49 protein-coding genes are annotated in these 52,375 nt (G+C 52.7%); 41 read left to right on the top strand and 8 right to left on the bottom strand.

Annotated elements, in window-relative coordinates:
* The first annotated feature begins 125 nt into the window (after nt 1-125).
* The 25 genes from JKL48_RS19430 (at nt 126) to JKL48_RS19550 (ending at nt 27,224) form a co-directional block, all read left to right on the top strand.
* Nucleotides 126-398 carry a transposase gene (locus JKL48_RS19430; RefSeq protein ID WP_201986315.1) on the top strand — a complete coding sequence of 91 codons (273 nt, stop codon included), beginning with the start codon at nt 126-128 and terminating at the stop codon, nt 396-398.
* A 25-nt stretch (nt 399-423) separates the two neighbouring features.
* On the top strand, nt 424-939 hold the full coding sequence (locus JKL48_RS19435; protein WP_201986318.1) for a DDE-type integrase/transposase/recombinase: 516 nt from the start codon (nt 424-426) through the stop codon (nt 937-939).
* 105 nt (nt 940-1,044) lie between these two features.
* Entirely contained in the window at nt 1,045-1,281 is a 237-nt protein-coding gene (locus tag JKL48_RS19440; protein ID WP_201986321.1) for an integrase core domain-containing protein, read from the top strand.
* 129 nt (nt 1,282-1,410) lie between these two features.
* Nucleotides 1,411-2,310, top strand: a complete 900-nt coding sequence (locus tag JKL48_RS19445) for an ABC transporter permease (protein WP_317191974.1) — start codon at nt 1,411-1,413, stop codon at nt 2,308-2,310.
* Nucleotides 2,311-2,386: 76 nt separating this feature from the next.
* Nucleotides 2,387-3,679: an ABC transporter ATP-binding protein gene (locus tag JKL48_RS19450; RefSeq protein WP_201986333.1), complete on the top strand. Its 1,293-nt coding sequence runs from the start codon at nt 2,387-2,389 to the stop codon at nt 3,677-3,679.
* Between the two features lie 12 nt (nt 3,680-3,691).
* Nucleotides 3,692-4,462: a glucose-1-phosphate cytidylyltransferase gene (rfbF, locus tag JKL48_RS19455; RefSeq protein ID WP_201986335.1), complete on the top strand. Its 771-nt coding sequence runs from the start codon at nt 3,692-3,694 to the stop codon at nt 4,460-4,462.
* A gap of 3 nt (nt 4,463-4,465) precedes the next feature.
* Complete coding sequence (gene rfbG, locus JKL48_RS19460; RefSeq protein ID WP_201986345.1) at nt 4,466-5,539, top strand: CDP-glucose 4,6-dehydratase; 1,074 nt, start codon at nt 4,466-4,468, stop codon at nt 5,537-5,539.
* On the top strand, nt 5,532-6,434 hold the full coding sequence (locus tag JKL48_RS19465; RefSeq protein ID WP_201986347.1) for an NAD-dependent epimerase/dehydratase family protein: 903 nt from the start codon (nt 5,532-5,534) through the stop codon (nt 6,432-6,434). Before rfbG ends, JKL48_RS19465 begins: the two co-directional genes overlap by 8 nt.
* A gap of 19 nt (nt 6,435-6,453) precedes the next feature.
* The gene (rfbH, locus tag JKL48_RS19470; protein ID WP_201986349.1) at nt 6,454-7,755 is read left to right on the top strand and encodes a lipopolysaccharide biosynthesis protein RfbH; all 1,302 of its coding nucleotides are present in this window, start codon (nt 6,454-6,456) and stop codon (nt 7,753-7,755) included.
* A gap of 2 nt (nt 7,756-7,757) precedes the next feature.
* Nucleotides 7,758-8,771, top strand: a complete 1,014-nt coding sequence (locus JKL48_RS19475) for an SDR family NAD(P)-dependent oxidoreductase (RefSeq protein ID WP_201986358.1) — start codon at nt 7,758-7,760, stop codon at nt 8,769-8,771.
* A gap of 27 nt (nt 8,772-8,798) precedes the next feature.
* Complete coding sequence (locus JKL48_RS19480) at nt 8,799-9,791, top strand: glycosyltransferase family A protein (RefSeq protein ID WP_201986362.1); 993 nt, start codon at nt 8,799-8,801, stop codon at nt 9,789-9,791.
* A 167-nt stretch (nt 9,792-9,958) separates the two neighbouring features.
* A complete protein-coding gene (locus JKL48_RS19485) occupies nt 9,959-10,981 on the top strand; it encodes a glycosyltransferase family protein (RefSeq protein WP_201986365.1) in 1,023 nt (340 codons plus the stop codon).
* A gap of 290 nt (nt 10,982-11,271) precedes the next feature.
* On the top strand, nt 11,272-12,087 hold the full coding sequence (locus tag JKL48_RS19490) for a glycosyltransferase family 2 protein (RefSeq protein WP_201986368.1): 816 nt from the start codon (nt 11,272-11,274) through the stop codon (nt 12,085-12,087).
* A 284-nt stretch (nt 12,088-12,371) separates the two neighbouring features.
* On the top strand, nt 12,372-13,385 hold the full coding sequence (locus tag JKL48_RS19495) for a glycosyltransferase family 2 protein (RefSeq protein ID WP_201986371.1): 1,014 nt from the start codon (nt 12,372-12,374) through the stop codon (nt 13,383-13,385).
* A 253-nt stretch (nt 13,386-13,638) separates the two neighbouring features.
* On the top strand, nt 13,639-14,640 hold the full coding sequence (locus tag JKL48_RS19500) for a glycosyltransferase family 2 protein (RefSeq protein WP_201986374.1): 1,002 nt from the start codon (nt 13,639-13,641) through the stop codon (nt 14,638-14,640).
* A 509-nt stretch (nt 14,641-15,149) separates the two neighbouring features.
* On the top strand, nt 15,150-16,046 hold the full coding sequence (locus JKL48_RS19505; protein WP_201986376.1) for a glycosyltransferase: 897 nt from the start codon (nt 15,150-15,152) through the stop codon (nt 16,044-16,046).
* Entirely contained in the window at nt 16,046-17,203 is a 1,158-nt protein-coding gene (locus tag JKL48_RS19510) for a glycosyltransferase family 4 protein (protein ID WP_201986380.1), read from the top strand. The genes JKL48_RS19505 and JKL48_RS19510 overlap by 1 nt, the downstream gene beginning before the upstream one ends.
* Nucleotides 17,204-17,528: 325 nt before the next feature.
* Complete coding sequence (gene rffA, locus JKL48_RS19515; RefSeq protein ID WP_201986394.1) at nt 17,529-18,662, top strand: dTDP-4-amino-4,6-dideoxygalactose transaminase; 1,134 nt, start codon at nt 17,529-17,531, stop codon at nt 18,660-18,662.
* 248 nt (nt 18,663-18,910) lie between these two features.
* Nucleotides 18,911-20,116, top strand: coding sequence for a glycosyltransferase family 4 protein (locus JKL48_RS19520; RefSeq protein ID WP_201986396.1), 1,206 nt, complete (start codon nt 18,911-18,913; stop codon nt 20,114-20,116).
* Nucleotides 20,117-20,153: 37 nt separating this feature from the next.
* A complete protein-coding gene (locus JKL48_RS19525) occupies nt 20,154-21,425 on the top strand; it encodes a glycosyltransferase (protein ID WP_201986398.1) in 1,272 nt (423 codons plus the stop codon).
* Nucleotides 21,422-22,600, top strand: a complete 1,179-nt coding sequence (locus JKL48_RS19530) for a glycosyltransferase family 4 protein (RefSeq protein ID WP_201986400.1) — start codon at nt 21,422-21,424, stop codon at nt 22,598-22,600. Before JKL48_RS19525 ends, JKL48_RS19530 begins: the two co-directional genes overlap by 4 nt.
* 11 nt (nt 22,601-22,611) lie before the next feature.
* The gene (locus JKL48_RS19535) at nt 22,612-24,090 is read left to right on the top strand and encodes a hypothetical protein (protein WP_201986402.1); all 1,479 of its coding nucleotides are present in this window, start codon (nt 22,612-22,614) and stop codon (nt 24,088-24,090) included.
* Between the two features lie 27 nt (nt 24,091-24,117).
* A complete protein-coding gene (locus JKL48_RS19540) occupies nt 24,118-25,053 on the top strand; it encodes a glycosyltransferase family 2 protein (RefSeq protein WP_201986404.1) in 936 nt (311 codons plus the stop codon).
* Between the two features lie 36 nt (nt 25,054-25,089).
* Nucleotides 25,090-25,983, top strand: coding sequence for a formyltransferase family protein (locus JKL48_RS19545; RefSeq protein ID WP_201986406.1), 894 nt, complete (start codon nt 25,090-25,092; stop codon nt 25,981-25,983).
* A gap of 242 nt (nt 25,984-26,225) precedes the next feature.
* A complete protein-coding gene (locus JKL48_RS19550; protein ID WP_236668928.1) occupies nt 26,226-27,224 on the top strand; it encodes a glycosyltransferase family 4 protein in 999 nt (332 codons plus the stop codon).
* A gap of 7 nt (nt 27,225-27,231) precedes the next feature.
* Here JKL48_RS19550 and JKL48_RS19555 read toward each other — a convergent pair whose 3' ends face one another.
* Both JKL48_RS19555 and JKL48_RS19560 read right to left on the bottom strand, forming a co-directional pair.
* Nucleotides 27,232-28,596, bottom strand: a complete 1,365-nt coding sequence (locus tag JKL48_RS19555; RefSeq protein ID WP_201986410.1) for a hypothetical protein — start codon at nt 28,594-28,596, stop codon at nt 27,232-27,234.
* Between the two features lie 11 nt (nt 28,597-28,607).
* Nucleotides 28,608-29,855, bottom strand: coding sequence for a tetratricopeptide repeat protein (locus JKL48_RS19560; RefSeq protein WP_201986412.1), 1,248 nt, complete (start codon nt 29,853-29,855; stop codon nt 28,608-28,610).
* A gap of 120 nt (nt 29,856-29,975) precedes the next feature.
* On the opposite strand from JKL48_RS19560, the gene JKL48_RS19565 reads away from it, so the two are divergent.
* Nucleotides 29,976-30,890, top strand: coding sequence for a M20/M25/M40 family metallo-hydrolase (locus JKL48_RS19565; RefSeq protein WP_201986414.1), 915 nt, complete (start codon nt 29,976-29,978; stop codon nt 30,888-30,890).
* Nucleotides 30,891-30,906: 16 nt separating this feature from the next.
* Here the strand turns inward: JKL48_RS19565 and JKL48_RS19570 are convergent, their stop codons facing one another.
* The gene (locus JKL48_RS19570; RefSeq protein ID WP_201986415.1) at nt 30,907-31,848 is read right to left on the bottom strand and encodes a glycosyltransferase family 25 protein; all 942 of its coding nucleotides are present in this window, start codon (nt 31,846-31,848) and stop codon (nt 30,907-30,909) included.
* Nucleotides 31,849-31,924: 76 nt separating this feature from the next.
* Between JKL48_RS19570 and JKL48_RS19575 the strand changes: the two genes are divergently transcribed.
* The 4 genes from JKL48_RS19575 (at nt 31,925) to obgE (ending at nt 36,882) form a co-directional block, all read left to right on the top strand.
* Nucleotides 31,925-34,165 carry a sodium-translocating pyrophosphatase gene (locus tag JKL48_RS19575; RefSeq protein WP_201986418.1) on the top strand — a complete coding sequence of 747 codons (2,241 nt, stop codon included), beginning with the start codon at nt 31,925-31,927 and terminating at the stop codon, nt 34,163-34,165.
* Between the two features lie 263 nt (nt 34,166-34,428).
* Entirely contained in the window at nt 34,429-34,968 is a 540-nt protein-coding gene (locus tag JKL48_RS19580) for a phosphoribosyltransferase (RefSeq protein WP_201986420.1), read from the top strand.
* 72 nt (nt 34,969-35,040) lie between these two features.
* Nucleotides 35,041-35,664: an adenylate kinase gene (locus JKL48_RS19585; protein WP_201986522.1), complete on the top strand. Its 624-nt coding sequence runs from the start codon at nt 35,041-35,043 to the stop codon at nt 35,662-35,664.
* Between the two features lie 156 nt (nt 35,665-35,820).
* The gene (gene obgE / locus JKL48_RS19590) at nt 35,821-36,882 is read left to right on the top strand and encodes a GTPase ObgE (protein ID WP_201986422.1); all 1,062 of its coding nucleotides are present in this window, start codon (nt 35,821-35,823) and stop codon (nt 36,880-36,882) included.
* Between the two features lie 115 nt (nt 36,883-36,997).
* On the opposite strand, the gene JKL48_RS19595 is transcribed toward obgE, so the two are convergent.
* Nucleotides 36,998-37,630, bottom strand: coding sequence for a GIY-YIG nuclease family protein (locus JKL48_RS19595; RefSeq protein WP_201986425.1), 633 nt, complete (start codon nt 37,628-37,630; stop codon nt 36,998-37,000).
* Between the two features lie 204 nt (nt 37,631-37,834).
* Between JKL48_RS19595 and JKL48_RS19600 the strand changes: the two genes are divergently transcribed.
* From JKL48_RS19600 to JKL48_RS19640, 9 genes are all read left to right on the top strand, one after another.
* The gene (locus tag JKL48_RS19600; RefSeq protein WP_201986427.1) at nt 37,835-38,407 is read left to right on the top strand and encodes a nucleotide exchange factor GrpE; all 573 of its coding nucleotides are present in this window, start codon (nt 37,835-37,837) and stop codon (nt 38,405-38,407) included.
* Nucleotides 38,408-38,566: 159 nt separating this feature from the next.
* Entirely contained in the window at nt 38,567-39,712 is a 1,146-nt protein-coding gene (gene dnaJ, locus JKL48_RS19605) for a molecular chaperone DnaJ (RefSeq protein ID WP_201986429.1), read from the top strand.
* Nucleotides 39,713-39,973: 261 nt separating this feature from the next.
* Entirely contained in the window at nt 39,974-40,486 is a 513-nt protein-coding gene (locus JKL48_RS19610; protein WP_201986431.1) for an RNA polymerase sigma factor, read from the top strand.
* The gene (locus JKL48_RS19615) at nt 40,483-41,121 is read left to right on the top strand and encodes a hypothetical protein (protein WP_201986439.1); all 639 of its coding nucleotides are present in this window, start codon (nt 40,483-40,485) and stop codon (nt 41,119-41,121) included. The genes JKL48_RS19610 and JKL48_RS19615 overlap by 4 nt, the downstream gene beginning before the upstream one ends.
* A 134-nt stretch (nt 41,122-41,255) precedes the next feature.
* Nucleotides 41,256-42,224, top strand: a complete 969-nt coding sequence (locus JKL48_RS19620; RefSeq protein ID WP_201986458.1) for an ABC transporter ATP-binding protein — start codon at nt 41,256-41,258, stop codon at nt 42,222-42,224.
* A 9-nt stretch (nt 42,225-42,233) separates the two neighbouring features.
* A complete protein-coding gene (locus JKL48_RS19625; protein ID WP_201986460.1) occupies nt 42,234-43,622 on the top strand; it encodes an ABC transporter permease in 1,389 nt (462 codons plus the stop codon).
* A 148-nt stretch (nt 43,623-43,770) separates the two neighbouring features.
* Nucleotides 43,771-44,655 (top strand): ChaN family lipoprotein, encoded by an 885-nt coding sequence (locus tag JKL48_RS19630; protein WP_236668929.1) that lies wholly within the window; start codon nt 43,771-43,773, stop codon nt 44,653-44,655.
* A gap of 559 nt (nt 44,656-45,214) precedes the next feature.
* Nucleotides 45,215-45,721, top strand: coding sequence for a cupin domain-containing protein (locus JKL48_RS19635; protein ID WP_201986469.1), 507 nt, complete (start codon nt 45,215-45,217; stop codon nt 45,719-45,721).
* A gap of 53 nt (nt 45,722-45,774) precedes the next feature.
* Nucleotides 45,775-46,263 (top strand): hypothetical protein, encoded by a 489-nt coding sequence (locus tag JKL48_RS19640; protein ID WP_201986477.1) that lies wholly within the window; start codon nt 45,775-45,777, stop codon nt 46,261-46,263.
* A gap of 22 nt (nt 46,264-46,285) precedes the next feature.
* Here the strand turns inward: JKL48_RS19640 and JKL48_RS19645 are convergent, their stop codons facing one another.
* The 3 genes from JKL48_RS19645 to JKL48_RS19655 form a co-directional block, all read right to left on the bottom strand.
* Nucleotides 46,286-46,462, bottom strand: coding sequence for a hypothetical protein (locus JKL48_RS19645; protein WP_201986479.1), 177 nt, complete (start codon nt 46,460-46,462; stop codon nt 46,286-46,288).
* 51 nt (nt 46,463-46,513) lie between these two features.
* Nucleotides 46,514-48,703, bottom strand: coding sequence for a penicillin acylase family protein (locus JKL48_RS19650; protein ID WP_201986487.1), 2,190 nt, complete (start codon nt 48,701-48,703; stop codon nt 46,514-46,516).
* A gap of 195 nt (nt 48,704-48,898) precedes the next feature.
* On the bottom strand, nt 48,899-49,246 hold the full coding sequence (locus JKL48_RS19655) for a HesB/IscA family protein (RefSeq protein WP_201986489.1): 348 nt from the start codon (nt 49,244-49,246) through the stop codon (nt 48,899-48,901).
* Between the two features lie 274 nt (nt 49,247-49,520).
* Here JKL48_RS19655 and JKL48_RS19660 point away from each other — a divergent pair, with 274 nt between their 5' ends.
* Nucleotides 49,521-50,057, top strand: a complete 537-nt coding sequence (locus tag JKL48_RS19660) for a DUF7935 family protein (protein WP_201986492.1) — start codon at nt 49,521-49,523, stop codon at nt 50,055-50,057.
* A gap of 196 nt (nt 50,058-50,253) precedes the next feature.
* Here JKL48_RS19660 and bshA read toward each other — a convergent pair whose 3' ends face one another.
* Complete coding sequence (gene bshA / locus JKL48_RS19665; protein ID WP_201986503.1) at nt 50,254-51,390, bottom strand: N-acetyl-alpha-D-glucosaminyl L-malate synthase BshA; 1,137 nt, start codon at nt 51,388-51,390, stop codon at nt 50,254-50,256.
* Between the two features lie 188 nt (nt 51,391-51,578).
* Here bshA and JKL48_RS19670 point away from each other — a divergent pair, with 188 nt between their 5' ends.
* On the top strand, nt 51,579-52,241 hold the full coding sequence (locus tag JKL48_RS19670; protein WP_201986506.1) for a hypothetical protein: 663 nt from the start codon (nt 51,579-51,581) through the stop codon (nt 52,239-52,241).
* Nucleotides 52,242-52,375 lie beyond the last annotated feature (134 nt).

Here is a 52,375-nt window from a genome sequence, read left to right on the forward strand (position 1 = left end):
GGCAGTAGGGAAAGAGTGAGAAAATATACCCCTTTCCTCTACTTTTCACTGGCCTACTTCGAGGGGAAGCCTACAGAGGTGGTTTAGCTAAAACGCACAGCGAGAAGTCTTAACTTCCGTTGCTCATGACCGAAAAACCGAATCTTGGCGGCTTGCCCGCCACCCGTAAGAAATATACGCCGACTTTTAAGGCCGAGCGCGTCCGCCAAGTAGCGGCCGGGACCCGGCAAAGCGACGTGGCCCGTGCCCAGGACATTTCACCGGCCCTGCTGGGGCGCTGGCAACGTCAGGCCCTGGAAGCGGCCGTACCCAGCAGCGCGGAGCGCGACGAAATTAAGCAGCTGCGGGCCGCGCTCAAGCGCTTGGAAATGGAACGCGACATTTTAAAAAAGTCGTGACCATCTTCTCCCAACCGCCTCAGTCATGAGCCGCTACGCCTTTATCGCGACCTGCGCCGAGCCGTGGCCCGTGCAGGTGCTGGCCGTGAGCCCGGCCGGCTATTACCAGTGGCGGCAACGGCCGGCCGCCGCGCCAGCCCCGTGGCAAGTGGCGGCGCAAGCGGCCTTTACGCGCCACGCCCGACGCTACGGCACCCGGCGGCTGCGGGCCGAATTACACGCCGAAGGGCACGCTGTGGGGCGCTACGCCCTGCGCTCGTGGCTGCACCGAGCGGACTTACGTGCCCTGAGCACCCGGCCGCAACGCCCGCGCACGACGGTGGCCGACCCGGCGGCCCTGGTGGCCGAAAACCGGCTGCTGGGCCAACCGCCCCCCACCGCCCCGAACCAGGTCTGGGTCGGGGACATTACGTATCTGCCGCTACTGGGCGGGCGCTGGTGCTACTTGGCCACGTGGCGCGATGCCTGCTCCCGGCGCGTAGTGGGCTGGCACCTGGCCGCGCAGATACCCACCGAACTCGTGCTGCTGGCCCTAGAATAAGCCCTAACGCTGCGCCAGCCCCCGCCGGGGCTCATTATTCATGCCGACCGCGGCAGCCAGTACACCAGCGCGGCCTGTCGCGCCCGCATCGACCGGGCCAAGGCCGTGCCCAGCTTTAGCCGGCCCGGTAATCTCTACGACAACGCCCAAGCCGAAGCCGGCTGGAGCACGCTCAAAACCGAACTGCTGCCCCCTGGAAGCGTCTTTGCCTCGCTTGAAGAAGCCCGCCTGGAAGTGGCATACTACCTCGACACCTACTTCAATCTGGACCGGCGCCACTCTGCCCTCGGCTACCGCTCACCGCATCAATTTGAACAGGACCTCAAATTCACCCTACCTTAGCTCACTGTCCGTTTTCACTGCACCACCCCAGACTAACCCCTCTGCTAAAGACCTGTTCACTATCTTTGTCACGCGAAACAGTGATTTAACCGTAGCTTACGAGAGCTGCCCTACCATATAAATTAGTTTGTGCAAACTACTGAATTCCTAAGTAAGCCCAATCCAACCACTCCCGCTATCGATAGAGGCGAAGAAAAGTGGAGCGAGATAATACAACCACATACTCGGTTGCTCGACCTTCGCCTAGGCGATGTATGGCGCTATCGTGACTTGGTGATGCTGTTTGTAAAGCGCGATTTTGTTTCCAATTATAAGCAGACTATTCTTGGGCCTATCTGGTTTATCATTCAGCCTTTGCTTACTACTATTACCTTTTACATCATCTTTGGGCGGGTTGCGAAGTTAGGTCCGGCAGGTATTCCGTCGTTCATTTTTTACTTGGCGGGTAATACAGTATGGGGCTATTTTTCGCAATGTCTTAGCGCAGTATCCACTGTATTTACTTCCAACGCGGCCATCTTTAGCAAGGTGTACTTCCCACGCCTAACTATGCCCTTGTCAATAATCATCTCGAATCTTGTGCGATTCGGTATTCAGTTCGCCCTTTTTCTGGTAATGTGGGCTTACTTTCTATTTACTACTTCTGCTCTGCATCCCAACTGGGCGATTCTGCTAACGCCCCTGCTAGTTGTGTTGATGGGCCTGCTATCGTTGGGGTTAGGCATGATTTTCAGTGCGCTTACCACCAAATACCGCGACTTGGCCATGCTCCTGACTTTTGGGATACAGTTAGGGCTATATGCTACTCCTGTAATTTACCCCTTATCGAAAGTGCCTGCCAAATATTTGTGGCTGATTATGGCTAACCCCATGAGTGCCATTGTCGAAACCTTTCGGGTTGGCTTCTTGGGTTCAGGTATTTTCAGTTGGCTATATCTAGGCTACAGTACGTTGTTTACTGTGATTACTCTGATAGCCGGTACTATTATTTTCAACCGGGTAGAAAAAAGCTTTACTGATACTGTATAGCTCACTTGGTGAATTATTAGAGTATACAGCTTTGGGGAACTATTCATCAACTAGAATATAGAGACGTCATTTAGTCATGAGCGATATAGCAATAAAAGTTGAGAACGTAAGTAAACTTTACCGTTTAGGTGAGGTTGGTACTGGTACCATTAGTCAGGACCTTAATAGATGGTTTGCCCGCGTGCGTGGCAAAGAAGACCCATTTGCTAGGATAGGGGAAGCCAACGACCGCACGTCGAAAGGTAATAGTGAATTCGTGTGGTCGTTGAAGGATATAAATTTTGAAGTAAAGAAAGGGGAGGTGCTAGGTATTATTGGCCGTAACGGAGCTGGTAAATCGACACTACTTAAAATTCTATCAAAAGTAACCACGCCTACTACAGGCAACATCAATGTTAATGGACGGATTGCTTCTCTGTTGGAAGTGGGCACCGGTTTCCATCCAGAATTGACGGGTAGAGAAAATATTTTCCTGAATGGCGCTATACTTGGCATGACCAAAACGGAAATTCGTAGCAAATTTGACGAAATTGTAGACTTCTCAGGCGTTGAGCGTTACATAGATACACCGGTTAAACGATATAGTAGCGGTATGTATGTGCGACTAGCCTTTGCTGTATCTGCTTTCTTAGAACCTGAAATTCTTATTGTAGACGAAGTGCTGGCCGTTGGTGACGCTGAATTTCAGAAAAAGTGTTTAGGTCGGATGCAGGATGTGAGCCGCAATGATGGACGAACCATCCTGTTTGTGAGCCACAGCATGCCAGCAGTAAAAAATATTTGCACCACTGGGTTATTGCTGAAAAACGGTCAGATTTCGTTTGCCGGTACGGCTGATGAAACCGTTGATTTTTATATTGCCAACTCGTTGGATGTTAATACCGATACTTTAACTGTAATTACGGACGCACATCGAACTTACGATTTGCCACGTTATATAGAATTTGTTTCCTTCGAGATAGTAAATCCTGTAGAAAGCAATATGTATGCTATTCAGGAAGACATAGAGCTTCGGGTGAAATTAAAGGGCAATAGTGACCGTGAAAATTTCCGAATATCCTTCTCCGTTAATAAGATGGATGAAAGTCTGGCAGGTGTCTTCTTCTCAAAAGAGAATCTTTCTATTCAGAAAGGTGAAATAAAAGAAGTCAATATTAAAGTAAAAAACCATCAGTTGGCAAAAGGACAGTATTACTTTGACTTTTCAGTAGGCACTGGTGATGAAACTATTGGTACTACTGAGTATGATAATGTTGCCAAAGTTATGTTCTTTGAAATAGCTTATAAAGATTTGGCGAAACAGCAGATGATTGCCTTATGGCCTTCTGCATGGGGAAGTACTAGTTTCCAGAATGTTGAAGTTTACTAATTGTAATTTGTAATGAAAGTTGTCCTACTTGCCGGAGGATTAGGCACTCGTCTCTCGGAAGAAACAGTACTTAAGCCTAAGCCGATGGTAGAAATTGGTGATATGCCCATCTTATGGCATATTATGAAAATTTACTCTTCTTACGGATTTAATGATTTCGTAATTTGCTTGGGCTATAAAGGGTATGTTATTAAGGAGTATTTCGCTAACTACTTTCTACATAAGTCCGATGTTACTATCAACTTGAAGGATAACAGGTTGCAGGTGCATGACAGTTTTGCCGAGCCGTGGAATATTACGCTGGTAGATACCGGTTTGAATACCATGACTGGCGGGCGTATTAAGAGGGTGAAACAGCATATCGGCAATGAAACCTTTTTCTTAACCTATGGCGATGGAGTAGCGGATGTAAACATCAGTGAAGCGCTGGCTTACCACCAGAATCATGGCAAACTTTGCACTGTAACTGCTGTGCAACCAAGCGGGCGTTTTGGAGCACTCGATTTGAATGAGCAAAACCAAGTAGTTTCATTCGCAGAAAAGCCGAAAGGTGATGGTGCTTGGATTAATGGTGGCTTTTTTGTGTGCGAACCAGCAGTAATAGACTACATTGATAATGATGCTACCATTTGGGAGAGGGAGCCGCTAGAGCGCATCGCGGCGGCCAATCAAATGGATGCTTATAAGCACAATGGTTTCTGGAAGCCAATGGATACCCTCCGCGATAAGATAGAGTTGGAAGGTGATTGGCAAAAAGGAGAAGCCAAGTGGAAAAACTGGTAACTTATGGAATTAGAGGCTGTCTACAAGGGTAAGAAAGTTTTCCTGACCGGGCACACCGGGTTTAAGGGGGCTTGGCTGTTGCAATGGCTATACCTACTTGGAGCCGAGGTGAAAGGTTATGCCCTAGCTCCAGTTAGTGAAGATGACTTATATAACTTAATAGAAGGGAATACACTTTGCCATTCTATTATCGCAGATTTGCAGGATTCGGCTCGATTAGAGAAGGAAATTCTTAGCTTTCAGCCTGATTTTATCTTTCATCTGGCTGCTCAGCCATTAGTAAGGTTATCGTACGAGGTGCCGTCAGAAACCTTTCTGGTAAATGCTATTGGTACAGCGTATGTGCTGGATGCCATCCGCAAGCTACAGAAACCTTGTACAGTGGTGCTGATAACTACCGATAAGGTGTATGAGAATAAAGAGTGGGTGTATCCCTATCGAGAAACTGACCGGCTTGGCGGCTATGACCCCTATAGTGCCAGCAAGGCGTGTGCGGAGCTAGTCATCAATTCTTACCAACAGTCATTTTTCAATCTGGCATCTTTTACACAGCACCGTAAAGGCATTGCAAGTGCCCGAGCTGGTAATGTAATTGGGGGAGGCGACTGGGCGAAAGACCGGATTATCCCCGACATTGTGCGAGCACTACGGGTAGACCACCCCGTGACGGTACGCAACCCGCAGGCAGTGCGGCCATGGCAACACGTATTGGAACCTTTGGGTGGCTATCTTCTCCTAGGAGCCAAACTAGCCGCTGAACCTCTCCGTTACAGTGGGAGTTGGAACTTCGGCCCCAATGCCGAAGACAATAAAACTGTAGGTGAACTTGTTGATATTGCTATCACTACTTGGGGTAGTGGCAACTACGAGTACCCCCCACTAACAGCGCAACCGCACGAAGCCGGCCTGCTTAAGCTCGACATTAGTAAAGCCACTAATGAACTGCGCTGGCATCCTAAGTATAAGGCGGCCGAAGCTATTGCACGAACATTGGTTTGGTACAAAGCTTTTAGTCAAGACCGGACCGTGGCTCGCCAATTGGTGCATGAGGATATTATGGCATATCTCCATGCGTAAAATATTGCTTATCGGTGCTACTGGCTTTGTAGGCCAACATATAAGGGAAGTGCTGGCTGCCGATATGGGCTTGGAACTGCGGGTGACAGCCCGACAGCCTACGACGGTAGATACGCAGACAATTCCATTCGACTTTCACTATCCGGCTAGTTGGCAGCATATACTAGATGTTGCGCCCGATATAATCGTGAATGCGGCGGGGTATGGGGTAGTGAAAGAGCAAACGGACTTGGAGGCCATGTATGACGTGAACTACCGCCTACCTGTTCGTCTAATAAAGTTTTTGCATGCCGCTGGTCAAGAGCCTTTCTGGCTACAGGTAGGTACGGCATTCGAGTATGATTTGACCGAGGAGCGCCTACATGAGGATAGCGCCTGTGTGCCACTTACGCACTACGGAATGTCAAAATACTTGTGTAGCAACTTTCTGCAATCGACAGCTAATTCATTGCCTTTCCTAATTTTGCGACCTTTCGCCATGTTTGGGCCCTATGAGAGCGATAGTAAACTGTTACCTTACTTGCTGAATGCTCAAAAAATGGCGCGACCTATCCAATTATCCAGCGGAAAGCAGGAACGTGATTACTTTTACGTGAGAGATTTAGCTTGTTTCATTAATTATCTTATTAACAATGGCTTACATGAGTTAGATGGGGCTGTTCTGAATGTAGGCAGTGGACATCCAACCTCCTTAAAGGATTTGGCTACTAGCTTAAGTAAGTTTATTCCTGATTTTAGGTCGGAAATTTGGAAGTGGGGCGAAGTTGCCCAACGAGCAAATGAAACGCAAGTCTTCTATAACGCATCGACAAAAGCGACCCAATTAAAATTGCAACTGACGCCCTCATCACAAGCCTTTCAAGAAACCATTTCTTATTACTATCAGCAACGCTAGGTCCTGGCCTTCAAGAAATATGTTTAAGAATTTTAGTAGTGAGCTGCAGGAACTGCTGACTCAGAAAGCAACCGAAAATACCACCAAGGCATTTGTTCCAGGACAAGACTATATTCCGGTTACTGGTAAGGTATTGGATGCGGACGACCTTTTACATGGGGTAGATGCCACACTGGATGGCTGGCTGACAACCGGTCGTTATGGACCCAAATTTGAGCAGAAGCTGGCAAAATGGTTTGGCTGTAAGTCATCTATCTTGGTGAATTCTGGGTCATCGGCCAATTTGGTTGCTTTTTACACTCTGACCTCGCCCAAGTTAGGTGACCGCGCCATCAAGCCCGGCGACGAAGTAATTACGGTAGCTGCTGGCTTTCCGACCACAGTCAACCCAATGGTGCAGTTTGGGTGCATACCAGTATTCGTAGACGTTGATATTCCCACTTACAACATCAAGCCTGAACTAATAGAGCAGGCCGTAACGCCCAAAACGAAAGCCATTATGATTGCGCATACCTTGGGCAATCCGTTCAATCTGGATGAGGTGATGCGGGTAGCCAAGAAATACAACTTATGGGTGATTGAGGACGATTGCGACTCGTTGGGCGCTACATACAATGGCCAGAAAACCGGAACTTTCGGAGACTTGGCTACTTTGTCGTTTTACCCAGCGCACCATATCACGATGGGCGAGGGTGGCGCGGTACTCATCAACAATATTCGACTAAAGATGATAGCCGAAAGCTTTCGCGACTGGGGACGCGACTGCTATTGCGAACCTGGCAAGGACAATACCTGCAACAAGCGTTTCTGTTGGCAACTAGGTGAACTGCCTTATGGTTACGACCACAAGTACACCTATTCGCATATAGGCTTCAACTTGAAAGTAACCGATATGCAGGCGGCAATAGGATTGAGCCAGCTTAACAAAGCTGATTTCTTTGTACAGCGCCGTCGTGAAAACCACGCGATGCTGTATCAAAAGATGAAACAATTTGAAGACCATTTCATTCTGCCCGAAGCTACTCCTAATGCCGACCCCAGCTGGTTCGGTTTCCTGCTCACCATTCGAGATGATAGTCCCATTGAACGACAAGCACTCATTCAGCACCTCGAAGACCATAAAATAGGTACTCGTCTGCTATTTGCTGGCAACCTTTTGCGCCAGCCCGCTTATCAGCATATCGAACATCGGATAGTGGGTGATTTGAGCAACACCGACACTATCATGAATCGCTCCTTCTGGTTGGGCGTGTGGCCTGGATTGAATGAAGGGCATTATGACTACATGGTGGAAATATTAAATCAGTTTTTTAAGAAGTAACGATGCGCTATTTAGTAACTGGAGGTTGTGGGTTTTTAGGCTCAAATCTAGCTGCCGAAGTCCTACGGCAAGGAGATGAGCTTTTTGTATTTGACAACCTTTCACGAGAGGGTGCATACCTGAACTTAAAATGGCTGCAGGAGCAAGGGCAGTTCAAATTTTATAATAGTGATATCCGCTCGTATAATGATGTGGAGAAAGCTGTAAGGGAAGTAAAGCCTGACGTGCTTTTTCACTTAGCTGGTCAGGTAGCTATGACTACTTCGCTTGATGACCCCCGCCGGGATTTTGAGATAAATGTGTTGGGCGGGCACAATGTCTTGGAAGCAGTGAGAAAATTCTCTTCAGATACTATTGTAACATACTCATCTACTAACAAAGTATATGGCGACTTAGAGGATATAGAGTATATTGAAGCAGATACACGTTTCATTGCTAAAGGGTTCGAGAAAGGATTTGATGAGAATTTGAGACTTAACTTTCAGTCTCCTTACGGATGTTCTAAAGGCGCTACCGACCAATACATGCTTGATTATGCCCGTATGTTTGGTTTAAAAACCATTGTATTTCGGCATTCATCTATTTTTGGGGGGCGACAGTTCTCTACTTTTGACCAAGGCTGGATAGGTTGGTTTGTAAAGCAGGCTTTAGACATAAAATCTGGGAAGCTTACTATGCCATTTACTATTTCTGGCACTGGTAAACAAGTTCGCGATGTACTCTTTGCTTCTGACTTGGTATCATGCTACTTCGACGCCATAAAAGCCATCGGAGCCACGGCTGGGCAGGTATATAATATTGGTGGGGGTGCTAAAAATAGCATGTCTCTGTTAGAGCTTTTCGGCATGCTAGAAGAAATTGTGGGAATCAAAATGCAGTACACTAGGCTGCCTGTGCGGCAAAGTGACCAAAAGGTATTTATTGCTAACATCGCCAAAGCAAAGGCAGATTTCGAATGGCAACCCATTGTAAATAAAGCAAGCGGTCTACTAGGGATGATTGAGTGGCTTTCTTAATGCAAATTGGTTTATATAATGCCCCCAATGTCATACAAATTACTGACTATTGCCATTCCTACGTATAATAGACCTGATGACCTTGACCGGTCTTTAGCTTCGATCTTGCCTCAAGTCAAAAGATTTGAGGAATATATAGAATTTTTAGTGTCAGATAACGCTTCCACGAGGGATAATGCCAGTGTGATAGAAAAATACCGGCGAGATGGGTATGTAATTAATTATATAGTTCAAGAAACTAATCTGGGTATGGACGGCAATTTTACATTCATATATAATTACGCGAAAACAAAATATGTTTGGATGCTTTCTGATGATGATTTGTTGATTAATGATGGAGTTGAAATTATTATTGGTTTCTTATCATCGAATAAAGAAGTTAGTTCGCTCTACTTAGGTAATATTTGGTATGATGCAAGTGACCCCAATATAGACTTGGATACTTTAATGCCAAAGCGAAAATATAATATAATGGTTTATACAGAGCCTCTCAAATATTTCGAACAAATTAACTATTGGATTACATTCCTGTCAGCTAATATAATCAATAAAGATTTGCTATATAAAAAGGTAGATACGCAAAGATTTCAAGGTACTTTTCTTGCCTTATTGAGTTGGATAATTCCAGCAATATTTCAGGAAGCACCAAATGCAATTATCGAGGGGCCTATTTTAATTTGTAAGGGTAATAATCAAGGCGGTTATAAATTAGTGGAGGTATTTGCTAATAATTTTAATAAAGTGCTAGATTACTTTGTTAATCAAGGTCTGCCTAAGCAGATAAAAGAAATTATTAATCGTCATCTATTAAGAGAATATTTTCCTTATTTTATTATGGCTGATAAAGAGAATAAACTATCAGCCTCAAACTATTTGAGAGAAGGCTGGATAGCTAATTTAATGAGGTTCTATTACAATGATAAAAATTTTTATTTATATATTTTGCCAGCATTCCAGCTGAGTAAGTATAGGTATAACCAATGGATGCAATCTAAATTGCTTAGATTTTTATCCAAATAGACTTTGTTTAAAGCGTCAATAATAATTAGATATGATATGTTCATGGGTGAACAAATCCTTTTTATTAGGCATTATAATTGGTAACAATCCAATGCTAAAGTTAAACGTTGAATCCTAACACAAGTAATAACATACGTTATTCTAGCAAAATTAAAGACAATTCTGAAATGAAAAAAATAGTATTTACCATCTGCTCTAATAATTACTTGGCTCACGCAGCCACTCTGATGCAAACGTGGTTTCATTACCATCCTGATACTATTGGTTATATTATATTAGTTGATAAAATCAACAAAGCAGTCGATTATTCGATAGTTTCAGCGGCAAATGTTATAGAAATAGAGCAACTGAATATTAGTAGTCTTAACGAATTAGTTGAGAAATATAATATCACTGAGCTTAATACGGCTGTCAAACCCGATGCATTCCTCTATTTATTCGAAAAGCACCCAAGTAGTAAAATTATTTATCTTGACCCAGATATCATGATTACCGGAGCGTTTGATGAAGTCTTTGACTCATTAGATGTCAACGATTTTGTTTTAACGCCCCATATCTGTAAGCCAATCGATGATGACAAAGCCCCAACAGATTTCCATACCTTACGAGGCGGCGTTTTCAACTTGGGTTTTATTGGCCTTAAGGATACTGAACAGATTAACGAATTCTTATATTGGTGGCGCGACCGTGTTTATAAATATGGTTACTGCGACTTAACCAATAATATGTTCTATGACCAGTTGTGGACGAACTATATACCTACGCTCTACGATAAGTATAGTATACTAAAACACCCAGGATATAACATGGCGAATTGGAATTTGCATGAGCGTACACTGAGTAAGACTGAAGATGGTAATTGGTTAGTGAATGAGAAAGTAGAATTAAAATTCTTTCACTTTAGTGGCTACAAGTTTACTCAACCAAGTGAAATAGGTTTTTATCACACTAGGTATACATTCGATACTAGGCCAGATTTACAGTCTCTTTTTGCTGAGTATCAGCACAACTTGATTAAAAATGGTGCCCCAGCATTGAAGATGATTCCGTGCGTATACTTTGAAAAATATAAACAAATTAAACTAATAAGACAAAGTGCAGATGAAAAAGCGATAAATGCAGCCACTCCATATAAAGTGAAGGCTGCTCGAAAGCTGGCTAATATATTTCGAAGGATTATATATCGTTAGAATTTTTTTAATTCGATAAGTTAAGCATGTTCTGATTAAATGAATAGACCTTTGTATACGATATTGTGTACTATACGCCTAAACAGTTCGCTGATTATTGTCTAATATCTAGTACGCAGTTAGGTTTCAGATTCATGACATACTGACAACGACCTATAAAATGAGCCTTAATTTGCCGTCATGAATTAGATTTTGCGTGACGTTGTCATGTTGCGCGCATTGTATGTACCACTGCTCAAATAGGTACTGATGCTTGCTTTTTATACGCCTTTTTAGAAGTATTGCTTTACATGTCAGTTAAATCAGTAAAAGTATCCGTTGTAATTCCCTGTTACAACTCCGGTGAGTACTTGGGTGATGCTTTATCGAGTGTGGCCAAATCTGAAGGTGGGATACACTACGAGGTAATTATTGTGGATGATGGTTCGACGGACATTAAAACTAAAGAATTTTTACGGCAATTACCATCTAACAAATACACTATAGTATATCAAAAGAATACTGGACCTGCTGGTGCTCGCAACCGCGGTATAAAGGAAGCAGCCGGTGAATATATTCTGTTTCTAGATAGTGATAACAAAATTAGGGCCTCTTATATAGCTAGGGCAGTAGATTTATTTGAAAAATATCCGAGTATAGGTGTTGTTTACGGCAATGCTAGTTTTTTTGGCGATAGCAACGCGCCACGTTTTAAAAGTAAGCCCTTTGACCTTATAAGAATGTTGGAAAACAACTATATCGATATGTGTAGTATGGTAAGGCGGCAGGTGTGTGAAGAAGTAGGTGGTATGGATGAGGCTAGAATTCTAATTGGTCATGAAGACTGGGATTTCTGGCTTAGAATAAATGAATTAAAATGGCAATTCTATTTTATTGATGAAGTTTTGTTTGATTATCGTATTAGAACAGATTCTTTGGTTATGCAAGCTGTCATGGCAGATAAGTATGAGAACATGCTCCAATACTTTTATAGTAAACATTGGCGAATTTTATTGAGAGAATATAAATACTTAGTAGAACAAAATGCTTATTACGTTTTCGATCGACGAAATCCGTTTCGCTCGTTTCTGAAATACATTAAAAATAATACAATTTCAAAAGAATAGTTTTATTCATCTTCAATGATTGTGTGTAGATTTTTGATATTTTGATTTAAATTCAGCAAATCCTCCACTTTATTAAATGCAATAGTTTCGTAATTTGTCATCCTTGAATGATTCGTATAACGCTACATGCAAACACATATACTAAAACACTACTTGGAGAGTTATTTAGAATCGTCAGATTACTTATCTTATTTGAGTATTGAAATTGAGGTGTCTGTAATGCGTTCAATAATGATTTAGATTTTAATCTTGCTTCAGACAGCTTGGTTTTTATCAATATGACAATGCCCATATCTCCGTTAGTTAGTGTCATTATTCCAAATTATAACCACGCTCGCTATTTATCAGCGAGGCTAGATTCAGTATTATTTCAGTCTTATTCTAATATTGAAGTAATAATACTTGATGATTATTCTCTTGATAACAGCCGTGATATCATAGAAAAATACGCAAGCTCAGACAGCCGAATTAGTGTATTTTATAACGATGAAAATAGTGGGAGTACATTTAAGCAATGGAATAAAGGTTTCGCTTTGGCAAATGGTGACTATATATGGATTGCTGAGAGTGATGATGAATCAGACTTGTTTTTTTTGCAAAAGGCTGTTTCTAAATTAGAAAATATTAGTTCTATTGGCCTAGTATATTGTCAGTCATGGTGTATAGATGAAAATGGAGTAAGGCATGGAACATGGGCCCAGTCGTTCGATAATCTTGATAGTTATCTATGGCTTACTGACTTTGTATTGCCTGGCAAAGAGTTAGTCAGTCGGTTCATGGTGTACAATAATATTATTCCTAATGCAAGTAGCGTTGTAATGAGAAAAAGTGCTATATTGCAACTGCCACCTGCTGATGAGAGTACTAAACTAGTAGGCGATTGGATATTCTGGATTCGATATTTAATGAATAATGACATTGCTTTTTTAGCTGAACCGTTAAATTATTTTCGATTTCATACGAATTCTACTCGTAGTAAAACGGAAAGGGATGGTACACAATTAGTCGAGTTAGCAAAGGTTGTTAATTTAGTAAATAATTTGGTAACACCTAACCCTTTTTGGAACAAAAAAACCATCAATTGGTTGATTCAAAAATGGCTTCACGGGTTAGTATATTATAGAATGCCAATTGCAAAACATAAACAATTTTTGCAATTGATGTCTGCATTGATTCCTAATTTTAAATACCGTTTAGCAAAAGATTTTGCTTATTTTTTAATAAGAAATAAATTCAGCGGAGTGAAAATGCTAATCGGTGATAGATTAGTTAATAGTTTATTAAAAATTAAGGATTAGCGTAGCGAACGCTAGTTGCTCATATACAATTAATTTGTTATCAACAGAAGTGATGGGAGGTGGATAAATTGTATTTATTGTTTATGGTATAGTCAAAAGTAATTGTATAAACCTACTACTCATTTTTGTGATTTCTTATATTGTGCGGCCGGTATACAGTTTGGAATATTGACTTGATTTATACTTGCGATTTTGAAAAATAGTATTGAATCAAAATTAGATTTTCCCTCAGTAAAAATTATTATCACATATTATGTTTGCTTTACCATTAGTAACTGTAATAATTCCTAACTATAATCATGCTCGCTACTTGCCTGCTAGAATAGAAAGTGTACTAAATCAGGATTATTCTAATTTAGAAGTTTTGATTTTGGATGACTGTTCACCAGATGAAAGTAGAAGTATAATTGATTTATATAAAAGAGCAGACAAGCGAATCAAGACAATTTTCAATGATTATAATAGTGGAAGCACTTTTAAACAATGGAATAAAGGACTTCAAAAAGCTAATGGGAAATATGTGTGGATAGCAGAGAGCGATGATGTTGCGGAACGTAGTTTCTTGAGTGTGTTAGTTGCTGTACTTGAAAAAAATGATGAATTAGTCCTGGCTTATAGCAATTCATTCGATATTGATGAAAATTCTGTAAATAATGGTACTATAGAGAACGTGCTTGTGGGTCTAGATGATAGATGGTCAAGTGATTTTATTGCTGATGGATATGAGATAATTCAGAAATATATGCTATACCGCAGTGTTATTCCAAACGCCAGTGCAGTGGTATTTCGCAAGGATATAGCCATAGCAGCTGGTGCTGCTGATGAAAATTATAAGCTATTCGGAGATTTGCTGTTCTGGGCTAAAATCATGTCAAAAGGCAAAATTGCTTATATTTCAACACCACTAAATTATTTTCGCTCGCACAATAATAATGCTAGAACAAAGAATCATTTTGATGGCACAAGCTTAGAAGAAAATAGCAGGTTTTTTGCTAAAATGCATGAGTATGGTGAGCCAGATGCTAAATTTCGTAGTCTAGCACTCGATGAGTTATTGAATAAATGGTACGATACCTGGGCACATCAGAGGATGAGTTATGGCCGGCATAAGTTAATTTATTCGAATATATCGCTTGTTGAAAAAAAATTAATATCCAAGTTATTAAATGCTATTTCTAAGCGTTTCTTTCATAAAGCCAGTGGATTTCGAATTCTGCTGGGCGATAAATTGCTTTATCGACTCTTGAAACAATAAAAAGTTTCTACTTAAGTATGCTGATTTGTATGCATAATAAATATAAAAATAGTTAATCGAATTATTCAAATTAACTGCATAAGCAACATACGCATTCATATTAGGCCTGACTGGTTATGCTTAGAGAAGTTCTTTTACAACTGTTGAAACTTAATAGCGGTGGCATACAAGACGGGCTGTTTTGATAAGCGTTTTTTTCATTATGAATAGGTGCCGATTAAAATACTTGCTATATTGACATACCAATCCTACTTGCTACTATTAGAATTTCGGCTGCTGCTACCCAATAATTTGGGACCATGTTGCCTCTTCATCTGCCGTGGTATGTTGTATGTTTCCGCTATACATCTTTAATATGCATATACTAATCTGAAGCCTGCTATAACTTATTTGAAGCTAATACCCGAACTATTTGTTATAGCAATGTGTAGCAAATGGCTAATTCGCTACTGAAGCCTTCCTATTTTTGTGCTGTTAAATTTGCACAAATTATTACTTGACTTTGCGTTATGCTTTCAATTATAATCTGTTCTCGTGATGCTGTGGCATTAGCGGCTGTTAGCGAGAATGTAGCACTAACAATTGGCATTCCTTACGAAGTTATCGGTATCGACAATAGCGAGGGCAAGTATGGCATTTGCGAAGCGTATAATATAGGTGCTGCTCAAGCGCAATATGAATTACTGTGCTTCATGCACGAGGATATTCGTTTTCATACCCTCAATTGGGGTAAAGTCGTCGCTACTATTCTGAATGACCCTACGGTGGGGGTACTTGGCGTAACGGGTGGGTGCTACCAAGTGGCTGCACCTGCCGCCTGGTGGGGCTGCGGCTTAGAATTATGCCGCGAAAATGTTCTCAATGTTTTTCCGGATGGGCATAAGGAGATGGACTTACGCAATCCTGAAGAGGTGAGCCTGGCTGATGTGGCTGTGGTGGATGGCCTTTGGATGTGTTCGCGTCGAGAAACTTGGCAGCAGTACCCATTCGATAGCCGGACATTTACCGACTTTCATTTTTATGACGTAGATTATTGCACGGAGATATACCGGCATGGCCTACGCGTGTGTGTGACATTTGAGTTACTCATTGAGCACCATTCACGGGGTTCGGTCAATACTTCATGGCTGCACAACGCTTTAAAATACGAGGATAAACGCGAAGGGCAGCTACCTTTTGGACCAGCAAAGGTTTCGGCGGTGCGTAGCCATCAACTAGAAATCGTAGCTTTGCAGGAGTTTATTGGGCGGCTGCTGCGGGCTGAGTTCCCACGTTCCCTAAGCTTTTCTTACTTGCTTCGTTGCTTTAAGTTGGCCCCCCTTAACCGCGATACTCTGTGGCTATTCAAGCAGTGGCTACGCGGAGCAATAAGTGGAAATGAGAAGAAGACAGTGATTTCAGCCTAATGAGAATTGCCTTTGTTTCTACTATGCTATCTGCCCCTTGGGGCGGCAGCGAAGTACTTTGGCAGCAAACGGCCTTATCAGCGCTTGCCCAAGGGCATGCCGTTTTTGCATCTGTATATCAGTCCGACCATTTTCCGGCGCAGCTGCGGGTTTTAGAACAAGCAGGAGCTGAGCTGCAAGTACGTCCATTTTATTCGCCGGCGTTAGCGGTCCGCCTTAAGCGCCGGCTTCAGATAGCCTTACGCCTTGCTAAGCCGTTTAGCGCAGCATTAGAGGCATTCCAACCGGATATTATATGTGTAAGCCAAGGGGGTAATTTCGATATCATACAAACGGCCTGGTTGCGGGAGGCCTTACTGCAGAGTGGTGTTCCTTTTTGCTTGGTGTGTCATAACTACGATGCCAACCACTTGCCCTCAACTGAAATGAGGCGACTGGGCCGGGAAATATTTGGTCAATCCGCTCGGGTCTTTTTTGTGTCGAGTGAACAAGCAAGGGTGTCGCAACGGCAACTGGCAATTAATTTGTCCAATGCAGAGCTGGTAAAAAATCCGGTCAATCTACCTGAAGCCAAATTGTTGCCATGGCCTAGTGATGAGGTGCCACAGTTGGCCATTGTAGCAGGTATTGATATTGACCGTAAAGGGCAGGACATTGCGTTGGAGGTGCTGAGCCAGCCACAGTGGCTGCAACGCTCGTGGCACTTAAATATCTTTGGTGATGGGCATGACCGAGATTACCTCGAGGAATTAATTACGCTTTATCGGTTGCAAAAGCGCGTCACTCTGCATGGGAATGTCGCAGATGTAAAGGGAATCTGGTTGCGTAATCATTTACTGTTAATGCCCTCGCGCCGTGAAGCTGCTCCGTTGGTGGTAATAGAAGCCATGTTATGTGGGCGCCCTGTAGTCGCCACGGCAGTGGGCACCATTCCAGAATGGATAACTTCTAACCAGACTGGTTTTATTGCATTGGCCGCTACTGTACCACTTTTTAGCGATGCATTGGAACAAGCTTGGCTTGCCCGAAACAACTGGGAAACAATAGGTCGCGACGCTCATTCATGGGCCTTTCAATATGCTGACCTTGGGGCAGCTACTACCTTTTTGGCAGAGCTGCGAAAAATAGCTGCTGAGGGGACTGTGAATAACAGGTAAATGGGCGGCTGTGCCTTTTTCTGGTGATGGTCTAATCATCGATGAAATGCTATAACGGCTTTATAATCAATATCTCTGCGCTGCATGCTGCATGCTGCATAGACCAGCTTCGGCCGCTGTCAAAATCATTTCGAGTATCATCTGGAAATAGATGAAAACAAAAGGAGAGAACTATATTATGGTTATATGGTCATCTCATTAGCTGTAATGGATATGGTGACAAGGCTACTTAAATAGTCTGGCTCTTATGGGCTCGTATTGCTGCTTGAAAAGCCCCACCGGGATAAGCGCCTGCCCGTAGCTTTGCAATACGCAAACTCAGTTCATGAAGCAAACCATTCCTTTCAACAAGCCCTATCTCACCGGACAAGAGGTCCAATACATTGAGCAGGCCATTCGTTCGGGCAAAATTTCGGGCGATGGGCGCTTCACGAAGCTATGCAAAGCGTTTCTGGAACAGCGGCTGGCAGCCCAGAAGGTGCTACTGACCACCTCCTGCACCGATGCACTGGAATTGTCGGCGTTGTTGCTGGACTTGCAACCGGACGACGAGGTGATTATGCCTGCTTTCACGTATGTGGGTACGGCCAATGCCTTTGTGCTACGGGGAGCTAAAATCGTATTTGCGGACAGCACAGCTCAGAACCCCAACCTTGATGTGACCGGACTAGAGCGCTTGGTGACGCCGCGTACCCGTGCTATTGTGCCGGTGCATTACGCCGGCATTGCCTGCGACATGGACCCGGTGCTGAAGGTGGCGCATCGGTACCAGCTAACGGTGGTGGAAGATGCGGCTCAGGGAATTGAGAGCTTTTATAAGGGCCAGCCATTGGGCACCATTGGGGCAGTAGGGGCTTTTTCATTTCACGAAACCAAGAACGTGACGGCGGGAGAGGGCGGATTGCTGGCCGTAAATGACCTACAAAAGGCGGCGCGCGCCGAGATTATGCGAGAAAATGGCACCAACCGCTCGTCGTTTTTCCGAGGCGAAGTCGACAAGTACACGTGGGTGGATGTGGGCTCCAGCTTCCTGCCTTCGGACATGATTGCGGCTTATTTATGGGCACAGCTTGAGCAACTGGATGCCATTCAGCACCGGCGTATTGCTATCTGGCAGCGCTACTTCGATGGGTTGGAGGGGCTGAGCGCGCTGGGGGTAGGACTGCCAGTTGTGCCGGAATATGCCACCAATAACGGACACATTTTTTATGTGGTGTGCCGCAGCCTGGCAGAGCGCAGTGCCCTTATTGAGCACATGCGGAGCCTCCACATTTCGTTGGCTTTTCATTATCTCGCCCTACACAAAAGCCCGTATTTTGCCAACAAACACGACGGACGGGCATTGCCGTGGGCGGACCGTTATACCGACTGCCTAGTACGGCTGCCATTGTATTACGAGCTGGGTGTCGAAGACCAACAACGGGTGGTGGAAGGGTTGTTAAGCTTTTACGGGTGCTGATTGAGGGCAGTGGCTAGAAGGGGAGGAGCCTAGAGGGCTGTTCGCAAATTGGTGTGCATCAGCAATGGGAATGACTGCCGCTGCTTGTGGGTACCTTTGTGGTTGCACAAATCCGGGCGGATAGTGCCGACCGAACAATTTGCAGCGCCGCCGATTCTGTATAATGCCTGCTTCGACGACTTGGCTTCTTGCCGCGGTTAAGCCAAGTTGTATGGTTTGCTAAAGTTATTATTGAGCGTTAATTACCGATGAAAATACTGCTTTCCATTGAAGACCTACGAACCGGCGGCGCCCAGGTATTTGGCATGCGGCTGGCGCAGGCCTTGCACGAACGGGGCCACCGGGTGTGGCTTTATAGCCATTACCCCAGCTACGTCAACCACGAACTGGTGAAGCAGGTGGCGCCGGGCGTGCCCGTGCTTTCTTTCAACGGGGCCGGCGTGCCGGGCCTCGACTGGGTGAGCCGGAAAATGCAGGGATTGATGCGCCGCTTGGGCAAGGGCTTTCCGCTGCGGGAACGGCTGGTGGAGCGGCACCTGCGCCAGTTGCTGGAAAAGCTGCAGGTAGACGTGGTGAACTCGCACATGATTAAGTCGGACATTGTGGCGGCGGAGGCTGGTGCGGCCGCGCAGCCGCAGGTGCCGCTGGTGATTACCATGCACGGGTGCTACGAAGACTTCCTGCACAAGCCCGAGCAGCCGGAAGTGACCGTGAAGTCGCGGGAGGCATTGCAGAAGGCGGCGGCCGTGGTGTACCTGACTCAGAAAAACCTGGAAATATTTACCGTGCCGGGCGTGCGGCCCTTTGAGGATATTTTGCACGCCCAGATTTACAATGGGTTCGATGGGCATTTCTCGGCCCCTGACCAACTCCCGACCCGTGCACAGTTGGGCATCGAAGAAAAAGACATCGTGTTTGGCATGGTGGCCCGCGGCATTCCCGAAAAAGGGTGGCAATACGCCATCGATTCGTTTGAGGCATTGAGCAAGGAGTTTGCCAACAGCCATTTGCTATTAGTGGGCAGCAGCGACTACCTCAGTGGGCTGGCCGCGGCCAACAAGAACCCGCGCATCCACTTCGTGGGCTTTGCGAAGAACCCGATTGATTGGGGACGGCTGTTTGATGTGGGCTTGCTGCCCAGCTATTTTGCTTCGGAAAGCCTGCCCAATTCCATTGCCGAGTACCTGTTCTGCGGGGCGCCGGTCATCGCCACGCGCATTGGCGAAATCCCGCAAATGCTGGACGTGCCGGGCGAGGGCCTGGCCGGTGTGCTGGTGGAGCAGGACGGCCACCGCCTCACCAACCCCGCGGCACTTACGGCCGCCATGCGCGCCTACCTCACCGACCCGCAACTGCTGGCCGTGCACAAAGTCCGGGCCGCGGCCTGCTTCGATAAATTCCGGATGGAGCGGTGCGTGGCCGCTTACGAAGCTATTTTTACGCAGGTAGCCTAAGCGCGGGCTGCCCTGAATGTCCTCCATAAACCCCACTATGACTGCAACCGATTCCCGGCCGCGCCTGCTCATGATTATTCCCAACCGCGGCATGGGCGGTGCCCAGCGGGCGTTTCACGACCACAGCGTGGAGTTGAGCAATTATTATCAGGTGACGGAAGTTATTTTTAACGATGACTTGCCCGACATGTACCCCAGTGGCAACGCAGTGCGCAACCTAGACGTGCCGGGCGGCGGCGGCCCGGTAGCCAAGGTGCAGAATTTCTGGCGGCGCGTGAGCCGGTTGCGGGAGTTGAAAAAAGAGTTGAACTGTGACGTGGCGGTGAGCCACTTGGAAGGCGCCGACTACATCAACCTGCTGAGCAAGGGCCGCGAAAAAGCGGTGGTGCTTATTCAGGGCTCGAAGGTGCACGACCGCAACATCAGCGGGGCCATGGGCTGGCTGCGCAAGTCGGTGCTCATGCCCTGGCTTTACCAGCGCGCCGACAAAATGGTGACGGTGAGCCGGGACATTATTCCGGAAATGACGGCCGTGTTTGGCGTGCCCCGGCACAAGCTCTCGGCCATCAACAACTCGTTTGAAGTCGAGCACGTGCGCAAACTGAGCCAGGAGCCGCTCGATGCCGCCACGCAGGCCGTGTACGCGGCCGGGCCCGTGCTGGTGACGTCGGGCCGGTTGGCCATTCAGAAAAACCAAGCGCCCTTGCTCGATGTGGTTGCTGCCCTGCTGAAGCGGCAGCCGGCGAAGCTGGTATTCATTGGCGACGGGGAACTGCGCGAGGACTTGCTGGCCCACGCCCGCGCCCTGAAGCTGCGGGTGTACAACGCCATGAATTCGACCGATGTGCTGACGCCGGACTACGACGTGTACTTCGTGGGGCTTCAGGAAAATCCGTTCAAATACATTCGGCCGGCCACGGCGTTTGTGTTTCCCTCGGCCTGGGAAGGGTTTCCGCTGGCATTGGGCGAGGCCATGACCTGCGGCATTCCGGTGGTATCGACCGACTGCCCCACGGGCCCGCGCGAGATGCTGGCCCCGACGGTCGAGGCGCCAACTACGCCCCTGCGCCACGCCGAATGGGCCGAGTTTGGTGTCCTGATGCCCATGCTCACGGAACCCGCCAGCCTGGCCGCCGACATGGCTTGCTGGACCGATACCCTCGTGCAACTACTCAATGACGCACCGGCCCGCGAGCGCCTGGGCCAGGCTGCCCGCCTGCGCTCCAACGACTTTACGCACCGGCGCATTTTTGGGCAGTGGAAAGAGCTGATTGATGGGTTGTTATCGGAACGCCCCGCTAACGCATGAGCCCATTGCCTGCTGCTAATTCTGGCGTGAAGTCCCGGCCGCTGATTCTGCTAGTGGATAATTCCCGGGCCGTGACCGGGGCGCTCAATGCCCTGCGCCACGCCACCAGCCCGCTGCGCGACCAATACGATTTTGCCTACGTGCTGCCCACCGGCAGTGCTGGCAGCGCCGTACTCGCCGCCGACGGCTACCGCGTGCACGAACTGCCTTTTGTGGAAATCAGCCGCCGGCCCGCCGATTTGCTGCGCTATTTCCCCATGCTGCTGCTCAACGGCTGGCGTTTGCTGAAGCTGGTGCGGCGCGAGCGGGCTGTCGCCGTGCACCTCAACGATTTTTATAACCTAACCGGCTACGTGGCGCGCTGGCTGAGCCTGGGCCGCCTGCCGGTCCTCACGCACGTGCGGTTTTTGCCGCAGGTGCTGCCGCAGTTGTTTGCCCGGCCGTGGCGTTGGCTGGCCGAGCACGCGGCCCAGCAGGTACTCTGCGTGTCGGAGGCCGTGCGGGCGTACTTCGCGCCCGGCCATCCCACCGTACGCACCGTGTACGACCCGCTGCCGGCGCGCGGCGAGCGCCTCGTACCTTTCGCACTGGAAGTAACTGCCCCAGAGCGTCCCATCCGGTTTTTGTACCTGAGCAACTACATCCGGGGCAAGGGCCAGAACTTTGCGCTGGACGCATTTGCGTTGGCGTATGCCCGCAACCCCAAGCTGCGCTTGCATTTTGTGGGCGGCGACATGGGCATGGTGAAGAACCAGGAGTTTCGGGCCGAGCTGGAGGCGCGCACGCAAGCATTAGGCCTCACGGCAGCGGTGCAGTTCGACGGTTTCGCCGCCGATACCGAGGCCCTGATGAAATCCTTCGACATTGCCCTGAATTTCTCCGAGGCCGAATCCTTCTCCCTCACCTGCCTCGATGCCCTGTACTACGGCGTGCCGCTGATTGCCACCGATTGCGGCGGCCCGGCCGAACTGTTCGAATCCGGTCGGTCAGGGCTGCTGGTGCCCAACCGCGACGTGCCCGCCATGGCCGAAGCCATGCACACGCTGGCCAACAGTGCAGAGCTGCGCCAACAGTTCTCGGTAGCCAGTCGGGCATTTGTGCGGCAAAAATTTGCCCCGGCGCACACCTTCCATCAGCTGGCAGCCTGCTATGGTCGGGTGCTGGCGCGGGCCTAATGCAGCGCCGTATGCAAGCGTCTTCTTTGCGTGTGCTGCCGCGCCTGTTGCTTGCAATCATCTTATTGGGGCTGGGCGCACGGGTCCTGTTCATGGTGGTGGGGGTGGCCGCGTATTATCACAGCCCCGACTTGTTCTGCCTCAACGGCGACTCTAGCTCGTACACCCAATCTTTCGAAAACCTGTGGCGTGTCGGCCGCTATACTTTTGATTTACAAGTGCCCGAAGCCTCATTTGGACGCTTGCCGGGGTATCCGTTTTTTTATGGCGTCCATCGCCTGGTATTTGGGGCTGCGCTGGCGCCTGTCGCCACTGCCTGGAGCCAGTTATTGCTCGATACAGCCGCTATCTGGTTGGTGTTTGGTATTTTGAGCCGAATGGCGCCAGCCGTGCGTTGGGCGCCGTACCTAGGGGCATTTCTGTACGCTACCTATCCGTTTGTTATGGTGTGGGTACCCGTCATCGGCACAGAAAGTCTAAGTACAGATTTAACATTGCTTTGGTTTTACCTACTGTTGGGCTGGCGGCCTACGTTGGCTTATTCATTGGGTACGGGAGTACTCGTGGCGGCTAATTTATTCGTCCGCGAATACATGGGAAGTTTGCTGCCCATCACCTTGCTATGGGTGGTAGTGAAGGCGATGCCCCAGGGGTGGCCCTTGGCCTGGCGCCACGCGGCGCTGGTGGCTGCCGGATTCGGGGTGCTGTACATTGGGTGGCCCGTGCGCAACTATGTCTTGGCTCACCGCCTGATGCTGCTAAAGCCCCAGGCGGCGGGCTACATCAACCAAACCCCCGATGTGGACGAGTTCTATAAATGGGTGCATTGCTGGGATGCCAACGAAAACCCCTGGCTCGATTCGGTATTGATTGGCCAAGGGCCTGTTCATTTTCCGGAGTCCGCATGCAGCACGCCTGCCGAAGCGGCGCAGGCGCAAACGCTGGTATTGCTGGCACGCCACTGCGGCTCGGGGTTCTACGCGGTGCGCGGGTCTCAACCCGCCGATTCGGTGTACCGGCGCTACCGCACCGACAACTGCAATGCCGCCATTAGTACGGGTTTTCAGCAGTTGCGCCAGCAGTTTGCGGCCGAGCATCCGTGGCGGTACTGGTTCGATGTGCCGGTGCAAAATTTGCGAAAGGCCTTCTTCAAGTCCCGGCTGGTGCCGCCGCAGGCATTGTACCCGCACGCACCGCCACGGTCGGCGGGCTTGTTAGGACTGATTTTTGGGTATCGCACGGCTTTGTTGTTGCTCGGATGGGTGGGCCTGTTTGCCAGCTTGCGCCGCTACCCCGCGTTGTGGTTGGTGCTGGCGGTGAGCGGGTTTCAGTACGTTTACATTTGCTTCTTTTACCGGGGGCTTGAAATGCGCTACTTGCTGCAGGCCGATGCATTGCTTATTCTACCGGCTGCGCTGTGGCTGGGCCGAGGGCTGGCGCAAGTGCGAAACTGGCGGCCCGGTGCGCTTGCCTCTAGCACTGCTAACTAAACCGCCAAAGCTGAGCCGAACATACTGATGACATCCAAGTCTACCATTTTTCTTTCGATTGTGAGCCCCGTGTACCGGGCCGATGCCACGGTGGAGGAACTGGTGCGGCGCTTGGTGAAGGCATTGGAACCCATCTCGCCGCAGTTTGAAATCATCCTGGTCGACGACCGCAGCCCCGACGATTCCTGGCAGCAGATTCAGGCCCAGGCGACGCGCGACCCGCGCGTGCGCGGCCTGCGGCTCAGCCGCAACTTTGGGCAGCACCGCGCCATCCTTGCCGGCTTGGAACAGTGCCAGGGCGAATGGATAGTGGTGATGGACTGCGATTTGCAGGACCAGCCCGAGGAAATTCCCCAACTCCTGGCCCAGGCCCAAACCGGCTTCGACCTGGTGCTGGCCCGTCGCGTCGAACGGCAGGATTCCTGGGTTCGGCGGTATTACTCGGCGTTATTTTATTGGCTGCTGTCCTACCTCACCGGCACCGCGCAAGACCCCGCCATTGCCAATTTTGGCGTCTACCACCGCAAGGTGATTGCGGCCGTGCTGGCCATGCGTGAAAGCGCTTCCTACTTCCCCCTCATGGTGCGGTGGGTGGGGTTTCGACGGCTCGATGTGCCGGTGGCCCACGCCAGCCGGGGGGGCGGCAGCTCCTCCTACAGCTTCAGCCGCATGAGCAATCTGGCGCTCGACATCATTCTGGCCTATTCCGACAAGCCCCTGCGCCTTACTGTCAAGTTAGGGCTGGTGGTGTCCGGCACCACATTCGTCATGATATTGGTCATGCTATTCCGCTTCCTCAACGGTCAGATTGTTGTGCTCGGCTACACCAGCCTCATTTTATCCATCTGGTTTTTCTCGGGCTTGGTTCTGTCGGTACTGGGGATGGTGGGGCTCTACTTGGGCAAAACGTTTGAGCAGGTGAAAAACCGCCCCCTCTACCTTGTTGACGAAGTCAGCAAGTAAGCCAACCAGCGTCGTACTGCCTCCCATTGTCTGCTCATGCCACCTGCCGCGTCGCCTGCCAAAGTCACCCTTTTTCTGATGACCGAAAAAGGCTACACCGTGCTACGGCACATCATCGAGCAATTGGACGCATCCCTTATCGACCAGGTTATTGGCGCCCAAGACCCGCATCTCACCCACGACTATTTTGAGGAGATTAAGAATCTTTGTCAGGCTTCGGGCATTCCATTTGCTTCGCGTACCGAGCCTTACAGCGTTACTTCAACGTATGCACTGGCCATTTCGTGGCGTTGGCTAATTCGGGAAATAGACCAGCTTATCGTGCTGCACGATAGTATTCTGCCACGTTACCGGGGGTTCGCTCCCCTGGTGAGTGCCCTCATTAACGGGGAAAATCAATTGGGCGTCACGGCCTTGTGGGCCAGTGGTGAATACGACCGCGGCCCCATTATCCAGCAGGCTGTGCGGCCGGTTTCCTATCCATTGAAAATTGCGCAAGCCATTAGCTTAGCCATTGAATGCTATAAGGAGCTAATTAACAGTGTTATGTCCGCAGTGGCCAGCGGTAGTCTGCCTTCGGGCGAGCCTCAGCAGGAGGAATTTGCCACCTACAGCCTTTGGCGCGACGAACAGGACTACCGCATCAACTGGCAGGCTGATTGCCACACCATCAAACGTTTCATTGATGCACTGGGGCCGCCCTATCAGGGCGCATCTGCCCAAGCCAACGGAGCATTAATTCGGGTGTTTGATGCCGAGGTGGAGCCCGATGTGCGCATTGAAAATCGTACGGCTGGCAAAGTCCTGTTTCTGAAGGACCAGTTGCCAGTTGTGGTATGCGGGACCGGCTTGCTCCGCCTCACGCAACTGCGCCATGCCAATAACGAAAGTGCCTTGCCGCTGAAGCAGTTTCGCACCCGCTTTACCTGAAGTAACCGTAATTGAACACTCGCAAGGCTGCTTTCAAGCGAACGGCCTTAATTTTGACTCCCGGCTGTTGCCAACTTTGGGCTTTTTAACTCAAGGTGTACAAGCATTAGCTTCCCGTGTTTTAAGACGATGACTGTAAGTCAGTAGGTTGTTTAATAAGTAATATCCCGGTGCGCATTTTATTTTTAGTCCCTTATCCTCCCGGCAAAGCCCCATCACAGCGGTTTCGGTTCGAACAGTACTTGTCCATACTCGAGGCCAACGGCCATCAGTACCGATTGGTGTCGTTTCTGGACGATGCGACTTGGGCCATTCTTTACAAGCCCGGCCACGCCCTGGCGAAGGCCTGGGGCATTTTGAAAGGATTCGGACGTCGTTTGGGGCACGTATTGGCTGCTACAAGATACGATTTTGTGTTCGTGCACCGCGAAGCTGCACCATTGGGCCCGCCCGTGGTCGAATGGCTGCTGACCAAAGTGCTGCGCAAACGCGTCATTTACGATTTTGACGACGCCATTTGGATTCCCAATACTTCGGAAGCCAACCGCGTGGCCGCTGGCCTGAAGTTCCACCACAAAGTGGAAAGTATTTGCCGGTGGGCGTACCGCAACAGCTGCGGCAATGCATACTTGGCGGCCTATGCCCGGCAATTTAACCCCAGCGTGGTCATCAATCCGACGACCATCGATACCGAACATCTTCACAACCAGGTTCGGGACCAACTGGCCCCAGGGACGTTGGTAATTGGCTGGACCGGCACCCACTCCACCCTAAAGTATCTTGAGCCGCTAATTCCTGTATTGGCTCAGTTGGAAGAGGATGGGCTTGAGTTTGAGTTCCGGGTTATATCAAATCAAGCCCCCGATTTGCCGCTGCGCTCCTTGCGTTTTGTGCCTTGGCGCAAGGAAACCGAAATGGCGGATTTGCTCACATTCCACGTGGGCCTAATGCCCTTGCAGGACGACCCCTGGGCTCAGGGTAAATGCGCTTTCAAAGCCTTGCAATACATGGCTTTGGGTATTCCAGCCCTAGTATCGCCAGTAGGCATGAATACGGAAGTAGTGCAGGATGACGTAAACGGCTACGTATGCCGTGAGCCCGCCGACTGGCGTCTGCGCCTGCAGCAGTTGCTCACCAATGCCTCGCACCGCCAGGCGCTGGGCCAGGCGGCCCGTGCCACCATCGAGCAACGCTATTCCGTACACGCCAACACCCCCAACTTTCTGCACCTATTTACTTAAGCTTTACTTAAGCGCGGGCCAGTTGGGCACCGGCCCCCGCGGCGCGGCGCGGCGCCGCTTTCGGGGCAGCAGAGGCTACGGTAACGCTTTGAAGGATGTAAAGCCCCGCCAGATAAAAAGGCATTAGTGGTATTTTGTAGCGCACCAAAGTGCCAAAGTTTCCGCTGGAAACCCCCACGGAAATGGCAAATATGAGGCTGAACACAAAGCAAAGTGTGAGTACCGGAATCCGGCCAATTGCTGAAATGGTTTTGAAAATGCCAACTCGCCGCAATATCTTGAACGTCAACCAAACAAAGTAGGTAGACTCGAGCGCTGATAACAACATGGTGGGGTTGCGGGCCTCCCACAAAAACGGCCGAAACAAGGATACTACTATAGCCTGCGGTGCAAGCTTAAGCATGCCGCCAAGAGTGCCGTCCTGCTCACCAATATTGTAGCCCGAGCCCTGTTCGCTTTTACTTACTCCTTGTAGGTACTCAGCGGTGAGCTTGCTCTGGGCCGCCACATTGTCTACATTGAAACGGGCATCAGCCGCACCAAGCTGCGCCATGGCATACACGGCAACTATTGCTCCAACACTTAGGAACAGTGGCTTAACCAGTATGCGCACGGTACTGCTACGAATGTCGCGCGTACTTTCATTGAATACCCATAGGAGAGCCGGTGGTAGAAATGCGAGCAGAATATAAATTTTCATGGCATATATAACGCCAATTGCGGCAGCACCCATTAGGATGCTTTGCAAAATATCCTTTCGCTCAATGGCCCCGCGATAAAACGCATGAAACAGCCATCCCAAGGCTCCAATACATAAGGAATCTTTCATCAACCCCGAACCCCAAAAAAATACTGAGGGCAGGAAAAAAACCGCAGTCGCTAGCTCCTTATATACCTGAGGCCGGATTTTTGCAAAAGTCATGTACATTGCCCACATCCCGGTAAATGTGGTGGCGGCAAAACAGACGGCAATAGCGGAATAGGTATTGAAGGTAAGTAAGGCAAATACCCCGGCCACTCGAATGACAAAATACTCATTACTGCCCTGACCATACCAGGACAATTGGTCAGTGTATTTTTGAATGGAAGGTGTAGGAATTCCGTTGGAAAAGACCAATTCCACGCCTGCGGCGAATGAGTCGCCGAAGGCTTTGTATAGCACCCCAGCGTGGGCATAATAGGTGTTGGTATCGCCGCCGTAAATGGTGTAAAAAAGAATGCCAAGCACAATAGCACCTACCAGCTTTACCGTAAGTGCGGGAATAAAATACTTCTTAGTATAAATGTTGGTAACGGATGAGCGCACGCCGTACGCAATTGCGTAGACAAGTATTATGTAAAAAGGGGTAATATATAAATCCTTTAACTCCATAATTATAGTAGCTATTTATTCTTTTTTAAATACGCCTTGGCTTCTTTGTATTGCTCCGATTTGTGGTCGGCCTTGTCAGCTAAAACGGTATAGTAGCGTTTTGCTGCTGTTATATCTTTCTCCTTTACCGCCATGTGGGCAAGGTTTGCATTGGCAAACAAATAAAAGCCACGCTCGGTGTCACCGGTGCTTTCGGCAAATACAATGCATCGCTGGTAATAGTCCTTGGCTTTGGCAATATCGCGGTAGCGGTTTTGCATGAGGTATCCCAGAAAGTAGCTGGCATAACGCCCGCTAATGCCTTCGTAGCCGGGCATGCCTTTGTTTATTTTATCCAAGATTTCGCGGCTTACCCGCTCACAGTCGGAAAACTCGCCCTGGTCGTAGGCCAGCAGGGCATAGAAGCGTTGGAAATAGCCGTTGTCAGGGTAAGTGGTGGCAAGTAGCTTGGCCACAGGCATGGCCTCTTCGGCATTATTCTCCTCGTTTTTAAGAATGCGCATGAGGAAAACACGGGCCTCGGTCGCCGTATAAAAACCGTTGGCTGCGACGCTGCGCAGCTGCTGAAGCCCAAGTTTTTTATCACCCTTTGGAAAAAACAGGAGTACTGGTTTCAGCAGGGGATAATTGTCCGGAATCCACACCGCGTAATAATTGAACAAGGCTTGTCCAAATTGAAATTCAGGACTTAGGCCATTGGCTTCCTGACTCTTTTTTAAAAAATTGAGTGAACGGCGGGCCCCGACTGTGGCCTTGCGCCAGTCGTGACGCTCGGCGTGCAGGCGCGCGTCGAACCCGTAGGCAGCAGATAAGAAGAAGCTGGCCTCGTAGTTGTTATTATCCGCGTCGTATAATTTCTGCGCCTTGGTCGCGGCTGTATCCATGTACGCGAAAAAGGTCTTGTCGTACTGCATCGTCTGAAAATTGGTGGGCATAATCTTCCACCACGTGCTCAGGCCCAGCAGGAAATACGCCATGGGGTGGTTGGGATACCGCCGCCGCAACGAGCGGAACTGCTTTTCCGCCTTGTCGTACTTGAAGTTATAGATGTTGTGTACGGCGCCATCCAATTCCAGCTGAATGTCTTTGTCCAACAGCAGCCACCCTTTGGTGTCGATGGCCGAGGGCAACACGCCCACTGTGTCGAGCGCCACCGTTTTCATGGGCGGTGGGGTGCGGATTGTATCGGGCGTTTGGGCCCTGCCAAGCAACGGTAGCATGAGCAGCCCCAAGCAGATACCAAACAGCGAACGCAGCATAGAAAATAAGTAGAAAGCCGTGCCAAGCCCCTGCACGTCCAACACGAAGGGGCGGGTACGGGAAACGGGCCTGCTAAAGTACGGACTTTGGCCTAGCTTTGGCCGTAATTCCGTTTGTCTATGCAATTGCTTCACTCACTTTGCCAAATTGCGGCTCCCGCTGGGAACGAAGTTTCGCTCACGCGGTTCCTTCTGGATTACGTTGGCGAACACCAACACACTTGGCGCCACCGGCCCCAGATTGTCGCTGATAACCGCTTTCAAGACTGTGTGCTGCTGGTTTTTGGGCAGCCGCGAACGGCGGTTTTCGCCCACCTCGACAGCATTGGGTTCACCGTGCGCTACGGGCGGCAACTGGTGCGTATCGGGGGACCGCAGGCCGAAGCCGGCTACCGTTTGGTAGGAAAGGATTCGCATGGTGAAATAGACTGCAGGTTGACAATTGACGAGGAAACCGGGGAACTTGGCTACGCGTTCCACCGCGACATTGACCGCGGCACCGAACTCACCTTCTACTGCGATTTTCGCGAAACCGAGACCACCGTCCAAAGCTGCTACCTTGACAACCGCTTGGGCGTGTGGAACGCCCTGCGCCTGTGCGAAACGCTGGAGCACGGCGTCATTGCCTTTTCCTGCTGGGAAGAACACGGCGGGGGCTCAGTGGCCTACCTGGCCAAGTTCATCTACGAAACGTACGGCGTGCACCAGGCGTTGATTTCGGACATAACCTGGGTGACAGAGGGCGTGCATGCCGGTCGGGGCTGTGCTATCTCGCTGCGGGATTCGCTTATTCCTCGCCGGGCTTACGTGGACCGAATTCGGGCCATTGCGGCCCGGTCAGGCATTGCCCATCAACTCGAAGTGGAGGGCAGCGGTGGCTCCGATGCCAAGGAACTGCAACACGCCGCTGCGCCTTGGGACTGGTGCTTTGTAGGTGCTCCGGAAGACCATGTGCACTCGCCCAACGAACTGGTGGACAAGCGCGATATCGACAGCATGTTGGCGCTTTACCGCGTGCTGATGAGCGAGTTGTAGTTTTAATGCTAAAAATTCAGGCCTTTTGAGCAAGCGCTACTGGCGATGCTTCCGAGGTAAAGGAAAACTGAATTGACTTATCAAGGGCCCGCTTCCGACGATAATCCAGCAGTTGCTTAAATGGAAAAATGCGGTACTTCTTGATTAACGCGAGTGTCTTACCTAATAGGTTATCACTGATTACGTAATCTATATCACTTGTGAAACCAGCTGGTTTTACAAGAAATGGTGTTACGCACCGCAAACTGCCAATAGCCTTGTCACGATAAAAGGCTATCCAAGCATCAGGACCTATATGAAGCGGGAGCATGTACGCCAACATGCCTTGCGCTGCAGCTTTGCTAATAATGTATCCTGCTGTTGAACCCAAAGCCCATGGCTCCATCGGGTAAGCTAATAGGTGATTGTTGGCTAGATTTTCCGCATGCTGTTTGGAAAATACCGTAGGCATAAAGTTGTTTTGCGAGAAGAGCAGTACGGCTTCATTTGGCTGAATTCTAGATTCCAAGTCATCTAATACAGCTTTAAAACCAGGCTGAACTACAATGTCGTCTTCCAGAATCAAAGCATAAGGAAAATTCTCAGCTACTATTCTTTGGTAAATTCCATAATGGCTTAGGATACACCCATACATGCCTTTGCGCATAATATGCGGCCGCTTTTCTAGCTCCTCAAAGTCACATATCTGCGCTAGGTACTCGTCGCTGAGCGTAGCCCCATCAACGGCTTTGATAAATTCAAAATCAATGCCTTGGGCATCAAGCTGTTGTTGCATAAATGCGCGCCGGGCAATGGAACGCTCCAAATTGATAACAAATGCTCTCATATCACAGCTAAAAGCCAACTTAATAAGCCCCAAAGTTAACGCCGCCGGGATGAGTTCCAAACGAAGCGCCACAGGCAGGGGTTGGCGGAAACCCGGATTTTGTCCGGGCCGATGCAGAAGAAAAATGCCCAACGTATTGCATATGACGCTAATCGGCTAATTTGCTCCCGCAAACCCATCTCACTTCTTTCAAACATTCCCACTTTTTATGACCCCATACCTTTACGCTGTGCCTGCCTTGGGCATTTTTGCGTTGCTATACACCTGGTTGCGCGCTGGCTGGGTAGCCAAGCAGGACGCCGGCGACGCCCGCATGACCACCATTGCCGGCTACATTGCCGATGGGGCCATTGCCTTTCTGCAGGCCGAATACAAGGTGCTGGCCCTGTTCGGCTTAATTGCCGGGGCCTTCCTTTTCTACCTAGGCAGCACCAGCAGCAACTCCAGTCCGGTCATTGTCATTGCCTTCCTCATTGGGGCGGTGTTTTCGGCGCTGGCCGGCTTCATCGGGATGAAAATTGCCACCAAAGCCAACGTGCGCACCGCCCAGGCCGCCAAAACCAGCCTTAGCGGTGCCCTCAACGTGTCGTTTTCGGGCGGTTCGGTCATGGGCATGGGCGTGGCCGGCTTGGCCGTGCTGGGCCTGGGCTCGTTGTTTATCGTATTCTACAAGATGTTCGTGCCCAGTGGCCTAGCCAACGGGCAGGAAATGGAAAAGGCGCTGGAAGTCCTCACTGGCTTTTCGCTGGGCGCCGAAAGCATTGCCCTGTTTGCCCGCGTGGGCGGTGGTATCTACACCAAGGCAGCCGACGTAGGCGCCGACCTGGTGGGCAAAGTGGAAGCCGGCATTCCCGAAGATGACCCCCGCAACCCCGCCACCATTGCCGATAACGTGGGAGACAACGTGGGCGACGTAGCCGGCATGGGCGCCGACTTGTTTGGCTCCTACGTGGCTACTATTCTGGCTACCATGGTGCTGGGCCGTGAAGTGACCGTGACCAACGACAGCTTTGGCGGCCTCTCGCCCATTTTCCTGCCAATGGCCATTGCCGGCATGGGCATTCTGGCTTCTCTTATCGGCATTCTGTGCGTGCGGGTGAAGGAAGGCGGCAACGTGCAGGCGGCCCTCAATCTGGGCAACTACGTTTCGGTGCTGGTATCGGCGGCGGCTTCCTATGGGCTTATTATGTGGATTTTGCCGGTGGGTACCTTCACCATTCGGGGCATCAGCTTCGATGCCCTGCACGTTTTCTACGCGGTGCTGGTGGGCCTTGTGGTTGGCACCTTGATGAGCATCATCACCGAGTACTACACGGCAATGGGCAAGCGCCCGGTGAACAGCATTGTGCAGCAAAGCAGCACCGGCCACGCCACCACCGTCATCGGCGGCCTGGCGGTGGGCATGGAATCAACGGTGCTGCCCATTCTCGTGCTGGCGGCGGGCATTGTGCTCAGTTTCAAGGCTGCTGGCCTATACGGCGTGGCCATTGCCGCCGCCGGCATGATGGCCACCACTGCCATGCAGTTGGCCATCGACGCCTTCGGCCCGATTGCCGACAACGCCGGGGGCATTGCCGAAATGAGCGAACTGCCCAAGGAAGTGCGGGAGCGTACCGACATTCTGGATGCCGTGGGCAATACCACGGCTGCTACCGGCAAAGGCTTCGCCATTGCCTCGGCGGCCCTCACGTCGCTGGCGCTGTTTGCCGCCTTCATGGGCACGGCTCACATCGATACCATTGATATTTCGAATGCCGACGTGCTGGCGGGCTTGTTTGTTGGGGCCATGATTCCGTTCATTTTCTCGGCCTTGGCGATTTCGGCCGTGGGGCGGGCGGCGATGGCCATGGTGCAGGAAGTGCGCCGGCAGTTCCGCGAGATTCCGGGCATTATGGAGGGCACGGGCCGGCCGGAGTATGAGAAATGCGTGGCCATTTCGACCCAGGCCGCTATTCGGGAAATGATTCTGCCGGGGGCCATTGCACTGCTCACGCCCATCATCGTCGGCTTCCTGTTTGGGCCCAAGGTGCTGGGGGGCGTGCTGGCGGGCGTTACCGTGAGCGGCGTGCTGATGGCCATGTTCCAGAGCAACGCCGGCGGCGCCTGGGACAACGCCAAAAAGTCTTTCGAAAAGGGCGTGCTGGTGAACGGCAAAATGGAATACAAAGGCTCCGATGCACACAAAGCGTCCGTAACCGGCGACACCGTGGGCGACCCTTTTAAGGATACTTCCGGGCCCAGCATGAACATCCTCATCAAGCTTATGAGTATTGTGTCGCTGGTTATTGCCCCCCACATTGCCGAGAAGGGCGGAGAGCGCGGCATGGCGCCCGTGCACTTGGACAACCAACGCCTTGAAACCGCCGTGCGCCCGCACGTGCGCTACGCCGAGGTACTGGCTCCTGCCGCTGTCCGCGTCATTTACACGGCGCTGCGCGAAGTAAAGTAGCCACCGCTTTGCTGCACGGTCCTTCGTAATTGGACGAATTCATTCGGACACCACGACTTTATGGACCGTAAAAACCAAAAGGCCATTTCTCGGAATGGCCTTTTTTATGCGCGAACCAATCCTCGGACATGCACTCCAAACAAGCAGCGTCGTGAAGAAGCGCGTACGGTAACGTCCACAAAATCCGTGGAATCCGATAAATGCAAGCGAATCCGTGGTGCAGACAGTAGCTTTGTACCCTCATTCCTCTCCCCCCACGCTGCATGGGCACTTCCCACATCACCATCCACAACAAAGAATTTCGGCCGTATTTCTCTGCTGCTCAATTGGATGAGGTGGTAACTCGCCTGGCCGGACAACTCAGCGCCGACTATGCCGGGCACAAGCCTTTGTTTGTGGTGGTGCTCACGGGGGGCTTCATGTTTGCCTCCGATTTGCTGAAGCGCTTTGCTGGCGAATGTGAAATTGTCTTCATCCGCGTAGCTTCCTACGAGGGCACCGGCAGTACCGGGGTGGTGCAGGAAATACTGGGCCTGCGCGAGGAGGTGCAAGACCGCCACCTCATCCTCGTCGAAGACATCGTCGACACGGGCACCACCATGCACCACCTTATGCCCACGCTGCTGGCCAAAGGCCCGGCCTCAGTCGAAATTGCAGCCTTGTTTTTCAAGCCGGCCAGCCTGCGCCACCAGCTTAGCGTGCGCTACGTGGCCCTGGAAATTCCCAACGACTTTGTGGTCGGCTACGGCCTTGACTACGACGGATTAGGCCGCAACCTGCCCGACGTGTACGTAGCCGTGTAACAACGCTTTTGGCATCAATTGAGTAACTTGCCCAGACCCACCTCACCACTCGCCTTCGCGCAACTCTTCTACATGTTGAACATCGTGCTGTTCGGCCCTCCCGGCGCCGGCAAAGGAACCCAAAGCCAGAAACTCATCGCCCACTACAACCTCGTGCACCTGAGCACCGGCGACCTGCTGCGCGCCCAGATTGCCCAAGGTACTGACCTCGGCTTGCGTGCCAAGAAGCTGATGGACGAGGGTTTGCTGGTGCCCGACGAAGTGGTGATTGGCATGATTGGCAGCGCGCTGAAGGATAACCCTCAGGCGGGCGGCTTTATCTTCGACGGTTTCCCCCGCACGGTGGCCCAGGCCGAAAGCCTCGACCAACTCATGGCTTCGCACAACACCCACATCGGCTGCATGATTGCGCTGGAGGTGCAGGAAGAAGAGCTGGTGAAGCGCCTGCTGGAGCGCGGCAAGACCAGCAACCGCCCCGACGACCAGGACGAAACCAAAATCCGCCGCCGCGTGACGGTGTACAACACCGAAACCGCCCAGGTAGCCGGCTACTACGCCACCCAGAAGAAATTCCACGCCCTCAACGGCATCGGCCCCATCGACAGCATCTTCGGCCAAATCTGTGGCCTGATTGACCAACACCAAGCTGCCAAGCCCGAAGCCCCGGCCGAGGCGACTAAGGAGGTAAAAGCATAGTCGCGCTGGCGGCTATTTCATCGAACGTCATGCCGAGCGCAGCCGAGGCATCTCGCGTGCAGCAGTAATCCTTATGTCAGGGTTTACTATGGCACGCGAGATGCCTCGGCTGCGCTCGGCATGACGGACAATTTCAATACATTTAATCTAATCCCCGTGGCCTCTAATAACTTCATCGACTACGTCAAACTCATCTGCCGCTCGGGCAAAGGCGGCGCGGGCTCGCACCACTTTTTCCGGGCCAAGGGCCTGCCCAACGGCGGCCCCGATGGCGGCGACGGCGGCCGTGGCGGCCACATCATCCTCGAAGGCAACTCGCAGCTCTGGACGCTGCTGCACCTGCAGTACCAGCGCCACGTGTTCGCCAAAGACGGCGAGGGCGGGGGCGAAAACCTGCGCAGCGGCGCGCAGGGCGACGATATTGTGCTGCAAGTGCCCCTTGGTACCGTGGCCCGCGACCCCGACGGCACCCACATTCTGGAAATCACGGAGCACGGCCAGCGGCTCGTCCTCGTGCCCGGCGGGCGCGGCGGCTGGGGCAACGACCATTTCAAAAACTCCATCAACCAGGCCCCGCAGTACGCGCAGCCCGGCGAGCCCGCCATCGAGGCCATCATCATCCTGGAGCTCAAGCTGCTGGCCGACGTGGGCCTCGTGGGCTTCCCCAACGCGGGCAAGAGCACGCTGCTGTCGGTGGTGAGTGCGGCCAAGCCCAAGATTGCCGACTACGCCTTCACCACCCTCGTGCCCAACCTGGGCGTGGTGGCCTATCGCGACTACAAATCCTTCGTGATGGCCGACATTCCCGGCATCATCGAGGGCGCGGCCGAGGGCAAGGGCCTGGGCACCCGCTTCCTGCGCCACATCGAGCGCAACTCCATGCTGCTCTTTATGATAAGCTGCGACTCGCCCGACATCAACGCCGAATACGACGTGCTAATCGGCGAGTTGGAGCAGTTCAACCCCGACCTGCTGGAGAAGAAGCGCCTGCTGGCCATCACCAAGTCCGACATGATTGACGAGGAGCTGGAGGCCGAAATCCGCGCCACGCTGCCGGAAGAAGTGCCTGCCATCTTCATTTCCAGCCTCACGAATAAGAATATCATGCCGCTGAAAGATATGATTTGGAAGGCGCTGGAAGAAACCCGCCGCGACGCTGCCCCAGCGAAACGCCAGGGACTTGGCGAAGAGGAGGGCGATGAGGAATGGCCTTCGTAGCGCGTTAGGTTTGGCAGATGCTCCCGGACGATAGGCATTTCATTTTCGATTTCAGCCTCGCGAACGGGACCAATCAGCAAATGCGGAAAACGATTCGGAAGGCGTGCATAATTGGTTACTCGTCGCTTAGTTGTCCATAAGTGTTGTTATAGATTTCTTGGAGTAGTTGTCCTTCAAAAGACCAGTATGGGCTTGGGGCAACGCTGTAGTCAATATTCAAAACTTTACGGGTAGCTGCAGTTAAAGACATTTCTTCACCATTTAGCTGTACTCTTTTCGAATCCACTACAACTACTACCGCTGCATTGACCTTGCAAACAAGTTCTGAATGTAGCGGTATCTGCATCTCGGTGAAGTTGAGAGGTGGTCGCTTTTTCTTGAGTTGTGTCCCTGCATCAAGTTCTGATTGAGCGATGTTGCTAGTAGTCGATTGACTTTCAATCTCATTCGTTGCATCTTGAACATGAAGCAACTTCAAAATTGCAATTGCCTGACTAGGCTCTATCGTAAAAAACTCACGTTTAGGATTCACTCGATGAGGGGCAAAAGCAAGATGTAGTGCTTTTTCAACTTCTTCTGAATTGGGGACTTTACAAACAAATTCTAAGTTGAACGGCACTGGGAAACCGGTTGTGTAAAGTTGGTCAATCCTAGTTTTGGCATCGTCATGACTTGTGCGCCCAATCTTTACCATTCCAGGCATTGCTGGATTCGTTAGAACATAGACAACACTCAGTTGGGGAGACATCTGAGAGAAATAATTTAATGATTGAGATATCAGTTGCTGGCCTGAGGGATTCATACAGATTATTGACTGTTGTGGAAGTGGAATGACGAAGTTAATGCCAGTGCCACTATGGCAGCCCGCGCCCCTTTGGCCCACTCCTTGCGCCCTCAGCCTGACTAACCGGCTAACCCCGTGAAAAACCCCTTCCGACGAATATTTCCGCAAATGGCTAACGAGCAAAACCTGCCCCAGGACGACAACCTGACCGCTGACCCCAACCACGTAGCTGGCGAAATGGCCGACGGCGAAAGCACCGACCCGGACATGACCGCCACCGGCGCGCCCCAGCCCGAGACCTCGCGCACCGATGCCGAGCTGGCCGAAATTAAAGACAAGTACCTGCGCCTCGCCGCCGAGTTCGAGAACTATAAGCGCCGCACCAGCAAGGAGCGCATCGACCTGTTCAAAACCGCCAACCAGGAGCTGATGGTGGCCCTGCTGCCCGTGCTCGACGATTTTGAGCGCGCCCGCAACGCCACCGCCACCACCACCGATGCCGGTGCCGTGCGCGACGCCATCGACATTATTCAGGGCAAGCTGAACAAAACGCTCCAGCAAAAGGGTTTGACCGCCATGGAAGCCAAAGGCGGCGACTTCGATGCCGAACTGCACGAGGCCATCACCCAGATTCCCGCGCCGAGCGACGACCTGAAAGGGAAAATCGTGGACGTGGTGGAGCAAGGCTATTATTTGGGCGACAAGGTTATTCGCCACGCCAAAGTGGTGTTGGGGCAGTAATTTTAGGGTTTGGTTTGAGGTTGAAGAAATTAAAAAATCTGTCATCCTGAGCGTAGCGAAGGACCTTCCTACAACGGCACGACTTGCAGTAATTACTGCCCTAGGCGTGATAAGGTCCTTCGCTACGCTCAGGATGACAGACGATTCATACAAAAGCAGATGGCTACGAAGCGCGATTATTACGAGGTATTAGGCATTGCTAAAAATGCGGAAGGCGACGTTATCAAGTCGGCTTACCGCAAGATGGCCATCAAGTACCACCCCGATAAGAACCCCGACGACCCGACCGCCGAGGACAAATTCAAGGAAGCTGCCGAGGCCTATGAGGTGCTCAGCAACGCCGACAAGCGCGCGCGCTACGACCGGTACGGCCACCAGGGCATGGGAGGCGGTGGCGGCGGCGGCCCGCAGAATATGGAGGATATCTTCTCGCAGTTCGGCGATATTTTAGGAGGGGGCGGGGGCTTTGAGGGCTTCTTAGGGGGCGGACGCCAGGGTGGCGGACGGCGCCAGAAGAAGGGCTCGAACCTGCGCATCAAGCTGAAGCTGGATTTGGAGGAAATCGCCAACGGCGTCGAGAAGAAAATCAAGGTGAAGCGCTACGTGGCCTGCCAGCCGTGCAGCGGCACCGGCGCCAAAAACGGCACCGACCTCAAAACCTGCCCCACCTGCCAGGGCCAGGGCCAAACCAAACGCGTGGTGAACACCATGCTCGGCCAGATGGTGAGCAGCAGCACCTGCCCTACCTGCAACGGCGAAGGCAAAACCATTGTGAGCACCTGTGACGTGTGCAAAGGCGAAGGCCGCCAGCTGCACGAGGAAGTGATTCCCATCAACATTCCCGCCGGCGTGGCCAACGATATGCAGCTGAGCATGAACGGCAAAGGCAACTTTCCCGAGCGCGGCGGCGTGCCCGGCGACCTGCTCATCCAGATTGAGGAGGAGCCGCACGAATTCCTGAAGCGCGACGGCAACAACATCATGTTCGAGCAGTACATCTCGTTCGTGGATGCCGCCCTCGGCGCGAGCCTGGAGGTTCCCACCATCGAGGGCAAGGTAAAAATCAAGGTAGACCCCGGCACCCAGCCCGGTAAAATCCTGCGCCTGCGCGGCAAAGGCATTAAAGACCTGAACGGCTACGGCCGCGGCGACCAGCTCATTCACCTGAACGTGTGGACGCCCAAAAACGTGAGCAACCAGGAGCGCGAGCTGCTGGAGAAGCTGCGCGACTCGGACAACTTCACGCCGCACCCCGGCAAGAACGAGAAGGGCTTCTTTGAAAAGGTGAAGGAATATTTCGCTTAGGGATTGCCCGAGTAGAATTGCAAAGCCCTGTCTGGCCATTGGTCAGGCGGGGCTTTTTGTTTGCTAGCTGTTTAGCAGAACGTCATGCTGAGCGCAGTCGAAGCATCTCTACCTCAGTAGTAAATCAAATTGCTTGCGCGGTAGAGATGCTTCGACTGCGCTCAGCATGACGTTCTTGTGTATTGCTGGAAAATATTCCAACGGTGCCTGTAATGCTGCGCCGCTGCCGCCGATTCACCTCCTGAAAACGCTTACCTCCGCATGGCCGCCGCCACCCCGTCTGCTGATTTTGTTGCCGCGCTGCACGAGTACCAGCCGCTGCTGCGCCGCGTGGCCCGGCTGTACTGCCAGGATGCGGACGACCGGCAGGACTTGTTCCAGGAGATGGTGCTGCAGCTGTGGCGGGCGTGGCCGCGCTACGTGCCCCAGCCCAACGCCAAGCTCAGCACCTGGCTCTACCGCATCGCGCTGAACGTGGCCATCTCGAACCTGCGCCAGCGCACCCGCCGCCCGGCCCCGAGCGAGCTGGATGCTGAGGCGCTGGCCGTGGCCCAGGCCCCGGAAACAGGCTACGACGCCGACGACCGGGCCCAGCTCTACCGGGCCATTGGCCGGCTGTCGGAGGTCGACAAGGCGTTTGTGCTGCTCTACCTCGAAGACCGGTCTTATGAGGAAATGGCCGACATCCTCGGCATTACCCAAAACAATGTGCGCGTGAAAATGCACCGCGTGCAGGAAAAACTTCGCGCCCTTTTAGTCCCCGCCGCCCGATGATGGAACTCGATGACCTTCGCCGCCAGTGGCAGCAGCCCGAGCCGGCCGCACCGCCCCTCAACCAAGCAGCCCTGAGCCACCTACTGGCCCAGCACTCGGATGGGCTGGTGGAAAAAATGCGCCGCAATGCCCGGCTGGAAATGGCCTTCGTGGCGCTGGTGGCCGTGGTCATGCCGCTGCTCATTGGGTTCACTGATACTTTTCTGGAGCGGGCAGAAGTGTTGAGTTTGTTGCTGCTGTCGCTGGTGCTGCTGGGATATTATTACCGCAAGCTCAAGATGATGCGGCAGATGACCCAGCCGGACGCCCATGTGCTGGGTAACCTGCGGCGGCTGTGCGCCGGCCTGCGCAGCATGCTTCGCTTCCATTATCGGCTGACGCTGGCCATGGCCCCGGCCTCGCTGATGTTGGTGTATGAGTACGTGGCGGGCAAGGAACTGGCCCGGCCCGGCGGGGTGCGCACGGCCATGCTGCTCGGCCTGGGCGCGGCGCTGCTGGCCGCAGGCCTGCTGCTGCAATGGGCCGTGGTGCGCACCACCCGTTGGTACCTGCAGCGCCTCTATGGCCAGCACCTCGACCGCCTCGAAGCCAGCCTGCGCGAGCTGGATGAGGACGAGGCCACCGGCTCGCACTAGCCCGCCCGGTCCCATTCATCCGGCTGATTTACCGTTTGAGTGGCGGTTGGCGCCGCTTGGCGCACGCCTATTGCGGTGCCAAGCCCGAGGCGGCTACATTTGCTTTCAACCTGCTTTCTCACCTTTTTCTCGCCATGCAACCATCTTCTTCCCGGCCCATTCTCGAAGCCATCGATGTGCGGAAGGCCTATGCCAACCACGTTGCGCTGTCCGGCGTGAGCCTTGCCATTCCAGAGGGCAGCATCTTCGGGCTGCTTGGGCCCAACGGCGCCGGCAAAACCTCGCTCATCCGCATCATCACCCAGATTACGGGGGCCGATGAAGGCGAAATCCGTTTCCGGGGCGAGCGGCTCAACCCGAGCCACATTGCCCATATCGGCTACCTGCCCGAGGAACGGGGCCTCTACAAGAAGATGAAAGTGGGGGAGCAGCTGCTTTACCTGGCCCGCCTGCGCGGCCTGAGCCGGGAAGACGCCACGGCGCGCATCAAGCAGTGGCTGAACCGTTTTGAGATAAAAGAATGGGCCGGCAAGAACGTGGAAGACCTGAGCAAGGGCATGCAGCAAAAGGTGCAATTCATTGCCACGGTGCTGCACGACCCCAAGCTGATTATCCTGGACGAGCCCTTCTCGGGCTTCGACCCGATTAATGCCAACCTCATTAAGGACGAGATTTTGCGGCTGAAGCAGGAAGGCGCCACCATCATTTTCTCGACGCACCGCATGGAATCGGTGGAGGAAATGTGCGACAACATTGCCCTCATCAACCGCTCGCGCAAGGTGCTGGATGGGCCGATTGAGGTGATTCGCGACCAGTTCAAAACCAATACCTACGAGGTGGAGGGCGTGGGCAAACCCATTGTGACGCACCCTGAGTTTGAGGTGGTGGAGCAAAAAGCCCGCGAAAACGACCATTTCTACATCCGGGTGCAGCTGCACGAAGGCGTGCGGCCCAACGAGTTGCTGCGCTACCTCATCAATTCTCCGGGAATCGAGGTAGAGTCTTTCCGTGAGAAAATCCCGAGCATCAACGAGATTTTTATCCGGCGCGTGGGCGAAACCATGCCCGAAACCCTTAACCAAACCGCTAACGCGCTGCTCTAATTTCACGTCATGGCTTCTAAATTTTTACTCGTGGCCCAACGCGAATACCTCACGCGGGTTCGCAAGCGGGCGTTTATCATGCTCACGCTGCTGGTACCGGTGCTCATTGCGGTGTTCGGGGTGTTCGTGGGCAAAATCATTCAGTCGGATGAAACCACGGAAATCATCAACGTGCGCGACGACAGCGGCCTGGGCATTGCCGGGCGGCTGGTTTCGACGCCGCAGCTGCAGTTTCAGCCGGTAGCGGGCGGGACGCTGGCCAGCGCCAAAACGGATTTTCAGCGGCAGAAACACGCCGGCCTGCTCTACCTGCCCGCCGGCCTGGACGAAAAAGACCCGCAGGGCGTGCAGTTTTTTGGCAAAGGCAACATCAGCCTGAGCAAGGAAAACCGGGTGCAATCGGCCCTGACCGACGCCTTCGCAGAGCTCAAGATGCAAAAGTCCGGCCTCACGCAGGCCCAACTCGACCAGCTGCGCGCCAAAGTGCCGCTCAACTCCATCAGCGTCGATGAATCGGGGGCGGAGAAGGACAGCAACTCGGGCGTGACGACCAGCGTGGCGTCGGGGCTGGCCGTGCTCATTTACTTCTTTATTTTTCTGTACGGCGTGCAGATTATGCGCGGGGTGGGCGAGGAGAAGTCAAGCCGCATCATGGAAGTCATGCTTTCGTCGGTGAAGCCGTTTGACCTGATGATGGGCAAAATTGTGGGCGTGGCGGCCGTGGGCCTCACACAGTTTCTGCTGTGGGGCATTCTGTCCTACGGCGCCACCGCCGTGGTGCTGCCCATGGTGATGGACCGCGACCAGCCCGCCAAAACCAGCGTCGCCGCCACTACGTCGGCCACGCCCGGCGGCCCGGCCGCCCAGCCCTCGCTGGCCGACAATGCCGCTGCCTCGGCCGACCAGATGAACCCCGCCAAACGTGCCAACGCGGTAGGCGGCGTGTTCGGAAAAATCAAGGAGCTCAACATTCCCATCGGGACCATCATTTTCGGCTTCATCGTTTATTTCCTGGGCGGCTACCTGCTCTACGGGGCCTTGTTCGGGGCCGTGGGCGCGGCCGTCGACGACCAGACCGACACCCAGCAATTCATGTTCCCGATTACCATGCCGCTGATTTTGAGCTACATCATTGGGTTCGCCGTCATTGTGCGCAATCCCGACGGGCCGGTGGCTTTCTGGATGTCGATGATTCCGTTTACCTCGCCCATTGCCATGGTTATTCGCCTGCCGTTTGGCGTGCCGGCGTGGCAGCTGGCGCTGTCCATCTTCCTGCTCATTCTGGGGTTCATTGGCACGGTGTGGGTGGCGGCCCGCATCTACCGCGTGGGTATTCTGATGTACGGCAAGAAGGTGACGTATAAGGAGTTGGGCAAATGGATGTTTTATAAGGGGTAGTAGAACTAGAAAGAACGTCATGCTGAGCGCAGCCGAAGCATCTCTCCCGCACAACTAATCCTATCGATTGGCCCAACGAAGCGGGAGAGATGCTTCGGCTGCGCTCAGCATGACGTTCTTTGTTAATAATCGTCTGCTGCCTTATTCTATGCGATTCCTGCGCCTCGCCAGCTTCCTGCTGTTACTTACCAGCCTTGCCAGCTTCGTTGGCGACCGGCCCGCCTACCGCCTCTTCAGTGCTACCGGCCAGCCTGCCGACTACGACCAGATGCTGCAGGAGCTGGCACAGGCCGACATGGTCCTCTTCGGTGAACAGCACAACGACGCCCTTGCGCACTGGCTGGAGCTGCAGGTAGCCAAAGACTTGCTGAAGCTGAAGAAACCCGGGCAGTTGGTGCTGGGCATGGAGATGTTTGAGCGCGACGTGCAGCCGCTGGTGGCCCAATACGCCGCCGGTACGCTGGCCGATACCGCCTTTGAGCGCCAGGCCCGCCCCTGGCCCAACTACGCCACCGACTACCGCCCGCTGCTGCAGTTCGCTCGCGAAAGCCACGTTCCCGTCATCGGCACCAACGCCCCGCGCCCCTTTGCCAAAGTGGTGGCCCAGCGCAGCCTTACTGCGCTCGATAAGCTGCCCGCCACCGACCGCGCCCTGCTCGCCCCACTGCCGCTGAAAGTGGATTACGACCTGCCCGGTTATAAAAATATGGCCGCCATGTTCGGCGGCGACAGCAAAACTCACGGTGGCGGGGCCCAGAACATCATTCAGGCGCAGGCGCTAAAAGATGCCACCATGGCGCACTTCATCGAAACCGGCCGCCAGCCCGGCCAGACCCTGCTCCACCTCAACGGCAGCTACCATTCCGACCACCACGACGGCATTTTGGCCTACCTGCGCCAGTACGCGCCCAAGCTGCGCGTGAGAACCCTGAGTGTGGTGACCCAGGAGCAACTTCAGACACTGGACAAGGAACAATTGAACCTGGCCGATTACGTGGTAGTGGTGCCGGCCGATGCAAGTAAAACGTATTAGCCTAAGGTCCGCTGATGCGGCTTCGGGAAGCTAAACCCGCTGGTGTGGCAGCAATGATGGCTGTGCGGATGGCAGTGCACGAAAACCGGCTCTCGCGCCCGGAACTCGTGACGCCGGCCAATTGCCTCGGCTACATTGCGCGGCGCGGCAAGGACCGGGTGGCCGAGGCGACGGGGCGGGTCGTTGGTTTTGCCATTGCCGATTTGGTCGGCCATAACATCTGGGCGCTACTTCGGGACCCAGAGTCCGAAAAGCCAGGCATTGGCCGGGCCCTACGCGACCCCTTGTTGGGTTGCTCTTTCACCCAAGCCCCTGGCAATGTATGGCCCAGTGCCGGGCCAGGCACCCGCGCGGAAGGTTGCTATCGCCGGGCAGAATGGCCGGAAACCGGCCTCAACAAGAGCGGAGCGGTCCGGTTTGGAATGAGCGCAGAAAAGTGGGCGCGCAAGCAATAGGCTGGGCTGGCTTGAGGGCGCGACCAGCGGTGCGGCCGACTGAATGATTCAGGCCATAACTTGCAGTCCCAAATTTTGAAGCGCTGGCCCTAGTAGCAGAATTAATGCCCATCACCGACTCGCAAAAACAAGCCCTGTTCCAACAAGTAGCCGCGCAGCTTCAGCGGCAAGGCTTCGTGGTAGAGCGCCAAGACCCGTTGCGGCCGTGGGGCGGTTTTTTTGTCATCGACGAAAACCAGGCCCAGCAATTTGCCGACATCTATTTCGATGGCTTGTCGGTGGAAGGGCTGCGGATTTCGGGCCGGCTTAGCCCCAAGATATTGCTGGTGGCGCCCCAGCAGCGTCTGAGTTGGCAATACCACCACCGCCGCGCCGAAATATGGCAGGTGGTGCAGGGCCCGGTGGGCGTGGCCACCAGCGACACCGACGAGCAAGGTGAAGTGAAAAGTCTGCAAGTGGGCGAGCGCATCGTGCTGCGGCAGGGCGAGCGCCACCGCCTGGTGGGCCTGAAGGACTGGGGCGTGCTGGCGGAAATCTGGCAGCATACCGACGCCGACAACCCCTCGGACGAGGACGACATTGTGCGGGTACAGGACGACTTCGGGCGGTAAAACCCGGCCATCCCTCGTCCGTTACCTTTGCCAGGTTCTACATTTTATCTCCCATGAGTACTCCCGATGCCACCGCGGCCAGTGCCTTCGATAAAGCCCGCACCGGCCTGTGGGTGAGCCTGCAAAAGCACCTGGCTGCCGTGTACGAAGCGGAGGGTGCCTTTGCGCAGGCCACGGCCTTTGCCGAAACCTTCCCGTTTGCCGGCTCCTCGGCCAGCCCGGAGCAACTGGCCGAATATTGGTTGCGCCGCAACGCCCTGCGCGATTTATTTACCGATGAAACCGCGCAGCTCGACACGCTGAACAAAGCCATTCGGAGCAAGGGCTACGCCGAAGCGGAAAAGAAGCAGCTGTACCTGCTGCTGCTCGGCTACATGGACATTGCCGCTTCCATCTTCGAGCGCCTGCACGCGGAGGTACCCAAGCCCTTGCCCAAGGACGAAGAGCTGGACGAAACCACCGCCCGCTTCGACCGTGTGCGGAAATTCGCCCGGCTCAACGTGAAAGGCATTGCCGGCCTGCTAAGCCTGCCGGCCCGGTAGCTTGAGGGCAAGCCTGCTACTGCTATTCTGGCTTGGCCTTCTTCAGGGCGTCAGCCAGCGACTGTTGCAACTTGGCACCGGAGTCGGCTGGCGTTTTTTCGGTAATGCTGTACTGCTTTTGCAGGCGCTCCCATTCCTCGATGGCAATGAATACGCCGGTGATGTTGCCTTTGTCGTCGGAGAGGTACTTAATGTCCATGCTTGTTGAGGTGGCGTGTGGGGAAGGGAGAGAGGCAGGCGCGCGGCGGGCTTACTCGCCGGGATGGTACGTTTTTTCTGCGTGGGCTTGTACGTCTTCGGGGTAAAAACGCACTTCCTTGAAGCGGCCGGTGCAATACAAGTTGGCCTGGTCGAGGAAGTGTGAAGTACCGGGTTGGCTGCTCTGCCCGCCCGTCACCACCGAGCGCGCCACGATGCGCTGGCCAAACTCCACCACGGCCACGAAGCTGTTGCCCACGTTGCCGTAGCGCTTTTGGGTGCCGGGGTAGGCCTGCGCGCCAAAAGCGGCCAAGCTGCCCCACTTCGAGGAAGTGAAGGCGACGGGCAGGCTGGGCCGCCGGTCATCGTAGGTTTCCTCGACGCGGCCGGTTAGGCGCTGGTAGCGGTTGATGTCGCCCCAGGCTACTTTCCAAGTGCCGAAGGCGCGGGTGAGGTCATCAAGCGCTTCGGCGAGGGCAGCTACTTTCTCGGGGGCTGTCGTGTGCGTCAGCGCAAAACGGGTAAAGCGGATGTAGTCGAGCGGTGGCTGGGCGGCAGGCACACGGGCGCGGGCGGTGGCGAGCAGGCGCTCGGCCCAATAAATGGCCACCGTCTGCGCCACGGAACTCGCGGCGTAGTTGTGATTCCAGGCGCGCAGGGTATCAACGGCTTCCGACGGCCGCACGGCGGCAGTATCGTGCTCAATGTCGTAGCTCGCAAACAGGGGCGGCAGCATGTCGTCGAAAGCCGTGAGGTGCGGGTTGTCGGCGGCGGCAATAAGGGTGTCCAGGGTAAATTTACCCCGGTGGCTTAGCACGCGCACGGCGTTGAGGCCGCGGTAGTTTTCGGCATCAGGGGCCATGTAGCGTGGGTAGCGGGCCGAATCGGGGCTGCTGGGGCCGGCTACGGTAAACGGCGTCGAGTTGCAGTTCTGGACGAAGCCACTGGCGGGGTTGTGCACCTGCACCAGCTCGCTCACCGGGTGGAAGCCCTGCCATTCGGTGGCCGGATTGCTGCCATCCACGGGCTGGCTCCAGTCGAATGTGGGGTCGCGCTTCGGCATAAAGTTGCCGTGCCAATAGGCGATGCTGCCTTTGGTATCGGCAAAAACGGTGTTGTTGGAGGCGTTGCCGTTCAGCTTCATCACAGCCTGAAAGCTGGCGTAGTCGGTGGCCTTGGTGCGCAGGTAGGACTGCTGCAGAGCGTGCAGGGGCTCGTTCATCATGCGCACGGCCACCCACTGCTGGTCGGTTTTCTGGCCCACAATGGGGCCGTGGTGGGTGCGGTAGATGGTGAAGGTTTTGCGCAAGGTTTTATTGCCGGCTTTGTAGGGCAGGCTCACCTGCTGCACCTGCACGGGGCGCCACTTGGTGCCGTATTTATACAGAAATTTGCCGTTCTGCTGCGTCACGGTTTCCAGGTATTCATCCATCGAGTCGGCGTTGCTGGAAGTGTGCATCCAGCCGCAGTGTTCATTAAAGCCCTGGTAAACAAAAAACTGGCCCCAGGTCACGGCTCCGTAGGCATTCAGACCTTCTTGGCTTACCATCTGCACCTCGGAGCGAAAGTAGAACGAGGTGTGCGGGTTGATGAGCAACAGGGCGTGGCCGCTCGCGCTACGAGCCGGCGCAATGGCAAAGCCGTTGGAGCCGACGGGCTCCCGGTCCTGCTTTTCCACGTCGCCATCAATCCAGGAACTCGACTTTTTCAAGCTGTAAAAGTCCTTCAGCCGCTCCAGCGACACCACGCTGATGTTGCCCCCAATGCTGCCTTCACTGAACATTAGTGGCATCCACGGCTCGAAGCGGTGCAACAGCCGGGGCCGGGTGTCGGGGTGCGTGGCCAGGTAGTAGTTGGTGCCCGCCGCGAAGGCGTCGAGTAGCTTTTTGGTTTCGGCCGGGCACTTGCGGTAGATGCCGATGGCCTGCGTGGTATCCATAAACAGGCGGGCGCGCAGGTCGTGGTACAGGGCTGCTTCGCCATCTACTTCCGCCTGCCGTCCAATGGCATCCAGGTAGTTGGCTTCCACGCGCTCAAAATCGTCCTCGCACTGCGCGTAGAGCAGCCCAAACACGGCGTCGGCATCGGTCTTGCCGTAGACGTGCGGCACCCCATACGTGTCCCGCCTGATGGTGACCTGCTTTGCCTGTTGCCCCCAGCGTGCCAGCTCGGCCGGACTAAATTTCTGAGCCTGTGCCGCGCCGGCCGAAAGCACCAAAAGCAGCGAAAGAAACAAGCGCATATGGGAGGGACTGAAAGGTCGCAAAGTGCGCCAAAGTAAATGAAAAAGCCCTGACCAATGGGCCAGGGCTTAACATGCATATGTAATAACGTCATGCAGAGCGCAGCGAAGCATCTCGCGTGCTTCGACTAATTACTGGTGGCACGCGAGATGCTTCGCTGCGCTCTGCATGACGTTCTATGAACTTAATTAGACTTACGCTGAGAACGACGAGCCGCAACCGCAGGTGCTCTTGGCCTGGGGGTTGTTGAACACAAAGCCGCGGGCGTTGAGGCCGTCCTGGAAGTCAACTTCCATGCCCAGCACGTACATGGCGTGCTTCTTATCCATGATGAGCTTGAGGCCGTCGAGGTCGTACACTTCGTCGGCATCCTTGGCTTTGTCGAAGCCCAGCAGGTAGCTCATGCCCGAGCAGCCGCCGCCCTGCACGCCAATGCGCAGGCCGTAATCGTCGGGCACGTTCTTTTCCTGAATGATGTTTTTTACCTCAACCACGGCACGGTCGGTGAGGCTAATGGGGGCGAGGGTGGCAACAGCAGCCATAAGTAAAGTCGATTTAGCGGGAGGTGGATAACAAATATACGGCAGCCGCCGGTGTGGTCGTTACTGCGGTGCCGGGACAGAAACAGCAGTTGGGGCCCGGCGGTTCACGGCGTAAGTTTGCAGCCAAGTGTGTTGTGGCGTAATGTTCACCCAAAACGTCATGCCGAGCGCCGCGAAGTATCTCGCGTGCCACTACTAATCAACGTAATTACTACCAAAGCGAGATGCTTCGCGGCGCTCGGCATGACGACTGCCAATCTGACTATTTTCTTCAATGGATTCGACAACGTATTTTTTCGACCTGCTTAAAACTATTCTCCCCGCCCTCATCGTGGCCGGGGCCATCTATTACCTGTTCAAGGAATTTCTGGACAAGGAGCAACAGCGCCGTCTGATTGAGCTGCGCCTCGAAAGCAACAAAACCACGCTGCCACTGCGCCTACAGGCTTACGAGCGGGCGGTGTTGTTTCTGGAGCGCATTTCGCCCAACAACATTCTGGTGCGCCTGAGCAGCGCCGGCTCCACCGCGCCGGAGTTTCACCGTCTGCTCCAACAGGAAATCCGGGCCGAGTACGAGCACAATCTCTCGCAGCAACTCTATATATCGGCCGACGCCTGGACTTTGGTGAAAGAAGCCAAGGAGAACGTATTGACGATGGTGAACCGCGCCTACCACGGCCTTGGCAACCCAGCTCAGGCCCGCGGCACCGAACTCGCCAAACGCATTCTGGAAGGCCTAATGATGGACGGTGCCGAGCCCACCGCGCAAGCCCTGGCCGTAGTGAAGAACGAGGCGGCCGGGCTGTTTTGACGCCTACGGCTTAATGAGGAATGAGGAATGAGGAATGAGGAATTGCGGGCATCTGTCATCCTAAGCGCAGCGAAGGACCTTATCGCCGAGGAACAACTTGCAGTAGTATCAAGTGACGCAAACGTGAGAAGGTCCTTCGCTGCGCTCAGGATGACAGATGCCCGCAATTCTTCAGTCCTCATTAAGTTGCGAAGCGTCAAACCGCCACGCTTACGGCTTCGATGGCGTTCCGGTAACACTCCTCGTAGCGCGGCACAATGTTCTCCACTGCAAATTCCTCGGCGCGGGCGCGGGCGGCGGCTTTGAAGCGCGGCAGGTTTTCATCTTCGAGCACGTAGAGGGCGTTTTTCACCATGTCGGCCACGTCACCGATTTCGCTCAGCATGCCGGTCACGCCGTGCACGTTCAACTCGGGGATGCCGCCGGCGTTGGTGCTCACCACGGGCACTTCGCAGGCCATGGCTTCGAGGGCGGCGAGGCCGAAGCTCTCGTTCTCCGAAGGCATCAGAAACAGGTCGCCCACGCTCAGCACTTCCTCCACGGCTTCGAGCTTGCCCAGGAAGCGCAGGTCGCGGTGCACGTCGAGGTCGCGGGCCAGCTTTTCCATGCGGTTACGGTCGGGGCCATCGCCCACGAGCAGCAGCTTGGCTGGGATTTTTTCGCGCACGCCCACAAAAATCCGCAGCACATCTTCCACTCGTTTCACAGTGCGGAAGTTGCTGGTGTGAATGAGCAATTTCTCGCCCTCGGGCGCAATAGCGGCCCGGAAATGGCTTTTTTCCTGCTTCCTGAAGCGTTGCAGGTCGATGAAGTTGGGGATGACCGTAATGTCTTTCTCAACTGCGAAATACTGATAGGTTTCGCGCTTCAAGTCGTCGGAAACCGACGTTACGCCGTCGCTCTGGTTGATGCTGAATGTCACGACCGGCTCGAAGCTGGAGTCTTTGCCCACCAGCGTAATATCGGTGCCGTGCAGCGTGGTCACCACCGGAATCTGAATGCCGCGGGTGCGCAGTATCTGCTTGGCCATAAAGGCCGCCGAAGCGTGCGGAATGGCATAATGAACGTGCAGCACGTCGAGCTTCTCGTTCTGCACAATGTCGACCATCTTGCTGGTTAGCGCCAGCTCGTAGGGCGGGAACTGGAACAGCGGGTACGCCGGCACATATACCTCGTGGTAAAAGAGGTTCTCGTTAAAAAAATCGAGCCGCACCGGCTGGCTGTAGGTGATGAAATGCACGCGGTGGCCGCGCTGGGCCAGGGCTTTGCCCAGTTCCGTGGCCACCACGCCGGAGCCGCCAAAAGTGGGATAACAGACAATACCGATGTTCATAAGGGAATGCGTTTGCGCTTAGCCAACCGGGAAACGCATGGTTTGTTGCAACGACGAATGAGCCGGCCAAATGCTGCATTGAGCGTAGCTTTAGCGGCGTCTACTTCCCTACGTAAATCTGTTGCACATTCGCCATGCCTCCTGGCAAACAGTGCTCCTCATTTACTGCCTGAACCCTGAAAAAGAATATGGAAAACAAGCTAATTGAGCAACTTAACGCAGTAATGCCAGTTGGATTCGATATCCCAACGCCGATAAAAAAGCTATACGAGTGGATTGAAGCAAATAATTTCTATGTTGATAATGGAGCCGGTAGAATTGGCTTTCTCTATCCAGAAGAGGAGTTAAAAGAAAGCTGGACTGACACTGGTAGAAACGGCGGTACCAATATTGAATTTGCTGCTTCAGGAAATGTGAATCTGAAATATTGGTTCGGAGCAGAGAATGCGGAGGTTAACCGACGGCTTTGTGTGTTTGGGCAAACGGGTGCAGAAGGTTCAGAATGCGCGTTTTGGGTAAGTGATAGCAACGAATTGAAAATAGTGCATATGGGTTCGGGCTCGGGTTCAATGCTAAACTGTATTTTGGTGGATGACGCAGTCGATTTCTTACGCTTACTTGCAATCGGATATGATGAAATCTGTTGGGATGAAGAATTTGCGTTACCTCCAAACGAAATCAATCAGGATATCAAAGTCGAGCCTAATCTGGAATTCCAAGAATGGGTGAAAAATACTTTCCAGGTAGAAATACCGAAAACAGCTTTAGAAATAGTAAAGCATCCTGCGCATTTTGGCGACGAAGATTCAGAAGATGAGTTTTGCCGCTGGTGTCAGCAGTTCACTACCTAAAAAAGCTGGGGGCGCAACTTCACCGTTGCTCCCCAGCTTTTTTAGGTAGTAACCAAAAGTTATACCCGTCACGAAGTGGGTTGCGAATCGAGCAGGTGAAAGTGGAGGGTGAGTAAGGACGCGAGTTCGTGCCC

Source organism: Hymenobacter rubidus (genome assembly GCF_016734815.1).
In the GTDB taxonomy this organism is placed as follows: Bacteria; Bacteroidota; Bacteroidia; order Cytophagales; family Hymenobacteraceae; genus Hymenobacter; species Hymenobacter rubidus.

Bases quoted from the DNA above. Each gene is read 5' to 3' on its own strand.
- JKL48_RS19430 (WP_201986315.1), top strand. From the start codon at position 126: ATGACCGAAAAACCGAATCTTGGCGGCTTGCCCGCCACCCGTAAGAAA.
- JKL48_RS19435 (WP_201986318.1), top strand. From the start codon at position 424: ATGAGCCGCTACGCCTTTATCGCGACCTGCGCCGAGCCGTGGCCCGTG.
- JKL48_RS19450 (WP_201986333.1), top strand. From the start codon at position 2,387: ATGAGCGATATAGCAATAAAAGTTGAGAACGTAAGTAAACTTTACCGT.
- rfbF (WP_201986335.1), top strand. From the start codon at position 3,692: ATGAAAGTTGTCCTACTTGCCGGAGGATTAGGCACTCGTCTCTCGGAA.
- rfbG (WP_201986345.1), top strand. From the start codon at position 4,466: ATGGAATTAGAGGCTGTCTACAAGGGTAAGAAAGTTTTCCTGACCGGG.
- JKL48_RS19465 (WP_201986347.1), top strand. From the start codon at position 5,532: ATGCGTAAAATATTGCTTATCGGTGCTACTGGCTTTGTAGGCCAACAT.
- rfbH (WP_201986349.1), top strand. From the start codon at position 6,454: ATGTTTAAGAATTTTAGTAGTGAGCTGCAGGAACTGCTGACTCAGAAA.
- JKL48_RS19475 (WP_201986358.1), top strand. From the start codon at position 7,758: ATGCGCTATTTAGTAACTGGAGGTTGTGGGTTTTTAGGCTCAAATCTA.
- JKL48_RS19480 (WP_201986362.1), top strand. From the start codon at position 8,799: ATGTCATACAAATTACTGACTATTGCCATTCCTACGTATAATAGACCT.
- JKL48_RS19485 (WP_201986365.1), top strand. From the start codon at position 9,959: ATGAAAAAAATAGTATTTACCATCTGCTCTAATAATTACTTGGCTCAC.
- JKL48_RS19490 (WP_201986368.1), top strand. From the start codon at position 11,272: ATGTCAGTTAAATCAGTAAAAGTATCCGTTGTAATTCCCTGTTACAAC.
- JKL48_RS19495 (WP_201986371.1), top strand. From the start codon at position 12,372: ATGCCCATATCTCCGTTAGTTAGTGTCATTATTCCAAATTATAACCAC.
- JKL48_RS19500 (WP_201986374.1), top strand. From the start codon at position 13,639: ATGTTTGCTTTACCATTAGTAACTGTAATAATTCCTAACTATAATCAT.
- JKL48_RS19505 (WP_201986376.1), top strand. From the start codon at position 15,150: ATGCTTTCAATTATAATCTGTTCTCGTGATGCTGTGGCATTAGCGGCT.
- JKL48_RS19510 (WP_201986380.1), top strand. From the start codon at position 16,046: ATGAGAATTGCCTTTGTTTCTACTATGCTATCTGCCCCTTGGGGCGGC.
- rffA (WP_201986394.1), top strand. From the start codon at position 17,529: ATGAAGCAAACCATTCCTTTCAACAAGCCCTATCTCACCGGACAAGAG.
- JKL48_RS19520 (WP_201986396.1), top strand. From the start codon at position 18,911: ATGAAAATACTGCTTTCCATTGAAGACCTACGAACCGGCGGCGCCCAG.
- JKL48_RS19525 (WP_201986398.1), top strand. From the start codon at position 20,154: ATGACTGCAACCGATTCCCGGCCGCGCCTGCTCATGATTATTCCCAAC.
- JKL48_RS19530 (WP_201986400.1), top strand. From the start codon at position 21,422: ATGAGCCCATTGCCTGCTGCTAATTCTGGCGTGAAGTCCCGGCCGCTG.
- JKL48_RS19535 (WP_201986402.1), top strand. From the start codon at position 22,612: ATGCAAGCGTCTTCTTTGCGTGTGCTGCCGCGCCTGTTGCTTGCAATC.
- JKL48_RS19540 (WP_201986404.1), top strand. From the start codon at position 24,118: ATGACATCCAAGTCTACCATTTTTCTTTCGATTGTGAGCCCCGTGTAC.
- JKL48_RS19545 (WP_201986406.1), top strand. From the start codon at position 25,090: ATGCCACCTGCCGCGTCGCCTGCCAAAGTCACCCTTTTTCTGATGACC.
- JKL48_RS19555 (WP_201986410.1), bottom strand. From the start codon at position 28,596: ATGGAGTTAAAGGATTTATATATTACCCCTTTTTACATAATACTTGTC.
- JKL48_RS19560 (WP_201986412.1), bottom strand. From the start codon at position 29,855: ATGCTGCGTTCGCTGTTTGGTATCTGCTTGGGGCTGCTCATGCTACCG.
- JKL48_RS19565 (WP_201986414.1), top strand. From the start codon at position 29,976: ATGCAATTGCTTCACTCACTTTGCCAAATTGCGGCTCCCGCTGGGAAC.
- JKL48_RS19575 (WP_201986418.1), top strand. From the start codon at position 31,925: ATGACCCCATACCTTTACGCTGTGCCTGCCTTGGGCATTTTTGCGTTG.
- JKL48_RS19580 (WP_201986420.1), top strand. From the start codon at position 34,429: ATGGGCACTTCCCACATCACCATCCACAACAAAGAATTTCGGCCGTAT.
- JKL48_RS19585 (WP_201986522.1), top strand. From the start codon at position 35,041: ATGTTGAACATCGTGCTGTTCGGCCCTCCCGGCGCCGGCAAAGGAACC.
- JKL48_RS19595 (WP_201986425.1), bottom strand. From the start codon at position 37,630: ATGTCTCCCCAACTGAGTGTTGTCTATGTTCTAACGAATCCAGCAATG.
- JKL48_RS19600 (WP_201986427.1), top strand. From the start codon at position 37,835: ATGGCTAACGAGCAAAACCTGCCCCAGGACGACAACCTGACCGCTGAC.
- dnaJ (WP_201986429.1), top strand. From the start codon at position 38,567: ATGGCTACGAAGCGCGATTATTACGAGGTATTAGGCATTGCTAAAAAT.
- JKL48_RS19610 (WP_201986431.1), top strand. From the start codon at position 39,974: ATGGCCGCCGCCACCCCGTCTGCTGATTTTGTTGCCGCGCTGCACGAG.
- JKL48_RS19615 (WP_201986439.1), top strand. From the start codon at position 40,483: ATGATGGAACTCGATGACCTTCGCCGCCAGTGGCAGCAGCCCGAGCCG.
- JKL48_RS19620 (WP_201986458.1), top strand. From the start codon at position 41,256: ATGCAACCATCTTCTTCCCGGCCCATTCTCGAAGCCATCGATGTGCGG.
- JKL48_RS19625 (WP_201986460.1), top strand. From the start codon at position 42,234: ATGGCTTCTAAATTTTTACTCGTGGCCCAACGCGAATACCTCACGCGG.
- JKL48_RS19630 (WP_236668929.1), top strand. From the start codon at position 43,771: ATGCGATTCCTGCGCCTCGCCAGCTTCCTGCTGTTACTTACCAGCCTT.
- JKL48_RS19635 (WP_201986469.1), top strand. From the start codon at position 45,215: ATGCCCATCACCGACTCGCAAAAACAAGCCCTGTTCCAACAAGTAGCC.
- JKL48_RS19640 (WP_201986477.1), top strand. From the start codon at position 45,775: ATGAGTACTCCCGATGCCACCGCGGCCAGTGCCTTCGATAAAGCCCGC.
- JKL48_RS19645 (WP_201986479.1), bottom strand. From the start codon at position 46,462: ATGGACATTAAGTACCTCTCCGACGACAAAGGCAACATCACCGGCGTA.
- JKL48_RS19650 (WP_201986487.1), bottom strand. From the start codon at position 48,703: ATGCGCTTGTTTCTTTCGCTGCTTTTGGTGCTTTCGGCCGGCGCGGCA.
- JKL48_RS19655 (WP_201986489.1), bottom strand. From the start codon at position 49,246: ATGGCTGCTGTTGCCACCCTCGCCCCCATTAGCCTCACCGACCGTGCC.
- JKL48_RS19660 (WP_201986492.1), top strand. From the start codon at position 49,521: ATGGATTCGACAACGTATTTTTTCGACCTGCTTAAAACTATTCTCCCC.
- bshA (WP_201986503.1), bottom strand. From the start codon at position 51,390: ATGAACATCGGTATTGTCTGTTATCCCACTTTTGGCGGCTCCGGCGTG.
- JKL48_RS19670 (WP_201986506.1), top strand. From the start codon at position 51,579: ATGGAAAACAAGCTAATTGAGCAACTTAACGCAGTAATGCCAGTTGGA.